The organism is Nostoc sp. CCY 9925 (assembly GCF_963920935.1).
Classification (GTDB): Bacteria; Cyanobacteriota; Cyanobacteriia; order Cyanobacteriales; family Nostocaceae; genus Nostoc.
The window spans coordinates 57672-105897 of the sequence record NZ_CAWUDO010000018.1 but is presented as its reverse complement, the minus strand read 5'-3'; the positions used below and the strand labels follow the sequence as shown (position 1 = coordinate 105897).

Below are 48226 nucleotides of genomic sequence, written 5' to 3'. Positions count from 1 at the left end.
TACAGCAATTGCTACTACGCTGTGGTGGTTCTATTTCTGTCAAAAGTAAAGTAAATGAAGGTTCCACATTTACAGTGCAATTAGCCAGTGTTGGTGATTTACCAGGAGCGATCGCGACTGGAAATGAGTGATCAAGTAGAATTTAGAATTCAGAAGCGGAGCCGGAGACGCTCCGCCTCCGGTCAGAATTCAGAATAAATTTTGTAGGACTGACGGATAGAGTAGCGATTTGCCTTGTCTGCGAACGTTTGAATAACTCAGTTTCAGTCCCCTAGAAAATAAATTTGTTGGCTTACAATTAGTGGTCGATCTGAATACTCGACTAATTGATTCTGAATTCTGAATTCTGAATTCTGGATTCTCTTTATCTTCTCCAACTTAATGATGATTATTTGCTAGAAGGTGTGGGGATGGAGGCGATAATTTGGCGGAGCATCATGACTTGCCAATAAGGTACAGGAGCTAGCAATACAGTACCAGTTCCTTCAAAAGTATTGACAAGAAATTCACCAGAGGTCATTGAACCAAAAAAAGATTTGGTAGCTTTTTCCACACGATAATTTAAAGTGGTTGTGCGAGCGATCGCAAAATTTCCATCAACAACTAATCGGTCATTTCGTAAATTGATTACTTCTACAGGGCCTTGTGCTACCATCACCACTTTACCCCTACCTTTGACTTTTGTTTGAAACAAGCCTTCGCCACCAAGTAAGCCTGATGCCAATTTGTTTCGTTCAACTCCTACTTCTACGGTGCCATCACTGGCCCAATAAGCACCACTATCTAAAATCCATTCATTACCGTCTAATTCTAAGATGTGATATCCCGATAAAGAAGGCTCTAAATATAATTCACCCGTACCTGTATATGTAGGACGGAAAATATTTTCTCCCGTAGCTAAAGATTTTAAAAACCCACCTGCTGAAGGGGCTTTAGATTCCATTTGAATGTTGCCACGTATATAGTACATAGCACCAGATTCAGTCCGTACTGTTTCGTTTTGCAAAGTTACTTTGACTAAACGTAAACTTTCCCGTTCAACAACTTCAAAAATTGCCATAATTTTCCTTTTGATTTTTGCCTAAATGTATACTTGGCTCTGAAGCAGAATTTATATACATTTTTGGCATCTATTTTTACATATGGCAATTAAAAGGGAACAGGGAATCGTCAACACTTCAGCAAGCTCCCTTCGACAAGCGCAGTGCGGCCCAGGCAACAGTTATATAGAGACTTCCAAATAAAAAAACATTCAATTTTTCTTGTGGGGTGGACATCTTGTCCGCCCTAACTATTGGGCGCGCGAGACGCCTACCCTACAAGTAGTAGTAATTTATTTCTTGGTATAGCAGGAGGCAGAAGGCAGGAGGCAGAAGGCAGGAGGCAGAAGGCAGGAGGCAGCAGGAAGGAGGTAAAAGTATTACTATTCCTAGCTTCCATGCTTTCAAAATGTCCTAACCTGTGTGACTACGGCTATATTTTTCTAACTTTTAACTCCTAGCTTTTCCTGATTGCTGCTAACTTCCAAGGGCAGGAAAATTGTTAATATTTCTCCATAGTGTGGACGTTGACGAACAATCAGTTTGCCGCCGATCGCCTGAAACAAATGCTTGGTTGCGGCCATATTCAAGCTAATAGTACCTGTTTCTGGCTGGAACATCAGCAGTTGACCAAGGGCTTTGCGAATTGGCGGCGTTGCTGGTGTAGCTGATTTATTTGTATCTTTGGATAACAGTTGGGGCGATAATTGTAACTTCAGTTGATCTCCAGCCGGAATAACCTGTACCTGAATGTGGCTACCAGCGGGTAAGCTGCGTGTAAAATTCTCCATCAAACCAGTGAGTACGCGATCCAGCATACTGGGATTACTAACCACAGTTGGCAGTTGCTGGGGTAAAACAACATTTAAAGTTAAGTTACGTCGCTGTGCTGCTTGTTCCCAACGGGGAATACTTTGTTGCAACACTTGGTCTAAAGACATCGGCGTGAGTTGAGTTTTTGAAGATTTTACTGGGGCAGAAGTTTCCAGTTCTGCTGCTTTAAACAGTAACTCCATACGGTCAATTTGCTCAGTACACTCATGATCGATAATTTCTAAGCGATTGATGACGCTGGGGGCCAAGTCCCGCCGCTTCAAGAGTAGGCGAGTCATGGTGCGAATAGTTGTCAAAGGTGTACGAACTTCGTGGGCAAAGGCCTGGAGCAATTCGACATCAGGACGGGAAGAGGTTTCAGCAGACACGGAGAGGGGAAGATGCGATGACGCGGGCAAAGAAATCTCCGTTTCTCCATGTCCTCCAAAGTTCAGCTCGCCGCAAGCTGACCCTCTGACTTCTCTCCGTGTCGCGGTGTCCTCTTCTGGTTCTGTTAGTCCAGCAAGTAACAGCTGGCTAAACTGAACGACGATGCGGTAATCTGGTGCTACTGGAGAATACTGTTGTATTAATGCATCTAGTTGGGTAAAAAATTCTGGATTAGTCAGCGTTACCCGCGCTCCTAGCGATCGCCAAGCCTGGTGTACTACCTCTGGCTCAAAAGAAAATGAAAAGGTTTTTTTACCGTTTTTGTGTGTTGCTAAAACTAGTACTAATGTAAATTTATCTGTAAAAACTAAGCAAAACTGTTCTGCTGCCAGTGGATCGGCGGGTAGCAGGGGAAGTACGGATTCACAGGGGGCAACTTCACAATCTTGAGGTGTGATCGCATCTGGCATCTGAAATGGCATCAGCGCCAAAGGGTTAAATGGTTTTGCTGTAAAAGTTACTGTCTGTAAGCTTTGAGCCAGTTTTGGCTGACTAAATAGTGGTGCTGGTGCAGCTAAAACTAATCCTTGGGTCGTGTCACCTGAAACAGCTGCTAAACTATTTAAGAGCAAGTGTTCTGTTGCTGCAAGGCTGACACGCCACTGCCGCTCTGCTATTGTCGGTGAACATTCAGCTACACTTGATTGATTTTGTGCCAAGATTTCGCACAGACTTGGCAGTATCCACTGGTACACAAGTTTTCACCCCTTAATTCAAGAGCGACAAATAGCGTCTAGGGTAGACACTTCACTACTACCTAGAGGTTATATTGATTTGTGTACACGTAACAGTCGTAGAACCGAACAATTTGGGTGGAATTTCCGCTGTAGATTGAAAAATTGTATGGACACGTTTGCGCAGCGTCTCGCAGAGAAGAAAGAAGGGTTTCAGAGAGTTTTTGCGTAAGTCCTAGTTATAAAAGGGGATTTGGTATAACTCCTTTTTTTAACGGGGGAACTAGAATCGAATGCCCCCTTTTTAAGGGAGTTGAGGTATCTAAAACGACGGTAAATTTATTATTTGAGCTGAAGTTGACACCAATGACAGGTGTGCATCCCTATCGGTGATGCGATCCAAAATAAATGAAAAAAACTATAATGCTCCTCTCCAACACGGAGAAGAGTTGGAGAGAGGTTGTTGAACTCACGTTACTAGATTGCCTTTGGAAACTTGGAATTTTGCACAGTTGTACTAGTCTTCTCTTTCACCAAAAGCTGTCTGTAAAATCACTGCAATACCACCGTCTTGGTGATATTTATCTGCCCAAGCACGGATAACTTCATCCAATTCTTCCATAGCTTGCTCCATTTTTTCTGGAAGAATATCAAGTTCTTCCAACAAGCGCATGGCATTTCGTCGCCGTTCTGCCCAATTTTTCATCATGCGGAAATACCGAGCGGTATCTTCTACCATGATGTAAGTGCGTTCTTGGTCGTCTGCTGGGGCATAAAAAGGACGAGTCAGAGCATAGAAGGGCATTCCCCAAGGAGAATCAATGCGCGTTACCGTACCTGAATAGAGCAGACGGCGCTTGATATGCTCACCCAAGGCTTCACTCAATGGCATTTGGTGTTCGGGTGGCAAATCTTCTTGCGATCGCTTGTGCAAAAACTCGATCAAATCCAAGAACTCAAATGAGCTAACTAACTGGGCATCAGGCAGATTACTTGGTAGTTTTTGCTCAATTTGTCTTTTTTCTTCACTTGTCAGACTAGTACCAGGAACGCGCGATCGCCCCGGTTGCCAAGGATATTTTTCTAACCAGACATAAGGCAATTGAATCAGATACCGAGGTTCCTGAGAACCCAGCATCTTTAGCAGTTTCCCTTCTGTTAGCGCTTGTCTAACTTCTTCTACAATAATTTTTACCCGTTTCGGCTCCAAATGGTGCAAATGCCCTGTCATTCGCAGGTTTTGTCCCTGCTCTAGATAGGTCATGTAAATTGCACACTTGGCTGCTGTTGCGGCTGCGTCTAAAAATGCCCCATGCCTGTGCCCACTCGTCCGCATGGCACTAAAAGCCAGATAAAGCATGATCTGATCCATCGCACTGGGGTCAAGACGTTTGATCAGATCTATGTCGTTACTCATATTACAGACAATTGAATAGCACGTTTACACAATTTTTAATCGAGTGAAAATAGGTAGTATACACCTGGCTGAAGGCAATGTCTTTACTTCAGACTATATTAGTATGCGATAACTATGATATCGGTGGTAGCTCAAACTACTATTATCGCATATTTTCTGGTACACACAAAGATTCAGTGTTGTTACTATAACTGTCTTTACATCTGTCCAGAAAATTTTCAGACATCACCATGTCTAGCTTGATCGTGGTTTCTAGTCCTCAAAGTCAACTGTCTTACAATTAATCTACAAAGCTTTTAAGTTCTTTAGGTTTTTCTAGTTTGTTTTCTTTGAAGAGCAAAAATGTCAGGCTGCTTAGGGCTAATTATGACATGATGCTAGCTAGCTCAAAGTAAAAACTAGTTTACGCGGTTCATCTGGGATATCTATAGAGTCGAAAAAGATGGTTTTTATTTAGCTTTGACGAATTATTTGTAGTACACAATCGACTGGAAATAATCGGCAGCGATCTAGAAGGAAACCGCTTACCAAGTGTGCCAAGATTCACAAGCTCAGCTAAATGGGTAGTTGCGAACTATCATCCTGTTCACAACCTCCAGTGATGTTTCGGCAATATAGCTTTCTGGCTTGAGGAAAAAGTGTAGACATCAAGTAGAACAAATAATTTCAATTTCCAAATACCTGTTTTTTTCAAACATCGCTACTGATTGTATCATTATTTTTCACTTTGGGAATATATTTATATCTTTTAAAATTTATCACTTATGTGTATTTAAATAATTCCTATTTGGAAAAAGTTAAGATTCCTTGATATTTTAAAAAAGCTAAAAAATCAGAGATGATTTATCTTGATTGTGTTGCTGAAGTGACGCCAAAATATGCAATACAGACACAATTAACTGTGCAGGCATTAGGCTTTACTGAACTGCAAAATTAGCGATTACTCAAAAATATGATAAAACAAATTCGACTCAATTTGATCGTTAATAATATTTTTTTTGGTAATTAAATTATATTTTTATTATGAAAGTATTTTAAATTTTCATTATTTAGCGCAGTCAAGAGCGGAGGTGGAGACCCTCTGCCTCCGGTCAAGATTCAATGGTCAAAGTCTAGTTTTTTGGACTTTCGACTTTTGATTCTGAACAACCTTTAGGAACACAACTATAGGAATCCGCTTTGATTTTTGAACTTATTTACGTGGTGCGCGTTCGCGTTGGCAAAGCCTCTCGTAGAGAAGCGTCTCGCAGAGAAGTGCAGCGTAAGCGCGATAGGCAGCGAGTGGCTACAGACGGGAGTTAGGGAATAGGGAATCAGCCTTTTGAAGTTGAAAACGAGTTTTTTCACGCAATCAAATAAAAGTCCTATATGAAACTTGCGTAAGTCCTATAAATGTGGAACAGTTTAGACGATGTTTTCCAAGTGGTGGCTAGTCTATTAAAAACTCGAAATCTACTCTAGCGCTTTCCTGAAAAACTAGGACTTTAGGAAGATTTTTCCCGTTGAAAAAGCTGTAAAGGCTAGAATATCGATACAACAGCAGACTTTTTAAACATCTGTTAGTAGCTTTTTCACGGGCGATCGCTCACTATATTCATGTAGCGACAATAGTCTGCCAAGCTGAATAAACAACTCATCCCATTTTGGATTGGGAATCGCTTTGGTGTGTCTGGGTTTTGTTAATCTATCTGTCACAATCATTTTTCAAATTGGGCATTGGTCTAGACATTGGTGTTACTATTCCAAAACGTGCTGCAATCGTCTCAACTCCTTGCAAATCTTGTCTCTGGGGCAAGTAATCATGCTCAATTGCTTGAGCCAGTGTTACTCACACTGCTCATATATACGTGTTTTACTATCTGTATCAGGCTAAATCTCTAAAAATGCAAAGGGTGTGGGGTAGAGGGGAGAATTTCTACAGCAATTTCCTATATACGACTCATATTTGATTTTTGAAATACACGTAGTAGCGTGTCAAAGCTAAATTGTTGCAATAAATTTTCTTGTGGTGTGGGCATCTTGTCTGCACTGGACGGGCGAGACGCCCATACCACAAGAGTTTGTTAATGCACTATTTTAAGCTTGACACGCCAGTAGGGTGCGTTATGCCTCTGGCTAACGCACGATCCGATAGTTTTGGTGCGTTACGCATATACTTGGATTTTTTTATAATCAAATCGGATTTCTATATATAGTGTCAGTATGCAAGCAAAAATAGATGGTAGCTGGTGTAGCTACCATCTATACCTGCGCTGGTTAAACTGGTCATTTAATTGGCGGGAGTAGAGGGTTTAACCTGATTTCGCATTGTTTCAAAGCTGAAAGCCGCCGCGCCAAAAGTTACTAACAATACTCCTAGAATTTGTACGATATCTAAATTTTCTTGAATGATTAACCCAGCGAAAATCACAGTTAAAACTGGGATGCTACCACCGATGAGGGCTGAACGCGAGGCACCTAATTTACTAATCCCGGCATTGTTGAGCAAATAGCCAGAAAGAGTCAACACACCCAAAATAAATGCACTTAAAACCAGTTCCAGCATTTTTGTGGGGTCAATTAGCAAGTTCCAATTGCTTGGTAAAGGTAACATCAAGCAAATAAAGCTCAACAGCAACATGGTGGCGAAGTTAATTAAAGTAAAAGTCACCGGATGCAGTTTACTAGCACAGACGCGTGTCAGAATTATGTATGCAGCAAAAGCTACGCCAGAAATAATAGCGGCGCTGCTTCCTAGTGAAGTATTACCAATACCAGTACTAGGAGAAGTTCCTAAAACCAATAATTCGCCGCAGCAAATTGCAGCGATCGCTCCTGCACGAAATATGGTGGGGCGATCGCGGAACAAAAACCACGAGAATAAACCGGTAATCATTGGGTAGATAAAGAAAAGTGCGATCGCGATTCCAGTGGGAACTTGAGCGATGGCAATATAAATTAACACTTGAGACAAGAATAAAAAGCACCCACTAACAATTGACAACACCAAAATCTGCTTTGTAGCTGCGTTAGTGGGTGTGGAATTTCCTCGCACTGAATTAACTAAGTTTTCTAAATCTTGCCATAGCCTGGGATGCAGTATAGGAGACAACAGTACCAACAGTGGTACTACGACCATAAATCGCATGGTCAAAATTAAGAAAGTATTGCCCAAAGTCGGTGGTAGTAATCGCTCTACCTCTAGTACGCCGAAAATCTGGGAACCGTCGTGGAAAATCACCTTGATGGCTACGTTGTAAAGCGAGGATATGACTGTGGATAGCACAATCAGTAAAAAACCGATTTGGATCGGGGATAAGCCTGAGGAACTGCGCGATCGCCGTACCGGAGTTTTTGCTTCTTTCGGCGGCTCTAGTGCAGTCACAGGCGTAGGTTTAGCTTTACTCTGTGGAACACTTTTGCGGAGGACAGAAGCTAGTTCGGGAGCGTTAATTTTTAGTGACGGTTGTGTTGATTCCTGCTGTCGTGCTGATGTATTAGTAGGTTCTGATGGAGTTTCGCTTTGGGACAAGTCGTTATTGAGGACAGAAATTGGCTCAGTGGCTTTTTCCTGTGGTGGAGTTTCACTTTGGGACAAGTCTTTGCTGAGGAAAGAAATCGGCTCAGTGACGTTTTCTTGTGGCGGTGGAACTACAGCAGCAGGCTGTGGTGGAGTTTCATTTGGTGGTGGAACTATAACAGCAGGCTGTGGTGGAGTTTCACTTTGAGGCAAGTCGTTGCTGAAAACAGAAATTCGCTCAGTGGTGTTTTCCTTTGGTGGTGGAACTATAACAGCAGGCTGTAGTCGAGTTTCGTTTGACGGTGGAACTATAACAGCAGGCTGTGATGGAGTTTCACTTTGAGACAAGTCGTTCCTGAGAAAAGAACTTGGCTCAGTAAGGTTTTCCTGTGGTGGAGTTTGATTTTGGGAGGAGTCGTTGCTGATGGCTTTGTTTTCAACAGCAGCAGACTGTGATGGAGTTTCGCTTTGGAAAAATGGATTAGGAGTCTTGGAAATTGGCTCAGGGGAATTTTTGACTACTTCACCAAACTGGGGGGGTGTCTCCAAAAAAGTATTTTTTTCTGGCTCCGTCAGTTGCAAAACAGTAGGTGTACCTGTTGTTGGCGCTTTACGTGAAGTTTCTTCTATAGTTTTTTCTAGTTGTCCATGCAAGCGATTAACAAACTCTGTCAAAATCGCTTCCCCTTGCTGTTGTTGGCTGTACATCCGTGACAGCTGTTGGGAAAGATTACTTTGATAATTCTTTAATTCTTGTTGCAGCGAATTAAAAGTGATAGTAACGGTGTCATCAAGACTGTCAAACATGTGTTCGACTTTTTCATTGATTTCACCTACTACATTGCTGCTCACTTCAGCGGACTTTAATGCAGCTTGTTCGTAAGATTTACCTTCTATATTTTGCGTAGCTAAATTTGCCAGAGAAGATTGCAGCTGTGAAGATATATGCTTCGCCAGAACTTCTGCCAGTTGACGAATTAATACTTGCTGCTCAGTAATTTGCCGTACTTGTTGTAAATGCTCTTTTTCTTCTACCAAGCTTTGAATGTCATCAGATAACCGATTTTTTTCTGCCTGAAGCCGCTTGATGTCTTCTTGCAAAGCTCTGAGGACATTCTGCTGGAGATTTTCTAAGTCTTCAACTACAGCCCAGAGAGCATTTTCCGCCGCTCTGGAAAGTTCGCCTCTGATTCGCGGGTTTTCTGGTTGCTTCTCGAATCGCCCCATTAGCTTCTAACCTCTAACGCCTTGACAATAAAGCTGCTTCCCGTAGACTTGATTGGCACTCATACTAATTTCCTGTATTTTGTCAGATAAATTAAAAATTTTAACAGCACTTCCGCATTTCGACGTAATTCTGTCACGCAAGACACAGGGTTTGCAAAGCATCACCCCTTGGTGGGAAATTATAAATCACACTCTGTTCTGATTTCAGGAAGACAGAGATTGAGAAATCTAGCTCGCCCCAAGTCAGCACTCCGGTTTTTTGCCGGTTTCAGATTTGTCTTGAAATTCAAAATTATGATTTGCGTCAGTCCTATATTTATTCTTTTGGTGGCAATATTATTATCAAAGACTTCCAGGTGAGTGCCTGATCGCCACAAATTTCTCTGACTTGCGAAACTAGCTGTAAATTTGTGTGGAATGTAACTTGAGTGACAGTTTACATCTCAAATGGAGATTAAATTATCTTTTTGTGGAAATTCAAGGTTACGCTATCCCCTGGACAACATTCTAATAAATGAGCAGCAATTCTGCAAAAATGCGTTTTTTTGGTATTGTCTAGTGTTCTGGCAAAGCAAACAGCAGGGGGTAGGGAGCAGGGGGAAAGAATTAGAGACTAATCATTTGTATCAGGTATTTTGTGAAATGGTATCAGAGAGTGGCAACCCCCAATCCCTCACTAATTGATTCTGAATTCTGTATTCTGTATTCTTCTAAAAAATTTTTAAAGGAATAGAATCCGAGCGATGCTAAACATGGCAGCGCTGAGGACAGCACTAACAGGGATTGTAATTAGCCACGCGGCGGCAATACCTTGTAGAGTTTTGAACTTAATGGATTTAATATTTTGTACTACTCCAATACCGACAACACCACCAACAAGGGCGTGGGAAGTGGAGACTGGCAAACCTAGGCGGGAGGCAATCAGGATGGTGGTAGCAGTAGCGAGTTCTGCACAAAATCCACTACTAGGTTGCAAGGAAATGATGTTTTCGCCAATGGTAGCGATGACTTTTTTACCCCAGACAGCTAAACCTCCAACAATACCAGCACCACCAAGAATTAAAATCCAGATAGGGATAGTGATACCATCGACAGGTACGCTACCAGTGCGATGGATGTAGACGATCGCAGCTAAAGGAGCGATCGCATTTCCAACATCATTAGAACCATGAGCAAAAGCGACAAAGCAAGCACTCAGCAGCTGGAATCGGGCAAATAAGCGTTCTACGGGACTGGGGAATGGGGACTGGGGACTGGGGACTGGGGACTGGGGACTTAAAATTAGTTCTCCCTCATCTTTCCATCTCCCCGTCCCCCCATCTCCTGTCTGTTTCAATTGTCGCCAACTAATAATTGTCAGTCCAACTGCTGCTACTGCACCAGTTAACAGTGGAATGTCATAAGCGGGTATGTTTAACCCTACTTGCTCAATTAAAAAATTTGTCAGAGGTTGAGTCAGCGAAGGTAATACAATCACACCAAAAACACCTATCAGCAGGCTACTCAACCAGGGAATCCACTCTTGTAACTGCACTATTTGATTTGGTCGATCTAAAATCCAGCGCTTGATTTGACTATAAAATAATGCTGCGATCGCCCCACTAATTACAGGCGTTAAAACCCAGCCAACCGTAATCATGCCAATTGAAGACCAATCAATTGCATCTATTCCCAAAGCTACCCAACTAAATCCAGCGATCGCACCAACAACCGCGTGAGAAGATGACACTGGTAAACCGCGCGATGTGGCAATTTGCAACCAGACACCACAGGAAACTAGCACAGTAGCCATACCAATCACAAGTATTTCGGGTGTAGCGGCAAATAAAGCGGGATTAGCAATTTTTGTTGCTAGAGTTTCCGTTACCTGATGTCCAAACAAGACAGCACCCGTAAACTCTAATACCCCAGCAATTATTAGTGCCTGTTTGAGAGTAACAGCTTTGGAACCTACAGAAGTTCCCATCGCGTTAGCAACATCATTTGCTCCGAGATTCCAGGCGAGGTAGAAGGCTAGTAGGACGACGAGAAGTAGGGTGTAGGGCATATGGGGAGGGGGCAGGGGGGTAGGGGGCAGGGGGGCAGGGGGGCAGGGGAGGCAGGGGAGGCAGGGAGAGATAAGAATGAAACTTTTAAACCTCTGAGCTTCGTCGTTGAATATCTGAGCTTCGTCGCTGAACCTCTGAGCTTCGCCGTTGAATATCTGAGCTTCGTCGCTGAATATCTGAGCTTCGTCGTTGAATATCTGAGCTTCGTCGTTGAATATCTGAGCTTCGTCGCTGAATATCTGAGCTTCGTCGCTGAACCTCTGAGCTTCGTCGTTGAACCTCTGAGCTTCGTCGTTGAACCTCTGAGCTTCGTCGCTGAACCTCTGAGCTTCGTCGTTGAACCTCTGAGCTTTAAAATTCTAGTTTTAACACTCCCTTATCCCCCTTATCTTCCGGTCGGTAAGCGTTCGTCTCGCAGAGAAGCCGAACCGCATCCCCCCTCATCTCGCTTTTACGGATAAATTAAAATTTTATAAGTTTCCGCCGTGGGTGCGATCGCAGCTTCCACGGCTGCTGATAAATCTTTTAATGGATAGCGATCGCTAATCAATGCTTTCACATCAATTCGCTGATTAAATACAATATCAGCTGACAAGTTCTGAAGCCGATAAGATGAGCTATAACTGCCCATTAAGTCAATTTCTCGACGGTAGAGGACATTTGGGTTGATGGGAATTTCCACTTCATCAGGAAATTCAGCAAAAAACAAGATTTTACCGCCTTTGCGGGTACAGTCAAGTGCTTGAAAGAAAGCTTTTTCACTGGGGACAGCCAGCAGGGTAACATCAACACCTAGTCCACCAGTTAAGGCATGAATTTTGGCAGGTAAATCGGCGTCACGAGCATCAAAAGCCGCCTGGGCACCGACATGCAATGCTTTTTCAATTCTAGAGGGTAGTAAATCGGTGGCGATCGCTTTTGCTCCGAAATACTTCACCAACATGATAAACATTAACCCAATTGGTCCTGCACCAGTGACTAACACCGTTTGTCCTGGGGCAATTTGGGCTTTTTTCACTGCTTTCAAACAGCAGTTAGTGGGTTCGACAAAACTTGCTTCTTCAAAACTGATATTGTCAGGGATGGGAATTAACCCACCATTTTGCACAATATGTCCGGGTACTTTGACATAATCAGCGAAACCGCCGCCACTAGCATTAAAGCCTGCGGTAGTGGAAATATTTTTGTAGACATTGCACATAGAAAAATTGTCATTTAGACAGTAAGCGCAATGCATACAAGGGATGTGATGCATCACCGCCACTCGTTGTCCAACTTGCCAACCTTGGACTTGAGATCCTACTGCTGCGATCGTACCAGCGGTTTCATGTCCAAAAATGCGCGGCGGTTCATATAACGGATAACGAATTTTTTTAATATCTGACTGACACAACCCCACAACCCGCACCTGTACTAGTACCTCATCAGGTTCCAGGGTTGGAACTGGGATATCTTCGTAAGACAGTTGATTGACGCCTCTAAATACCTGTGCTTTCACGTTGGTTTTTCCCGCTCAACGATACTAGATGTAACATTAGCAGTCAACGTTAAGCTATTATCTGTCAAATTTACTTTGTATTAACCCAAATCAGTAAACCAAAAATGACAAAAGTACAATTACCTTAACTTCTGACGAATGAGCTTGAGCAAACCTGGCAAGCTCCTGTGTCTACATTTCGAGCAGTAATTACACCCGCAAAAGGAGCAACAATTTGTTTGAATTATTGTAAAACTTTTATCCGCTGCAAGTTTGACTGAGCAGCATTTTTACTCGCAACAAAAGCATTAATATTAGCTTTTTGGGAATTAATAGCTGCAAGAGCAGTATTGATACTTTCTTGGTCTGAACTAACGCGAGCAATTAAAGTATTTACATTAGCTTGAGTTGCATTAAAAATTCAAAATTCACGCATTCAAGACAGTTTCAGACGAAGAGGAGTGCGGTCTTGGGGTCTCCCCAAGAGGAGCAACTCCGGGGGATTTGAGCAACGACTGAAACGGAGCGGAGTCGGAGACACTCCGCCTCCGGGCTACGTGTAGACGTAGGGGTCTTAAACACTTTATTTACGATAAAAAATATCCTAAGTGCTTAGAAAATAGCGCTTACGTCAAAAAGTTCGCAAGCTAACCCTGGTGGAGGAATTGCATATGGTTCATCAGACGTATACGGCTGATGTCTTGGTTGTCGGTGGAGGAACTGGAGGTACTTCGGCTGCTATTCAAGCGGCGCGACGGGGAGCTAAAACGATTCTGGTGAGTGAATTTTCTTGGTTGGGGGGAATGCTGACTTCAGCAGGAGTGTCTGCACCCGATGGCAATGAATTAGAAGCCTTGCAAACGGGGTTATGGGGTGCGTTTTTGCAGGAATTACGACATCGGCAACCAGGGGGATTAGATAATTGTTGGGTAAGCTTTTTTAGTTACGATCCCCGCATTGGGGCAGAGATTTTTGCTGATTGGGTGGGGGAATTGCCAAATCTGCACTGGATTTCTGGACAAGTGCCTTTAGAAGTTTATCGGCAAGGCGATTCTATTACTGGTGTGCGCTTTGCTGATTTTGCTGTCACAGCCAAGATTATTCTCGACGCCACAGAATTAGGAGATTTGTTGGCTTTAGCTGACATACCTTACCGTTGGGGTTGGGAATTGCAATCTGAGTGGGGAGAACCCAGCGCCCCGGTAACGTTTAACTCTTTAACCGAGAGATATCCGGTGCAAGCGCCCACTTATATAGTGATTATGGAAGATTTTGGTGAAGCCGTTGCCCCAGAAATTCCGGCTGCGCCCAACTATAATCCATCCTTATTTGCAGGTGCTTGGGATAACTATGGCGCACAGACATTTTTAAATTATGGACGCTTGCCTGGCGATCGCTTCATGATTAATTGGCCAATCTGTGGCAATGACTACGGCGAAGGGGTAGATCGGCTGATAAAGTCAGACGTAGCCAGAGGTGAATTTATCCAGGAATCACGCTGGCACAGTCAAAATTTTGCCCGTTTTATTCAAAACCAACTTGGTCGTTGTTATGGTTTAGCAAAACAAGTATTTCCTCACACTCAAAAAGCTTTTGCGCTGCACCCCTATTACCGGGAAAGTCGGCGCTTAGTGGGAGTAACTACCGTCCGAGAACAGGATATTTTGCCAGTTGCTGGAGGTAGAGTAGCATCTATATTTAATGATGCAATCGCTGTTGGTAATTACGCCAACGACCATCATTATCCTGGTGTTCAATTTTCACTGCAACCAAAATCTATCCAATGGGGGGGACGCTGGACTGGGACTCCCTTTACAATTCCCTACAGTTGTCTAATTCCAGCCACAACGGATGGTTTGTTGGTTTGTGAAAAGAATATTTCTGTCTCCCACATTGCCAATGGCGCAACCAGATTACAACCAGTGGTTATGGGCATTGGTCAAGCAGCGGGAATGGCAGCGGCGATATGTGTTGAGTTAAACTGCCAGCCAAGGGATTTGCCTGTCAGGGATCTACAAGCGGCTCTACTACAAGACGATCGCGCCAGAGCAATAATCGTACCTTTTTTTAATCTGCCGCCTAATCATTCGGATTGGCTGCATCGCCAACTGTATTACTTAAATAACCCACTAGCCTATCCAGCTAGTGGTGATTGCTCTTGGCCATCCACGGTTCAGTATTCTGAATCTAATGTTGACAAGGTACTAATCCCAGAAAGCAAGTGTTTTCAAGGTATTTTCTACCGCTTGGGTCAGCAAAAATACAGATTCAGTGTCACTGCACCCGACGTATATCAAGGGCAAAATTGGCAGCTTGTGACTTTGCGATCGCATATCAACGAACAATTACACGCTTATCCCGACCAACAATTAATTACAGTGTGGGGTCGTCAGAATCACTACAGTAATTGGTTATTAGTCGAACATTTAAATGGAGGATAAGAAGAGTTTATTTTCAGTAAAACACAATACTTTTTGATGAATTGTCCGGATATTCCTAGAAAAGCTAAGTATCAGTGAAGTGGAGAGTTCCAAAATAGACATCTGCTATGCGTGCTGCCATTTCACTTTTAGTTTCGAGTCTGGTGTTCGGCCCCTTAGCTTCTAACTGCCAAGCAATGGACAATCACTTACCAAGTGGAAATTCTGTAGACGATTCTGCGGCTTTTCCCAAGCTACGCCGGCTTCCGGCAATACCAAGGACAAACAGAACTTTCCAAGACAATCGGCTGCTTTCGATGCCTGCTTGGCAACAGTTGCTCTCGGCGCAATCTGAACAAAATCCAGATGATGCGCCACGTCATCGCGGTAGTGGGCGCAGAGAAGTGATGCAAAAATTCGCCAAAAATTTCTATGCTGTTGTTTAATTACCGTGGAATAATGGCTGTTTTTGCAAAACAATTTACCAGAAAACAAGATGTTGTGCTAACATTTATGTCAATGCTTTTCTGGCAGAAATATATACAGTTAACAACCGAAAATCTTCAGCGATCGCTTAGTATTTCAACTGCAATTTGCTGTATATAGTAGTTGGCATAAAACCTGGAAATCAAAAGGCAAATCAAATCAACTGCCTCGATGGACGGCATCACCAACTCTTCAAAAGCCACACAAGTATTACTCGTATTTCTGGGAAGCTGTGCGTCTCTACCTTCAACTGCTTTAGAAACAGATGTTACTTAGGTTATCAATTAATTTAAAACACATCTAATTCCGACATTTTGCTAATTGGGGAACAACCTTAAGGCAACTTCTCTTTATTCCCAAATAAGTTTTCTCACAGATTGAGTAGCTGGTTACCTACATCAATACATAATTAATCTTCGCCTCATCTGAGCTTGTCTAAGAAATGGGGCATGGAAAAGAGGACAAGGGGACAAGGAGAGAAGTCTGAGCGCTGGCTTTTGGCGATGGCTTCGCCAACGTCTTTGACGAACAGAACTTCGGAGGAAAGGCTTGTTGCAAATTCTCACCTTGTCTGTTTGTCTCCGCATCTCCCCATTCCCCACTCCTTCTCTTCACACGGTTGTTTTCTTGCGATTATCTTCTATTCGCTGGATGCCGTTGAGGAACATGGGCACAAACTTCTGGAAAAACGCTTGTGGATCGCGCTGCCAAGCTTGTTGTGCAGCTTGAATCCTAGTAAATTGCAACTCAGGTGCTAACAAAGTTTGGGGTAAGCGTTCCATCAAGTACTGAGGACGTTCCCAAAGTGGCATGGTATTTGCTACTTCCAGCAAGCTGGCAACTCGCCGCAGTTCGGCCCCCAAGGTGATATCCATTCCCGATTCAAAGGCCGCCTGTTCAATTGCAGTATATTTTCGCTTGGCTTGCTCTATTTTTTGCCGATGTTCTGGACTTTTACGCGCGAGTTCTGCTAACCAACGGTTACCCCAGCGCACATGTCCTGCTTCCTCTGGCAAAATTTTCTCAATTGTTTGCCGGATTTTGATGTTTTCTTCTGTTTGTGGCGCTTGCTTGAGGGCGTAAATGTGGGCGGAAAAATACTCACAGCCACGTTTTTCGGTAATGTTAATTGCTGCTAGGGCGGCAATCATACCATCCTCTAAGTTGCGTTTTGGATCGTAGGCGTCTTTGTCGAGTAGGCGATCGAATTCATCAATATAGGAAGTTCCGGGGGGAGTTCCAACATCGCTTCCTAGATCGATGAGTAAATCAGTCAGCCACATGGCATGACGAGCTTCATCTGAGATGTGATGAGACAAATCCCGCACTAGTTCTTGTGGCTGTCCATTCAGTTGCTCGATTAAGTCTGTCAGGTCTTTACAACTGCGTTGTTCGCTGTAGCGGTAGCGATTCAGGGTAATTAAATGGATCTGGCGATCGCATACCACCCGTTTCAAGATTTCCCTTGCACCCAAAGCATTCTGAAATTTACGTGGGTAGGTAACTGTCATAAAGTTATATAAAGTTTTATAAACCTATATTCGATCCTAACTTAGTTTTTTGTAACTGCCGTATTCCTACTGGATTAATAAAAAAAGGGTAAAAGTTCAAAAAATCAATTACTCAATCTCTACTTAAGTAACAGATATCATATAAATTTTTGTAAACAATGTTATTGCTTTTGAATAATGATTTTGAAAAATAAAATCCCCAAAAGCCTCTACAGCAAAGCTTTTTCTTACATATAAACTCGCATTCAAAATCTAAAATTCTGAAAATCAATTCAAAACAGTATCGTATGTTACAGTTTTTTCTGTTATATTAGTTTTTAGAGAGAAACAGAAAATATATATTCACTACAGAAGCAGGGAGGACTATGGTTATGTCTATCGCAGAAAAATCTCGTGCGTTAATGGTTCGTGAACATCAGCAAGTCAAGAATCGCCAACAATCAATGCTGATGCGTGCTGCACAAGAACTTGGTCTTCCTGAAGAAGCGTCTCACTACTGGAACCCCATTCAAGGGAAGATAGATGCGACGACTCGGATGATTTATGGACGCAGCAACGCCACGATGAGCTAATGGGGAGATGGGAGAGAATTTTACAGCATCCCCAATGCTCCATGAAAAAAAGCCACCCTCTAGGGTGGCAAATTTTAAACTTTTAGTTAGATACGGTACTTAATTAAGCATCGTAATACAGGTAAAACTCATAGGGATGAGGACGCAATTGCAACTGCTTGACTTCGTTAGCCAGTTTGTAATCAATCCAGTTTTGGATAAAGTCTTCTGTGAAGACACCTGATTCTGTCAAGAAAGCATGATCGTTTTCCAGTGCTTCTAACGCCAATTCCAAAGAACCTGGAGTTGAGGGAACCTTTGCTAGTTCTTCTGGAGAGAGTTCATAGATATTCTTATCTAAGGGAGAACCAGGATCTATTTTGTTTTTGATGCCATCGATACCAGCACAAAGCATGGCGGCGAATGCCAAGTAGGGGTTAGAAGTAGCATCTGGACAACGGAATTCTAACCGCTTGGCTTTGGGGTTAGTGCCAGACAAAGGAATACGGATAGAAGCAGAACGGTTCCCTTCAGAGTAAGCCAAGTTAACTGGTGCTTCATAACCAGGCACTAGGCGCTTGTATGAGTTGGTACTAGGGTTGGTAATTGCTAGCAGTGCTGGTGCGTGTTTGAGAAGACCGCCAATGTAGTACAACGCCATGTCACTCAAGCCAGCATACTTATCACCTGCAAACAGAGGTTTGCCATCCTTCCAAATGGACTGGTGACAGTGCATCCCAGAACCGTTATCGCCAAAAATTGGTTTTGGCATGAAGGTGACGGTTTTGCCATGTTTCTTAGCAACGTTCTTGATGACATATTTGTAAATCATCAACCAGTCAGCAGCTTCAATCAATTTCCCAAACCGGAAACCCAGTTCGCACTGACCACCAGTAGCAACTTCGTGGTGATGCTTTTCGATGGGTACACCTAATTGTGCCATTGTCAACAGCATTTCTGTCCGGATATCTTGAAAAGAATCCGTCGGCGAAACTGGGAAGTAACCTTCTTTGAAGCGTGGTTTGTAACCCAAGTTGGGTTTTTCATCTGTACCGAGTTTGCCGGAATTCCAAGCACCTTCTTCGGAGTCTAAGAAGTAGTAGCCTTCGTTGGCAGTTTGGGCAAACCTAGCATTGTCAAAAATGAAGAACTCAGCTTCAGGGCCAAAGAAAGCTGTGTCACCAATACCAGTCGAAACCAGGAAATCTATTGCTTTTTGGGCAATCACCCGTGGACAACGGTTGTACGGTTCACCCGTGCGGGGATCTTTAATACTACAAACTATACTTAGCGTTGGCACTTCCATGAATGGGTCGATCCAAGCAGTGTTGGCATCGAGTACCATCGTCATGTCTGATTCGTTGATCGCTTTCCAACCCCGGATGCTGGAACCGTCAAAAGGTACGCCATCAGTAAATGCGGTCTCGTCGATTTGGTTCTGGTACAGTGTCAGGTGTTGCCAAGTCCCTACTGTATCGATGAATTTGAGATCAATCAGCTGAATTTTTTGGTCTTGGATTAATTTCAAGACTTCTTGTGGGGTTGTCATTGTTACTCCTTCTCTACCAATTTCCTAAAGTAAAACCAGAATCTTCCAAAGCATCCTAACCCTGCTGATCTCAATCAAGCCGTGACACACCTGAAATATCTTAAATACTAGACATTAGGGTATTTTGTAGTTTGTGTTACAGATATCTGGATTACAGGTTATATTAACCTTTCGCCGATCATCTGTACAAAACTGGAAAGTTCATCACATAGGGGTCAACTTTGGCATAGAATCCTTATGTAGTGGATAGTTTGTTTTTGTGCCGAATCTATTTTTAATAGCACAAAAATTTACTGGTGCATAAATGCAGCCAAATAAATATCAAACCATAGATAGCAACGATTGGGAGAAAAAGGAATGCGCGATGCGGTAACAAGTTTAATTAAGAATTATGACGTAGCTGGTCGGTATTTTGACCGGAATGCGCTCGATAGTCTAAAGTCTTACTTCGACAGTGGTACAGCACGAGTACAGGCGGCGGCAGCGATCAACTCTAATGCGGCTGGGCTTGTCAAGCAGGCTGGTTTAAAGTTATATGAAGAACTGCCGGAATTGATTCGTCCTGGTGGAAATTCCTATACAACTCGTCGTTATGCAGCTTGTTTACGGGATTTAGACTATTACTTGCGCTACGCCAGTTATGCGCTGGTTGCTGGCAATACAAATGTGTTAGATGAGCGAGTGTTACAAGGACTGCGAGAAACTTACAATTCTTTAGGAGTACCTATTGGCCCTACAGTTCGCGGTGTCCAAATACTCAAGGATCTAGCTAAGGAACAAGTAGCAGCAGCAGGTGTGGCTAATACTGCTTTTGTAGATGAACCATTCGATCATATTACACGCGAGTTGAGCGAAATTGATATTTAGATTTTAAGGGCGGGCAAGATGCCTACCCTACAATAATTGTGAACAGCGATCGCACTTCGATTTTATGGGGCGATCGCTTTTTTATGAACCCTCAATCTGCTGTTTAAAATTGGCGATCGCGCCTGTGTAAAATAGTTTTGTTAGGTTAAAGCTGTGTTTTTTAAACTACCGTAATATACGTATTTTGCTGTATCTTAATTGTTTTTAGTTGTGTATTCTCGAAGAAGCAAGAAGTTAAAGCGATATCTACGATGGGCTACGCCTACGCAAGTCGCCAATTTGAAGAACTTCAAGTAAATAAAAACAATAGCATAGCTGTTGACTGTCAACAACTATGCTATCGAATACTTTTTATTTGTAAATCCCTTTGGAAATTCAGTTGTTCCTATACTTTAGGAAACCTAAACTAGGGGAATTATCTAGGAGTAAGGTGGCGTCTAGTCCCCCATCCTGGATTGACGATGGCGGCTAAATCTTCTTCTGACAATTTGTTAATCTCAGTCTCTAGTTCTTCAACGGTGAACTCATAGCCACGCTCACGAGCAATTTTGATGAAAGCTTCTGGGTTGGCTGTTGCTTTGAGTTTTTCCTGTAATGCTTGATCTTTTTTTACGGCTTGAAAAAGTCGCGCAGCATTTTGCTGTGTCATGATAGCCTATCTCCTGTTTTAAATATCAGGTTAGAATGCAGTAATTTCACTCCTGCGGCTTCACCTGAATTTTGGAAAGAATTTGTTCCATTTCATGCATATAGGTTTAATCTTAAAACCAAAGAGAAATATGTGTTGATTTTGACAAAAAAATATAACTTTTAGGCTAAAATTTAATATCTTTTTTATAAAATTCAGCCCTTAGACAGTAGCGGTATTTAGCAGAATTTACATAGCTGAAATAGCGGCAGCAACATTTATAGTATAAATGTATTGTCAGGCACAATAAAAATTGCTGATGGCTGGTTACCCGAGAAGAAATTATTAATCGTGCTTTAAGTTTAATCTTACCAGGAGAGTCTAGTTAATTGGCTAAACAACGACTTGACACATTATTAGTAGATTTAAATTTATGTTCTTCTCGCGCTTTGGCACAGAGGTTAATTCAGGCGGGGGAAGTTACTGTTAATCAGCAGGTAGTTGATAAACCTGGTACAGAAGTTGATATTGCGGCTCAAATAAATATTAAAGAGCGATCGCCTTTTGTATCTAGAGGTGGTGAAAAACTCTCCAAAGCTTTGACAGTGTTTGCGATTCCCGTCGTTGGTCGCGTTTGTTTAGATGGTGGAATTTCTACGGGTGGCTTTACAGATTGTTTGTTAAAAGCTGGGGCCAAACTAGTTTACGGTATTGATGTCGGTTACGGACAAGTTGACTGGCTCTTGAGAAATGATTCGCGAGTGATTTTGCGCGAACGCACCAATTTACGACAGCTACGGCCAAATGATTTGTATGGCGAAAATGACCCCATTCCTGATTTGGCGGTGGTGGATGTCTCGTTTATTTCTTTAACTAAAATTCTGCCTGCTTTGTGGGAGTTAACTCAAGCTAGCCGGGAAGCTGTATTGTTAGTCAAGCCACAGTTTGAAGTCGGGAAATCCCGTGTCGGGAAAAAAGGAGTTGTCCGCGATCCTAACGACCAAGCTGACGCCATTTTCCAAGTGTTGCAAGCGGCTCAAGAATTAGGATGGAAATACAAAGGTTTAATTTGGTCGCCGATTACTGGTCCGGCTGGAAATATCGAATTTCTCTTATGGTTGGGAATGGAAAGTGAAACACCACCGCTTGATTTAGAGGCGATTAAGCAAGTAACGCAATCAGCAACAGTTGATTTGCGAAAAACTTGAAGAAGAAGAATTCAGAATAAATTGAAAACCACTAAATCTTGACTGCGGAATGCTGTGCGAAAGATTTAGTGGGGGCTTAAACTCAATACACTTGGGTTAAGGTTTATTGACAAATAAAACTGAATCTTTCAGATGCGATGAATCGCGTCTCTACATGAATTCTTTTGGGCTTAACCTAAGGGTATTGAAATTAAATCTATATATTTACAGCAATTTTCATTTGCATGAAGTACAAAGTTACGGGTTTTGAGGCAGGAGGCAGAAGGCAGGAGGCAGGAGGGAAGAGGTAAACACTGTTTATATTTGATAAATCAGTCCTGAATTTTGTACCTCACTTACTTGCAATCTGCTGTATCAGCGATTAGTACAGAATTCAGTATGAATTTTGACCGGGGGCGGAGCGTCTCCGGCTCCGCTCGTGAATTCTGAATTCTTTGTTACCTAAACGTCGTATATTAGACACTCTACAGAATCTGGATGGCGATCGCAGTAATTTTCCAAAGAGGTTTTGTTTTGCTTTGCTTGATGTTGATGAGATTTTTCAGCTTGCAATTCTTCCACGATATCCCAAGCTACGGCACAATTAGCAGAATCAGTGCCATTTAACTCACAGGCTGTACGAGCATCAGTAATAGCTTCTAAAATCGCTTGCTCAAGATTTGTAGCTACAGCAGCTTGGTTTACGTTTAAGGTTGTTGTCATGTCGCTTTTACCTTATGTTTCCAGAGATATAAATTAACGGCAGAGATTCTAATGACCTTAGAAAGCTCACATTTACAGTTTAGATATGCTTGCTAAAACAAAGTGGTGTAAGCACCGTCATCTTTTTAGCAAACTTGAGTGGGGATTTCCCTGTGGCAATCTTTGCTTGAAAAAGCTACAGCATTTTCTGTTACTTGCAGTCATCAGCAAAGATGGTCATGTCTTCAATCTTGCATCGGGGATCGGAAATTGAGAGCAATTGTCAGAAGAGTTTGATAGAAGTTGATAAATGATTATAAAGGGTAACAAATGAGAAACAATTATTAGTTATTCTCAATATTTTATGCCTAACTCTTGTTGCAAACGATACAGAATTGTATTTTGGTCAACTTGAGAGAGAATTTCTTGAATGACGCTGCTAGCGCCCAACTGTCCCCAAGTGCAGCCTTTTTCCAGATAGACTTGAGCGGCTTTGCCAACGGAGTATGCACCATAACCGGCGATACCAGCTTGGGCGATCGCACTGCCAGCGAAGGCAGTAATATTTGTCGGATTGTCACCGCTGGCGATCGCAGCTGTACTCTTGCCCAAACCCAACAGGAAGCTACTACCTAATTCTCCCAAAAGTAAGCCACCAGAACTCAATAAAATCGTTTTGAGAATTTTCCCTGCTTCATAACTAGTCATTGGTAAACCATACAAGCGTGCCAAAGCGCGAATTAAAGCCAAATCCGCAACAGTTCCGCCAAGAATATCTAAAAAGGCGATGGGATTTAAGGCTACAGCCAAAGCTTTGTATTTGGTAAATTGCCAAATAATGTCTTCGGCTTCTTGTTGGCGTAAGTCGATGGTTTTTTGGGCGATGGACTCTTCTGCGTCCCGTGCTTGGACGAGTGCATTTAAAGCTAAAAGCGATCGGCCTTCTCGATTGAGAATGTTCAAAATTGTCTGCTTGAGTTCGTCCACTTGCGGTGGTGGTGTCTCCCATTCATAACTGACGCGACCATCAGGCCATTCAACCCGGACTTCCATTGGTGCTGGTTCCGCCGCCACCATGACAATTTCATCGGGTAGTAGAGGCTTTGCTTGAGAATTTCCTGCACCCAGTTGTTGCAAATTTTCGTAAATGGCGGACTTGTCTGTATCTGGGTAGAGGTCGATTTTGTTAAACACCAAAATCAAAGGTTTTTGCGATCGCCTCAATTCCAGCAATGCTTGATACTCAGTGCGTGTGATATCACCAGACACGACAAACAAAATTAAATCGGCTTGACGCACTACTTCTCGTGCCATGTCTGCCCGTGACTCACCCTCAATTTCATCTAATCCTGGTGTATCAATTAACTCTACTAATACTTTATTACCTGGCTGCCAACGTACCGAACGAGGCCATTGGGTGACACCATTGAGGGGGCCAGTTTGTAGAATCTTGTCTCCCAGCAAAGCATTTAAAACTGCTGACTTCCCACGACTCACCAAACCAAAGGCAGCAATTCTAATCACATTAGAATCGAGTTTATTGAGTGTGGAGTTGAGAGTTTCTAATTCTGGTTTCAGTAAACCTATCAATTCTGGGTTAGATGAAAGCTGTCCTGATTTACGAAGATATCCATACCAAGACAGCGCCTGTCTGAGACTGGCGCGGGCACGGTTTAAGTGAGTTTCTTGCAGATTACGCGAACTCGACATACTATCAATACTTTCAGCCTTCACTCTCGGAAAAATGCTCTTTTAATGCTCAATTACCCTACTTTTAGCTTTTGAACATGGTTTTTTGATATATTTTCATACTCAGCATTCATGCTCAACTAATGCTTACCCTTCCAGCGAAGGAAGAGAGTAAAAGGCTATATCTATCCTAATATCTCTAAAGTTCTTAGAGTAACACTCCAACAGCTACAGATTAGTTAATTAGTATAAAAATACTACTAAGTTTGCTGCACAAGCAATTTAAGGATTCCGAAATCGAGATTTAATTTTTAGTTACATGATGCGAGAAACTGATCTCACAAGATTTTGTGTTTATGGGAATACTAAATCTGGCGTATAAGATTTGGCATTATTATGATTAATATTCCCGGATATAGCCTGAGCGAAAAGCTCTACAAAGGTTCCAGAACCTTAGTTTATCGGGCTGTTCGAGAGATTGATTCATTACCAGTGGTCATTAAGCTACTGAAGAATCCTTATCCCAGCTTTAGCGAACTAGTACAATTTTGCAATCAATATACCATCGCCAAAAATCTCAACTATCCTGGAATCATCCAAACCTATAGCCTCGAACCCTACCACAATGGCTATACGTTAGTGATGGAAGACTTTGGGGGAATTTCCCTTAAGGATTATTTCGGCAACAATAATGTGGTGTCTTTAGATGAATTTTTACAGATTGCGATCGCTCTGTGCAATACCTTAGATATACTCTACCGCGATCGCATTATTCATAAAGATATTAAACCCAGCAATATATTAATTAATCCTGCAACCAAACAAGTTAAATTAATTGACTTTAGCATTGCATCACTACTACCAAGAGAAACTCAAACTCTTGTCAATCCCAATGTTTTAGAAGGAACACTGAGTTATATCTCTCCAGAACAAACTGGCAGAATGAATCGGGGGATTGATTATCGAACCGATTTTTATTCTTTGGGTGTAACTTTCTACGAATTGCTCACAGGAGAATTACCATTTACATCAAATGATGCAATGGAATTGTTGCATTGTCATATTGCAAAAATGCCGACTGCATTAGGGAATAGGAAAGAGATTCCACAGGTAATTTTAGATATTGTCATGAAATTGATGGCGAAGAATGCTGAAGATAGATATCAAAGTGCTTTGGGGCTGAGGTTTGATTTAGAGAATTGTTTATATCAACTCAAAGAAACTGGTGAAATTCAGAGTTTTGAAATTGGGCGAAGGGATGTGTGCGATCGCTTTCTTATTCCTGATAAACTCTATGGTAGAGAAACCGAAATCTCAACCCTCCTCCAAGCATTTGATAGAGTGAGCCTTGGTGCAACAGAAATGATGCTGGTAGCTGGGTTTTCTGGCATTGGTAAAACTGCGGTTGTCAACGAAGTTCATAAACCAATTGTTCGCCAACGTGGTTATTTTATCAAAGGCAAATATGACCAATTTAAACGAAATATTCCTTTCAGTGCTTTTGTGCAAGCATTCCGGGATTTAATGGGACAATTGTTAACCGAAAGTGATGCACAGATTCAGCAGTGGAAAAACAAAATATTATCAGCAGTTGGAGAAAATGGACAGGTAATCATTGAAGTCATCCCGGAACTAGAAATAATTATTGGTCAACAACCACCTGCCATAGAATTATCAGGAACAGCGGCACAAAATAGATTTAATTTATTGTTTCAAAAATTCACCCAAGTCTTTACCAGTGCTGAACATCCCTTAGTGATATTTTTAGATGATTTGCAATGGGCAGATTCGGCATCACTAAAGTTAATGCAGCTGTTAATGACTGATGCAGGTCATCTTTTGATCGTTGGTGCGTACCGTGATAACGAAATCCACACAGCACATCCATTAACGTTGACTTTGAGTGAAATTGCCAAATCACAAGCAACGATTAATACGATTACTTTAGCACCACTGAATCAAGTCACAGTGAATCAGTTAGTTGCTGACACACTGAAATGTACAGAAAATTTGGCATGGACTCTTTCTGTATTAATTTATCAAAAAACCAAAGGTAATCCGTTTTTTGTAACCCAATTTATCAAAGCATTGCATCAAGAAAATCTCATTAAATTTAATATTGAGTTAAATTGTTGGCAATTTGATATTGCACAAGTGACAACTCAAGCGGTTACAGATGACGTTGTTGCCTTTATGGCATTTCAATTACAAAAACTGCCGTTATCAACTCAAGAGGCGTTGCAGTTAGCTGCTTGTATTGGCAATCAGTTTGATTTAAAAACTTTGGCAATTGTTTCGGAACAATCAGAAATTGAGATAGCTGCTACTTTGTGGAAAGCATTACAAGAAGGGTTAATTTTACCGATTGGTGATGTTTACAAATTCTATGTCGGGCAAGAAATTGAAGCAGTTACTCAAGAAAATCAACAGACTATTACATACAAATTTATACATGACCGAGTACAACAAGCTGCCTATTCTCTGATTCCCGACGATCGGAAAACAGCAATCCATTTGCAAATTGGTCAACTGCTACTCAACAATACCTCAGAGATAGAACAAGAGGAAAAACTATTTGATATTGTCAATCACCTGAATATGGGATCGATATTAATCATTCAGTCAGCAGAACAAGAGCAAATTGCTCGGTTAAACTTACTAGCGGCTAAAAAAGCCAGAACTGCAACCGCCTATGAAGCAGCCGTGACGTATGCAACTAAGGGAATCAAATTGCTCAACCCTGATTGTTGGCAGAGTCAGTATGAATTGGCACTGGAGCTACATGAATTAGCAGCCGAAAATGCCTTTCTGTCGAGAGATTTTGCACAAATCGATCGCTGGGTGGAAACAGTATTGCATCAAACCAAGACACTCCTCGATCGGGTGAAAATCTATGAAATTAAGATCCAAGCTTACATATCGCAGCACCAGTTATTAGATGCGATCGCTTTGGGAAAACAGGTACTGAGTCAATTTGGCGTTCAGTTTCCCGATCAACCAACTCAGCAGGATATCAACGAGGCATTTCAGTATACTACTGACCAGTTTAACAGCAGAGCGATCGCAGAGTTGTTGAACCTACCCCCAATGACAGCAACACAAAGCTTGGCAACGATCAGAATTGTTGGTTGTATTGCTGCACCTACTTACATCACAACTCCTACTCTATACCCGTTACTGATTCTGTCTCAGGTAAATGCCTCAATTCAGCATGGTAATGCACCATTATCTGCGTTCTTTTATGCCAGCTATGGTCTACTGTTAAATGGCATCTTAGAAGATATGAAAGCTGCCAATCGTGCTGGTACATTAGCATTAGGGCTATTGGAAAAATTCAACGCTAGGGAAGTTCAATCTAGAACCTGTGTGCTTGTAGGAGCGCTCATCCTACATGGAACTACTCACCTGCGAGCATCACTGCCAGTTTTGCGGGACAGCTACCAAATAGGGTTAGATACCGGCGATTTTGAGTTTGGCGGTTACAGCGGATTTCATACTTGCCACTATTCCTACTTCAGCGCTCAGGAACTGGGGACTTTGGAGCTAGAGATTCAAGCATATAGCAACGTGCTGGGCAACCTCAAGCAAGTGATGATGTTTAACTACTGCCAAATGTTACGACAAGTGGTTTTGAATCTGTTGGGCAGAGCTAAAAATTCTGATGTTTTGATGGGGGATGTTTGCGACGAAGGGCAATTCCTCTCTCAGTTACTGGCAGCAAATGACCACATGGGGCTTCAGTTCTTCTATCTCCATAAACTGATTCTGGGTTATCTGTTCGGGGATCGAGATCGACATCTATTAGAAATTGCCGCTAATGGTAGACAGTATTTAGGAGGAGCTGCTGGTTTTATTACAGTGCCAATATTTTATTTCTATGATTCTCTGACAGTATTAGCAGCAGCCAGCGATCGCTTGCAACAGGTGGTGGCAAATCAAGCTAAATTGCAAAAGTGGGCAGAACACGCACCGATGAACTATTTGCACAAGTGGTATTTGGTAGAAGCAGAACGATGCCGAGTATTAGGAAACAAGATGGAGGCAATCGATCGCTACGATCGCGCCATTGCTTTGGCTAAAGAACACGGTTATATCCAAGAACAAGCACTTAGCAACGAGCTGGCCGCTGAATTTTACCTCAACTGGGGTAGAGAACGCATCGCTGGCGAATATATGACCGAAGCCTACTACGGCTATGCTTGCTGGGGTGCTAAAGCCAAAGTCGCCGACTTGGAAAGACGCTATCCGCAACTCCTCGCCCCCATCTTGGGGCAAACACGTTCTCCCCTTTCCACTCACGAAACTATCTTCGCCTTGGAAACTGTTACCCCCACCAGTTCCGCCACATCCAGCAGTAGCACTGTTTCTATGGCTTTAGATTTAGTTGCAATTCTCAAAGCATCCCAAACTATCTCAAGCGAAATCGAATTTGAAAAACTGCTTTCATCATTGCTGTCTATCGTCATTGAAAATGCCGGAGCTGATAAGTGCGTGTTAATGCTTATGGAGTCAGATCAATTACTGATTCGGGCATTAGCGAAGTTGGATTTACAAAACAATGGAAATACCAAAGTTGATTTTTCTGCTAGATTGCTCAAATCAGAGCCTGTTGAAGCATCTATCGATGTGCCAGTTGGCTTAGTTAATACTGTCAAACGTAGCTTACAACCAGCAGTGATTATTGATGCTGGTGTATATCCGCAATTAATTCATGATGCCTACATTCAGCAACACCAGCCCAAGAGTATCTTGTGCAGCCCGATTTTACATCAAGGGAAGTTGCTGGGGGTTTTGTACCTAGAAAACCATTTAGCGACGGGAGCGTTCACAAGCGATCGCGTTGAACTACTAAATCTCCTCTGCGCTCAAGCCGCCATTTCTTTGGAAAATGCCCGACTGTATGAGCGATCGCTACAGTATTCTCAACAGCTAGAGCGATCGCTTGATGATTTGAACACCGCACAGTCTGGCTTGCAAACATCCCAGCAACGGCTCCAGTTATTGGTTCAGCAAACTCCACTAGCAGTGATAGAGTGGAATACCAATTATCAGGTTACTGACTGGAACCCAGCGGCAGAAAGAATCTTTGGCTACACCAAACAAGAGGCTTTGGGTTGTGACTTTAAATTCATCATTCCTCAAAAGATTCAAGCCGAAATGGAGCAAGTCAGCGTCGAAATTATATCGCAGCAGGGCGGCAATTACAGTATCAATGAAAATGTCACAAAGGATGGCAAAATTATTATTTGTGCTTGGTATAACAATCCTCTTGTGAGTGCAGATGGCGAGTTAATTGGGGTTGCGTCGCTGGCAGATGATATTACCGAACAGCAAGTTGCGCTACGCGAACGCAAACTAGCCGAAGTTCAACTTCAACAAAAAGCACAAGAGCTAGAAACTGTTTTACAAAATCTGCAACAAGCACAATTAAAAATGATCCAAAGCGAAAAAATGTCTGCTTTGGGTAACTTAGTTGCTGGTGTAGCTCACGAAATGAATAATCCTTTGGGTTTTATTGCTGCCAGTATTAAACAAGCTAAACCCACCATCGCTGATATTTTTGAACACCTGAAATTCTATCAAGAAACTTTCCCCAACAAAAGCGAGAAAATTCTCGATCATGCGGAAGAGATTGACTTGGAATATAGTTTAGAAGACCTCCCAAAAATACTTGATTCCATGACAATAGCGTGCGAAAGATTGAAAAATATCAGCACCAGTCTTCGCACGTTTTCTCGTGCCGATCGAGATTACAAAGTGCCATTTTATATCCATGAAGGAATTGACAGTACAGTTTTAATTCTCAAACATCGCCTCAAAGCTAGCGAACAACGCCCAGCAATTGAAGTTATCACTGAATATGGCAATTTACCACAAATTGAATGTTTTCCTGGTCAATTAAATCAGGTATTCATGAATATTTTGGCTAATGCCATTGACGCCTTAGAGGAATCAAACAACGGACGCAGCTTTGAAGAGATTAAAGCCAATCCCAACCGAATCAAAATTACCACTTCTCTAGAAATAAACTGTGTAAAAATTTTCATTGCTGATAATGGTAAGGGAATGAGTGAATCAGTTAAGCAGAAAATATTTGACCATCTATTTACTACGAAAGCAGTTGATAAAGGTACAGGCTTGGGGTTGGCGATCGCCCACCAAATTATAGTAGAAAAACACGGTGGTTCCCTCGAATGCAACTCTTCTCCCGGACAAGGTACAGAATTTGCAATCTCAATTCCAATTCGGTAGTAAGGAGAGAAATTATCCGAAAAGCAAATCGACTTAAAACATAGGGCTGTGTTCATTATCCCAACACTTGCGATCGCGCCAGTCTCTGCCAGTATGTTCGCATTCAGATGCATCATCTATCCAAGGAATTGATGTAGAGTGATATAAGTTTCCTGCGGAAGTGGACAAATTAGTAGTGAATACAGACAATAATGGCAATAAGAAGGATAAAGTTATCAAAGTAAAAATTGGTAGAGTAATTAAATATCCAATGAGTATTATGTTATTTTTAGTTGCCAAAAAACTGTAAGTTTGATTTTTTTGACTAATTTTTAAGCTTGGTTTTGAATTTGAGAAAAGCATAATACAACCCTGTTAACACTAGCTTATATAGGAATCAATTTGATTTTTTCCAAGCCAAGCTGACTCAGAGCTAGCTGTAACAGGTTTTAGCTCTCAGTAAACTTAGCAAGTTTAGATTCAAATTTCTATATAACTACGAATTTTTACGTAATAAGATTATTCAAGTTATATACTTGGATGTCAAAGGTATAAGCCAGGACTTCTTAGAAACTTTAATCTTTGAGCGCTAAAAAATACTTTTAATGAAAATTTGCTGAAGTGGTGACTATTGCCCCTGGGTAAATACTGAAAAATCGAGCGGAAGCCGTTTTGCGTCTACGATTTTCCGTTATCTGTGCGTAAGTCCTAGACATCATCCTTTGGTGCATGAAATACTCACACGGGAAGATTTTTCAGTTAGGTGCTTGGGTTGGATTAACACCGATTTGCGCTTTGCACGTTACGATATAGTTAGAATTTTTTGGGAAAGTTGTTAGAATGCATCGTTTTTCTGTTACAGAAATCCAAAATACTCATAGTGAAGTTTTAAACCAAGCTGCTATTGAGCCTGTTTTAATAACAGAAGAATCGCAACCTAGTTACGTGATTATGTCCGTCGAAAACTACGAGCAATTAATCAACCGACTTGCTCAATTGGAAGATTTAATTATAGGTCAACAAGCTCAAACTGCACTCTCTAACTCACGCATGGTTGGTACAGAAACTTTTACAGCAGAACTCAAGCGTTTGGCTGCGCTTGATGATAATACCTGATAAAATGGCAAAACTCGATGGTCTGGAAACAGTTCTTGATTTTCTCAAAGGATTACAGCCTAAAATTGCTGCTCAAATTGCCAAAAAAGTAATGTCTTTAAATATTGATTCTTTACCAGCAGATTACAAGGAATTGGCTGGTTATACAGGCCAGGTAAAATATCTTGAAAAGGGATAGTAGACCATATCGGCACCCAAGCTCCGATGGCGCTTGAGGAAAAGGGTTACGTTGACTCAATTCTGCACAATATGGCGCTAATTCGTTTTTATAAAATTCTACTTTGGTTCTTAGAAGCTCTAAATGACGGTCTTTAACAAGTTCTAGAATATGATTTTTAAGTTCTGGCGTAGTCCAAGATGTCAATTCTTCATTACTTATGACATTTACCATTGCCTTTCATCCTGGAAAAATTTCTAAGCTATACAGCATAATTCAGTAGTCATAATTGCAAATTAGAATAGGCTCTCGGTCTAGCTACCAAACCTAAATTTTGTACTTCATTAACTTGAAATCTGCTGTAATTACCTGATTATAAATGTAACTTAACCCAAGAAAATGGAGTCAGAGGGAGATGACGATTAAGGGGTGGGAAGATGGGAAGACGGGGAGAATAACTCTTAACTCTTGTACAGACAGATGCGATTAATGAGCCAGCGCGTTGCAGGAGTTCCCCCCGTTGTAGCGACTGGTGTCGGGTCTCCTAACCCATCACTCCAAATCCCTTATCCCCTTGTTTTTTCGGTCACCGATTACCACCAAACTCGATTTCCATTTTCGTCAACTCGTGCTTGGCGAATTACGTCAGAAATCTCTTCAGCATCTTTAACGTGGTGGAGTGCTTTCTTTTCGCCGTTGGGTTCATCGACAACAAAGTAAGTCGGGACTGTGATTTCATCGCCTGTAATGTCTGGTACATGATCGACAGCTAGCTGTTGAGCCTTTTCTTCAACGGATTGAGGCTCATCAGCGATTCTATCTCCCGGATTTGCAGTTAAGTTCCTTTCCTTGACATCTGGCTCTTGACGAGAATGCCGATCTTCGCTCACTGGTTGATTAATTTGATTTTCTTGTTTATTATCAGTCATGGCTTTTTCAGGTACTAATAAATGTGCGTTTACTAGTAACACTCTAGGAAATCAAAGCCATAAATAGTTCTTTCTCTAGAAAGAGTTTAAGAATAGATTTAAAAAGTACATGTCTTAAGTTAGATATTAATTCAGAGGTTATTTAGAAACCTCTGACTTCAGAAATAACTAATTTACTTCTTAGGTTGAAATGGCGTATATCTTCCACCTAATGCTTCTACGATGCTACGGGTATTTGCCTCCATCATCTTGATGTACGAATCTCCATCACTTCCTTTTGCACCAATTGAATCAGAATAAAGTTGATGTGGTGCTAATTTTACTCCTGCTTCTTGGGCAACGGTTTTAATTAAAGCTGGGTTAATTGTAGTTTCAGCAAAAATGGCAGGAACACCTATTTTTTTAACTGACTCTACCAATCGCTTGACTGTTTGAGCGCTTGGCTGTTCTTCGGTACTAATGCCAATTAAAGTACCTGCGATCGCAATTCCATAAGCACGTCCATAATATTGAAATGCATCGTGGGTTGTGATCAGTCTGCGCTTATCTGGTGGGATAGTTTGAATCTGCTGACTAATCCAGCTATGCAACTGTTTTAATTCATTAGTCAGTTGCAATGCATTTTTAGTCAATTCTTCTTTATCTTCGGGTGATAATTCAATCAAAGCATCTCGAATGGCGCTAGTCATGGCGATCGCATTTTCCGCACTACCCCAAATGTGAGGATCTGGCACAACTTCACCTTTGCCTTTGTCTAGCTGCAAAGATTTCACCGCTTCCCCCACTGCTAACTTCCGCGCCTGACCACCAGAAGCATTCATTAGCTTAATCAATCCTGGTTCCAGGTTGTAGCCGTTATACAAGATCAAGTCGGCTTCTTCCAAAAGCCTGCTGTCTGCTGGTACTGGTTCGTAAACATGCGGATCGGTACCCGGTTTGAGGATTCCACTTACTTGAATTTCCTCTCCTGCAACATCTTGTGCCAAATCAGCAATGATGGTGCTAGTTGCAACCACTCGTGGCTGGCTCTCTCCCTTGGCAGTGTTGGGATTAGAGTCTTTCTGAGTACAACTAAATAAAGCCAAAGGCACAAGCATTCCCAAACAAACCCCCAAAAGAGTTTTCTTGTTGTTCGTGTTGCTGATTACCTTGCCGTTTGGGTTACTGCCCTCTTTCTGTGGTATTAGTTTCATTTATCTCGGATATTACATCTATTTATAGATTTTTTCATATTTCTCTCATTTTTATAGTAAGCTCAAGAAATGAATATTTGAAAGCAGTTATGAAAAACGTCTCTTTTGCAGCTAAATTTCGCTTATATCCAGAAAATACACGAGAATTACACGCAAAAACGATCAAGGCTTCTGATATGAGTTCCATACCAGCAATTAACATCGCCCATTTAGGGGTATACTACCGCACACAAGAAGCCTTAAGGGACGTTAACTGTGTTGTCAAACCGGGAAGACTGACAGGTATTTTCGGCCCCAACGGTGCAGGTAAAAGTACACTGATGAAGGCAATGTTGGGCTTAGTGCCTGTAACTAGTGGCACGGCGCTGTATCAGGGTAAACCCTTAATGCAACAACTAGATCGAGTTGCCTATGTACCACAGCGTAGCCAAATTGACTGGACTTATCCCGCTACTGTTTGGGATGTAGTGATGATGGGACGGGTGAAGAAAACAGGATGGTTGCGTAGTTTCTCAGCAGTTAGTCGCCAGGTAGCCAAAAATGCTCTCGAAAGAGTTGGAATGATTGAATATTGCGATCGCCCCATTGGACAATTATCTGGAGGACAGCAGCAGCGTGTATTTTTAGCGCGTGCTTTAACCCAGCAAGCAGAAATTTTCTGTTTTGATGAACCGTTGGTAGGCATCGATCAAAAAACCCAATCGGTAATTTTTGAAGTTTTTCATGAACTCGCTGCTGATAACAAAATCGTGCTAGTAGTCAACCACGATTTAGGAGAATCAATTACCCATTTTGATGACTTAATATTACTAAATCGTGAATTAGTGGCCACAGGTTCGCGCCAACAAGTACTTACAGAACAAAATCTCAATCTTGCTTATGGCGGAAAAGTAATGTACTTTTCTGATGCGGCATAGATGGGGACTGGGGACTGGGGATTGGGGGGATGGAGAGACAAGGAGAATAACTCTTCAGTCAACAGTTATCACTCCCAATGACTAATGACTAATAACCAATGACCAATGACTAATGACTAATGACCAATGACTAATGACTAGTGACAAAATATGTTAGAAGCGTTAATTGAGCCGTTACAATACGGCTTTATGCAGCGATCGCTTGTGATTGCGATTTTAGTTGGTTTGTTGTGTGCAGTGGTTGGTAGTTACTTGATGGTGCAGCGATTAGCATTGCTGGGTGATGCAATCAGTCACTCGGTTTTGCCGGGACTAGCGATCGCTTTTATGGTGGGAGCAAATATATATATTGGGGCGTTTATTGCTGGAGTTATTAGTACAATGGCGATCGCTTGGATTAGAGTGCGATCGCCAATTAAAGAAGATGCAGCAATGGGCATAGTTTTTTCTGCATTCTTCGCCCTTGGTATCACCTTAATTACTGTTATTCAAAAAGATAACAAAATCGACCTGAATCACTTCCTATTTGGTAATATTCTCGGCGTTACTATTGATGAAGTCCGAGACACTGCTATTATTGCCGCTATTGTTTTAATAGTTGTTGTTTTAATATACAAAGAACTTTTATTTTACACCTTTGACCCATTAGGCGCTCAAGCCGCAGGTTTACCAGTTGATCGGCTTAACTTTGGATTAATGCTATTGATTGCTTTAACAATTGTCGCTAGCATGAAAGCTGTAGGTGTAATTTTAGTACTTTCGCTTTTGATTACGCCAGGAGCCACTGCTTATTTACTAGTGAAACGTCTCAACCAAGTAATGATTTTGGGTGCGGTAATTGGCATCATTTCTAGTATTAGCGGTATGTATCTCAGCTACTTTTATAATTTGCCTTCTGGCCCTGCGATCGTTTTAGTAGTTTCAGGATTATTTTTATTAGCGTTATTATTTAGTCCCAAACATGGGGTTTTGATACCAAGCGGAAGTAAAAAATAGATTTTTCCTATTGGTTATACAGCCCATAAGATGATTTAATAGCCCATTGTTCGCCAGTTCTTTCCAAATAAAGCAAATTCCCACACTGCGGTGGCCCCGCTGGACAATGGGCAGTTATTTGAATTAATGCTTGTGAAAAATCTACAGATAATCCTGGTCTACTCAAAGTATGTATGATACACCATCTATAATTGTAGTCATTGAAAATTCGATCGGACTCTTCGTTGGAAATCAGAGCGATTTGAGGATTTGTCAGAAATGGAGTTAATAAGCAAGGTTGATTGTTGATTGAAATCCAATCGTCGTAAGTCTCTTTTTTAAGATTAGGAAAACCAATAATACTCATTCCATGAATTAATATTTCTGGAATCCGCAGAAATTCCCAGGAAATATCGGGCTTCAGAGAAGTACTAGTTATAAGATAACTATTGGACATATCAACCAAGAAATCTTCTTTCCTCATTGAATGATTGATGACAGCAGAAATAACTTGTGATTCAAATGGCGATCGCATATAGCCCTAAATGAAACTTGTCCAATAATAAACAATATTTATTACTAAAATCTATGTAAGCTATTGTCAGGTAAAAAGACTATGCTGTAGGAGTTCAGCAATGCCCTTTAGTTCTACAACATATCAAGCTCAAGTAAGCGACATTCTAACCTAGATCTAATGCACTACTTTAGCTTTGACACGACAGTTAAGGATAATTGTAGTAGCGCGGCAAGCTTAATTTATTGGGTTGAGGAACGTAGCTTGCTTCCCGCAGGGTAACCCAACAAACCCCGGAAATGTTGGGTTTCACTCTGTTCAACCCAACCTTGTATCTTAGAAATAGTAGTAGACCGTCCCAACCTAGATCTAATGCACTACTTTAGCTTTGACACGACAGAGCGATTATCTTCTACAAACAGATATTTTAAATAAAGTACAAAGAACATCCACCGTAAGATAGATAATTTATTTATAGTAAATTCTAAGTTTGCCAATATTTCTATCACCACCATAGTTTTTATCAATATCAAAAGCTCTAGTATAAAGCAGCAAATAAGAATAAAATAGGATGTTAATTAGCGACTGTAGCGATTAGTGCTTCACTAGCTTAAATTTGTCGGTTATCAGGTCAGGTAAACCGAAAAGTTAAAGGAAACAAAGCCTAAACTTTTCAGTTTACTCTGCCACAGAAACTTGGCTAACTATTAGATATCGGGAAAGAATGCTTAAACGTCGCACAATATTAGCTGGCCTAACTGTGCTTGGCTTAACATTGGCCGTTAGTACAAAAGTCTATGGACAATCCACTAGCGGCCCAGAAGCTTGGGAGACTGTTTATAATGAGGCAGTTGCCGGAGCAACAACGACAGTTACAGTTACGATTTTTACCGTATTATTTAGCCTGCTAAAATTCCTCAACTTGGCAGGTTTTTGGGGCGGTTAACGTTCTGCCTCATACGCAAACAAAGAAAAAGTCTAAATCAGTTATTACGCTTTTAAATTGCATGGTCACTCGTGCTGTTAAGTGTTGAGGCTTAAGTGTCAACCTTCAACAGTCAACACGAAAAGATGTGCTGCTTTAAATGCGCGACAGCTGAGGGACTTTTGCAATTTGATTTTTTGCTAATTCCTATGCCTGCGATCGCCTTTGGCTCATCGTAGGCGATCGCTTGACTATATCTGTTACTCGTTAAGGCACTTAACGCAGATTTTCTCATAGCCAAATATTCCATAACCCGTGAGGAGTTTTTTCTATGTTCAAACCTCGCGCAATTTTGAGCGCCTCAATTGCAATTATCCTAGCGCTTGTCATCGGTACACAGATATATAAACAACCCGCCGTTGCTTCTGGAAGTGGGTGTAATCCAACCTCCAATAACCTACCTATATGTCCAAGTACAGCACCGTTAGATTCAGCTACTTTCCTTGACCCAACTGCGACAATTACCAATCCCACAAATATTAGTTTGGGCGAAAGAGTCTACGTTGCGCCATTTGCCCAGTTAAACGCCACTACTGCCCCCATTAGTATCGCTGAAGATTCTAACGTCCAAGACCAAGTGAGAATTATAGCTTCGGGAACGGGAGTGCAGATTGGGCCGCGAGTCATTATGGCACACATGGCCACCATCAAAGGTGCAGCCAAAATCGGTACTCAAGGCTCAACCGGGCCTTTTACTGACCCAGCTACCAATACTCAGTTCAGCAACACTACTCCAGAGACATTTCTCGCCTTCAACTGTGAAATAGATGGTGCAACCATAGAAGGAAACACAGTAGTCAACTTTCTCTCGCGGGTTGGCCCTGGTGTGACTTTACCAGCAGGTAAAGTCGTCCTGCCAGGTAAAAACATCACAACTAACCTCCAAGCTAGTAGCGGCAGCTTAGGGAAGGTGGCAAACCTCACACAAGCTGACGTTGCATTAATGGAAGCCATCATTGAAGTTAATGAAGCCTTTGCCAAAGGCTACACAAAATTAGCCAGAGAAAATCCGTCAAACGTAACAGGGATAAATTTCGCTCCAGTCACAGCTTTTAACCCTGGAGGTCAGCCGAAGATAGGTGGGAAGTTGACTCGCAATCCATACTTCCGTAACCGCATCATCGGCAATGTCGTTCTGAAAGATTCTTTCGAAGATCTCGACTACAAAATAGGTAATAGAATTTCGCTGCGTGCTGATGAGGGCCAACCTTTTAATGTCGGGGAAATTTTTGGTATGGCAAACGATGTTGTCTTTCATGCTTTAGAAACAAGTAGTTTGACTTTAGGTGATATTGTTGGCTACGGGCCCAGAGTTCTAGTTCATGGCGGTAGGCAGGTTATCAATGGTGTTGCTAATGGCCCTGAAACCAGGATAGGTAATTATGTAGGGCTAGCACCGAACTCCGTTATATTCCGGTCAATTATCGGCAACGAATCGGCAGTTGGGCAAAAAAGCGCAGTCTTCAATTCTACGTTGAATTCCAAAACGTATATCGGTTCTAAAGTAATCTATGCCGACAACGGCAGCATCATTACACCTGTGGAGTGGTAAGCCAATAACTTTTGCGTAATTATGAATCTGAAAATCTTGTGGGTGCAATTACAATGCCTACGATTGATTGTGCTGTTTGCTGTGATATTCGGACTGATACTAAGTGTTGATGGTAGTTCATCTATAGCTGCACAACAGGTCGCCAAACCTAGATCTATTGACATTACCTCCAACCAGCCTGAGCTAGTACAACCTCCAGTCACCGGACTTGTTTCTACATTGTCAGATGAAGTCCAAGAATTACCAGCAGAGTTAATTCGTTGGTCAACTTACTGGCAACTTTGTTGGGAACTATACCCCGAAGCTAAAGAATACGAGCTGCAAACGGTGTTGATGGAAGGCAAGTCTCCGAAATTGCAACGTCAAAGCGATCGCTGTTTTCGTATACAAGCTGCATCTAATGAAAACCAAAAATCACAAGGATTACTCAACCGCGAACTAATCTTGTTGATGCATAAGATTCAGCTTGGTTATCGAGTGCGAGCTGTCTTAGATGGCAACCGCGTCAGTGAATGGTCTCCAGTAATGGCGGTCGGTGCAACTACTGTGTCTGAATAGAGTGATCTTATTTTTACCTTGAATTAAAGTAACGTGAATTCGATGTACAGGATTTTGACCTCACCCCCAGCCCCTCTCCTACCAGGCTACGGTGTACACACAAGTCGGAAATAGTAGTCTGTGAACGAATAATTGACGAGTAAATTCTCTGTAGAGACGGCGATTTATCGCGTCTTGTGAACGTGTCAGTCTTTTAGACGCGATAAATCGCGTCTCTACATGAGGGCTTTCTGGCTTATCCCAAGCGTATTGCAATAAAACTGGATCTGACTTGTGTCTACACCGTAGCTCCTACCAGGAGAGGGAGGCTGGGTGGGTGAGGTCTGTCGAATTCAGGTTAGCGCACCCTCCCCTTACCAAGGGGAGGGTTGCGGAGGGGTGTACCTCATGTACTTGCAATCGCTGTAATTTTCTGGCGTGTAGAGACTTTAAAATACAAAGTCTCTACACGCGTTTGCTAACTCTATTGTTCAGTACTTAACAAGACTATGCTGGCAGCACTCCGGCAAACTTCAGAAAATCACTAATTGTGCGAATTTGAGCGCCATTTGGCAGTTTGACACCTAAAGAAGGGTTCCAAACTTCAAAGAAAAAATGGCGCTTGTTGATGTACGAGGATGGGTCATTCTTAATTAGACCGATGATGGTTTCAGCAACAATGCGGCTACCAACTTCCCCCAAAGAGTCCCCATTAGCGCGAACCTCGGATTCCTTGAGGACGTAATACCACGCTGGAGTCTTTTCTATGAAAGGTTCGAGAGCTTTATTCAATTCTTCTGAATTGCCTTTTTTAAGTTCCTCCACTGTCAGTAGTTTGACACCTAGCTTCTTAGCTAAACTCTGTCCGGTGGGAATGCTAAGGAAATATCCACGCAGTAGGTTGCGTTTTGCAAGGTGCTTGAGAAGTTCTCGAACAGGAGGTTGTTGATCATTGCCTTCATTAATTAGATCTGATAAAGGAAATGCAAGATGCGTGTCGATTTTTCGTGCAGAATTTCTTTGCCTTTTGGCAGCCTCTTGTTTGTCAACAAACCGATCCCACTCAATAATCCAGTTAAAAGGTAGAGTGTTGGACGGGCCAGGGCCTTCTGGTGGTTGGCTACCTAGATTACGTCTTCCCGTAAACACAAAAAGTAAAAGAAACGTTGCGTCTGTTAGCGCTCCCGGTTGATCTGTAAAATTGCGGTTGTAGTCATAAGCAGCCCGCACCATACTATGTCCAAAACGGTAAGCTGCAACAGAAAATTCCAGAGGCATGAAAACATTTCCATTGCGGGGATAGTAGAATCTCGGCCCGTAGCGGAGGATGCTATCTACTGTTCCAGTTGTAGTTACTGTTTTGAGGAAATCATTGATCACAAGCCACTGGTAGTGCCAACGAACCAGATTTTGCGATCGCACAAATAATTTTTTATTGTTTCTGGCATTATAGGGTTCATGCTTCCGCACCCAGTCCACTACTGCATTGTGGAAACGCAAAAAGGCAGTGTGGAACTGTGCCACGATTAAATTTTCGTCGTTGCGACTGTCGCCGATCGCAGCTATTCTGTTATTGCGTGGCAAGTCCCGCGATAAATCGTTTTCTGGCGGAATTTTAACTCCGGGAATTGGCTCGCCGCTAGCATTCTGTTCGGCATTTTGTCCAACTTTCAGTTTTACTGGGTCGTCTTGTTGATAAAAGTCCTTTGCTTCAGTGGGGTTTTTGGGGTCTAGAGTTGGCCCGTCACCATAAACACTGTCAAGATCAAAGGTGGGGCGACGCAGATTCTTAAGGTTATCAATTACGAAGTCGGGTGATAGAGGCGTGAAATCGTCTTTGGTAATATCAGTTTGCAGGTCTGTGACAGCCCGGTCGGTATTGGCAGTAATATCATGGTCGATAAACTGTCCCCAGTAAGTATAAACCGGAGGTATCTTTGAGTTAGCTTCCTCAGGCTCAGGGTCTTGCCTGTCAATTATTGCCTCGCCTAGCTTTTTAAGTTTGTCAATAATATCTTGGTTGTTATCTGCCGGAAGCAGGCTGTTTGGATCTCTGGCAATATCTGGGAAAAGGTAATCGAAATCTGTCTCTACATCAATTCCTGCCTCGGTCGTTGGTGGACGTAAGGCAATTCTCTTTTGCACACTCTCTTCCTTGATATATCCGCCGTGGCTAAATTCAAAAGGGAGATTTGGCATCGTTTTTTCCTTTAGTTAAATTCTTTCTTCTCTTCAAGACTGACGTGCTGTACGTCCTTAGAGCCGATTAGGTTATGTTGCAAGGAATTTTGGATATAGTATTACCTGAAGTAGGGTAGATAGCAAGCGATCGCTAAGTATGAAAAAAAGCACTTACCCTACTTTCTTGCCAGTCAGTAGATTTACACCGAGAGATTTATATTAAAATAATGACATTTCGATTATCAAAGTCATAGTACCCCTATGGGTACTATTGGAAAGCAAAAAGTCAAGGTGCTTGGGAATCATGAAGAGTTAATCCCAAGGGAATAATAAAGCAGATTCTTTTCCCGTCAGAGTCCTGATACAAAAAATTATTACTAGTTCAGTTAAGCTGAAACAGCAGTTTCATCCTCAAAAAAATGATAGCAAGTAGTCCCACGATTTTAGCCCTAGACTTTGATGGAGTGATTTGCGACGGACTAATTGAATATTTTGAGGTAGCATGGCGTACCTACTCTGAAATTTGGTCATCTGCTAACGACACACCGCCAGATGATTTAGCTTTGAGATTCTATCGCCTACGCCCTGTGATTGAAACAGGTTGGGAAATGCCTGTTTTAATCAAAGCCTTGATGAATGGAATTTCTGATGAAAAGATTCTTCATGAGTGGGTAACTATTACTCCACAAATATTGTTAGACGATAAACTACAGGCAAGAGAAATTGGCGCAAAGCTAGATAATCTGCGAGATGAATGGATTGCTACAGATTTAGACGGCTGGCTAAGTCTGCATAGATTTTATCCGGGTGTAGTCGAAAAAATTAAATTAACTGTTGCCGATGGGGTTAAGCTATATATTGTGACAACTAAAGAAGGGCGTTTTGTACAACAGTTGTTACAACAAGAAGGGGTGACTTTACCAGCAGCAGCAATTTTTGGCAAAGAAGTAAAGCGTCCCAAATACGAGATTTTACGAGAATTAAAGCAGACAGAACTAGACAAACCAGTTAGTCTTTGGTTTGTCGAAGATAGACTCAAGACTTTGCAATTAGTTAAACAGCAAACAGACCTTGAAGATGTGAAACTTTTGCTTGCAGATTGGGGCTATAATACCCAAACAGAAAGGGAATCTGCCCAACACGATCCGCGAATTCATCTGTTATCACTGTCTCAGTTTGCCAAAGATTTCTCTGCTTGGCATTGAAAAACGAAGACATATACTGTTAACTGTTGACAGTCAACAGTTAACATCCAAAATTTCACTTTCTTAATTATGACTGCTGTATGTATGGCTCATTTTTTATAACTTATTTAGGTTTAAAAATTTATGCTTGACCTGACGAAATTAGCGCGACAAATGCAGGGATTAAGTCAGCATCTTTCTTTAGAAGCTGCTGCTAGCCGCCAGCGTTTAGAATTGGCACAACAACATCTAAAAAATGCTTACGAGTCTCAACAAGATTTAATCGATCGCCAGGAGAAATGGCGCGATCGCATTCTCTTTGCTAATGCTACCCCAGTTGAGCCGCTAGAAACCTGCATTGATATCCCAGTTCCGCCAAAAATTCATACTGTCATCGCTACCGATGGTTCCCAAATTGCCCCTAACCACCACGAAATTGCTTATTGTTATCTGTTAAATATCGGCAGAGTCGTCTTGCACTACGGACAAAATCGCCATCCTCTACTCGATAGTTTGCCAGAGGTCTTTTATCGTCCGGAAGATTTATACATGTCTCGGCAATGGGGAATTCGTACTGAGGAATGGATGAGTTTTCGCCGGACTGCCTCAGAGACAACGGTTTTAGCTGAATTAGCCTGTGCAGCCAAAGCAGAAGCACCAGCGCTAGCGATGGTAGATGGTTCCTTAATATACTGGTTTTTGGAACAGTTACCGATGGATGCACGCGATCGCATTTTACCCCCTATTCTGGAAGCTTGGGAGCAAATGCGTGATGCTCAAATTCCCTTGATGGGCTATCTTAGTGCCTCCCGCAACATCGAAGGCATGAATTTTTTACGGTTGTTGGCTTGTCCCCATAAAGTCCCAGACTGTAAAACTTATTGCCCAAATCAACTAGAAAAAGTACCTTGTAAAGTTTTTGAACAGCTACGAGATACTTCTCTTTGGGCAACTCGACTCCAACCAGGACAACGCAGTACCCTATGGCGCAGTAATAATCCGATTCTTGAACTCTACGGCGACCAAATTATTTACTTTTGTTATGTCCATGTTGGCACCGAAATTGCCCGGATTGAAGTTCCGGCATGGGTAGCACAAAATACAGACTTGTTAAATCAAGCACTAGGACTGATGTTAGCGCAAGTACAAAAAGGATACGGATATCCAGTGGCGATCGCTGAAGCTCATAATCAAGCAGTGGTAAAAGGTGGAGATAAAGCGCGTTTCTTTGCCCTCCTAGAACAACAAATGATTAAAGCTGGTTTAAAAAATGTTGGAACTTCCTACAAAGAAGCCAGAAAGCGAGGAAGTATTGCATAAACTACTAGTTCACCACGCAAATATTCATAGGTGTAGATTGGGGAAAGGGTAAAGAGGAAGGGCAAGGGTTTAAAATCTTTACCCTTTTCCCCACCTTTCAAAAAGACTTTAGCAGACTACTACTCGTGCCAAGTAACTTGTTGGCCCTGATGTTTTTCTTGTGGCGTTTTATTAATTCAGTTTACGTAAAATAACACTTCTTATCTTTTATATAAAATATAAATGTTTACTTTATAGTTTTTTAGGGAAACCTATATTCAACAGAGGATTGAGTTAACACCAAGCTAGTCTATTCAATAGAAAAAAGCTATATTTTGACTCCCAATGTTAAGCTAATTACGTATTTATTCGCATATTAGTCTGAATCAGAATAGATGTTAGGCAGCCTCTAACTAGATAATATCTGACGAGGATGGTTATTCGATTTACGAAAAACGTATTGGCTTATTTGACAAATATTAAATAAGTTTTATACCTAAAAACTGATGAAACTAGCTAAATCTGAGTTGCAGCAATTGGAAGAAAAATATTCTCGATTTTTCTCACTTTCTATAGATTTACTGTGTATTGCTAGTTTTGATGGTTATTTCATGTATTTAAATCCAGTATGGACAAAAACGCTAGGTTGGTCAACACAGGAATTGCTTGCTAAACCCTTTATCGAATTTGTTCACCCTGAAGACCGAAAATCAACTATTCTAGCAGCCGGAAAAATTACACAATCTATAGATGCAACTTATTTTGAAAACCGCTATCTTTGTCAGGATGGTAGTTATAAATGGCTATCATGGAATGCAACAGCCTTCATAGAGGAAAAGTTAATTTATGCAGTAGCTCGTGATATTACTCTGAATAAAGAGAATGAAATCGCTTTCCAAAAACTTATCCGAGAATTAGAAGCTTTTAAATTTGCCTTGAATGCTCATTCATTGGTAGCTATTACTGATAAAAGAGGCAGAATCACCTATGCTAATGACCAGTTTTGTCAAGTTTCTAAATATACTAGAGAAGAACTTTTAGGACAAGACCATCGAATTATTAATTCTGGCTATCATCCAAAAGAATTCTTTGATAATTTGTGGATAACTATTAAAAAAGGCAAAATTTGGAAGGGAGAAATCAAAAATAAAGCCAAAGATGGGACTTTTTATTGGGTAGATACTCTGATTACCCCAATGTTAGACTCCGATGGAAATCCCTATCAATATGTATCAATTCGTACTGACATTACACAGCGCAAGCTTTCAGAGTTAGCTTTAGTAGAGCGATCGCGTTTATCACTTTTGAGTGCAGAAATTAGCTTAGCATTATCTCAAAGTGGTACACTTGCAGAAATTCTGCAAAACTGTACAAACACTATTTCACAATACTTGAAGATCGCCTTTGTTTGTATCTGGACTTTTGAGGGACAGACAAACCAGCCAGAATTACAAGCTGGCGTTCATTGCACAGATATTACCTGTAGTGCTTTAAACAATAGCCAAGATTTTCCCAATCACATGGTTTTAGCCAATAATATTGTTGGCTTAATGACTCAAAACCATCAAGCTATTTTTAACCAAGAATTAACAATTAATCATCCAGAATTACTACTCAATTCTGCATTCTCTATTTTTCGCTTTTCTGCCTATCCTTTAATAGTAGAGCAGCAATTAATCGGCATCATAGCTTTATTTAGCCAGCAATTGTTTAGCGAACCAACTCATAATTTGTTAAATTGGATTGCGAATAATATTGCTGTAGCTATTGACCGGATTTGGGCTAGAGAAGAACTCCTCAGCCGTCGCGAAGCATTATTACTGCGTTTAGCTAGTCAAATCCGCAGTTCTCTTGACTTAGATATCATCCTAGAAACTGCTGTTAATGAAATTCGTAGTTTATTACAGATTGACCGTTGTTACTTTATTTCTTATTCAGCGCAGTCATCCCAGCCAAGCCTGACTATTACCTCTGAAGCACGAAACCCTAACTCGCCTAATTTAGCGACGATGTTAGGTACTATTCCGCAGCAAAAAAGCGATTGTTTCACCAAAATACTTCTCTCTCAAGAGCTAATTTGTATCGACGATATTAATCGTAAACCACATCTTGATGATGATATGCAAGAGCTTTTAACTGAGTTTGGTATTACAGCTCAACTAGTGCTACCAGTTAAGAGTAATTCCGGGGAAATTGGGGCAATTGTTTGCAGTCATTGTAGTGGCGATCGCATTTGGAGTAATAGTGAAATAAGTCTCTTACAAGCTGTTTGCGACCAACTAGCCATCGCCATAGATCATGCACAACTTTATACTCAAAGTCGTTCTGCTACTTTAGCTGCTCAAACTCAAGCCGAAAAACTCACTACAACTTTGTATCAGTTGCAGCAAACTCAATCTCAACTGATCCAACATGAAAAAATGTCTAGCTTGGGACAATTAGTAGCTGGTGTTGCCCATGAAATTAATAATCCAGTTAATTTTATTCACGGCAATTTAACTTATGCTCACGAATATTTTCAAGAATTACTAACTCTCTTGCACCTCTATCAGCAACACTATCCCAACCCTGAGATAGAAATTGAAGATTTTGCTGAAAAAATTGATTTAAATTTTATTACTAGTGACCTTTATAAACTCCTATCTTCAATGGAAATGGGTACTACTCGTATCCGCGAAATTGTTTTAGGATTACGAAATTTTTCCCGCCATGATGAAGCTGAGAAAAAACAAGTTAATATTCACGAAGGAATTGATAACACTTTATTAATTTTGCATCACCGCTGGAAAAATAATGGTATTGGGCTAGATATATCTATTGTCAAAGAATATGCGGATTTGCCCTTAATTGACTGTTATCCAGGACAGCTAAATCAAGTATTTATGAATATCTTGACTAATGCGATCGATGCATTAGAAGAATTAAAAGTCCAGGGAAAAACAACAACAAAACCCCAGATTAGAATACGGACAGAAATTTTCGACCAGAATTTTGTTGTAATTCGGATTACCGATAATGGAGGCGGAATTCCAGAAGAAGTGAGAACGCGCTTATTCGATCCATTTTTCACAACTAAACCTGTTGGTAAAGGAACAGGACTAGGACTGTCAATTAGCTACCAAATTGTAGTAGAAAAACATGGTGGAATTCTCAAGTGTATATCAGAAGAGGGACAAGGTACAGAATTCTGGATTCAAATTCCAATTTAAAAGCGAATAGGGAATGGGGAGATGAGGAGTACAGAGAGAATAATAACTCTTAACTTTTAATTCCTAACTCCCTACTCCCTCTAAGAGTTTAGAATTGCTAAACCCCTACTCCCCACTCCTAAATGTAATTATGAAGCAGTCCTTAGTAGCACCGTGGCTCGTTATCAGATATTATTTATTGAGTAAAAATATAGTTTTAATTTTAACGATAATCATGACAATAGTGACTACAGGTTGTAGTGGAATAGTATCTCCAAATAATTACTCTATTGTGGATAAAGTCCCAATTAATAATAAACAGAATTTGTATAAATTAAAAATTGGTGTGGTTCCCACGGAAAATTTAATAGAGCAAGAACGGATGATTAAACCTCTCAAAGAATACTTAGAGCAATCTTTTGGGGGAGGAGATAAAATTGACCCACAATTAAAGACAATAGGGAGACAGACAAGACAAAACACAGAAGGAATTCAGAAGAAACAAAATGCGATCGCAATTTCACTAGACTTCCAAATTGGCAAAAGTTACCAGCAAATTATTGATTTGTTGGTGCAGGATAAGTTGGATATGGCTTATTTGGGGCCTGTGAGCTATCTGGAAGCAGTAGACCGGGGTGCTAAAATTGAACCTTTGGTTGCTGCGATCGATAAACATACAGGAGAACCCTGGTATCGCGCGTGTATCATCGTCAAACAAGATAGCCCCATTAAAACCTTAAAAGACCTCAAAGGTAAGCGCATTGCCTTTGTGGACAAATTATCAACCTCTGGCTATTTGATGCCACTAGCTACTTTTAAAAAACTAGAAATTGATTACAAACGCGATTTTTCTCAGGTCATCTATACTGGGAGTCATAGCAAAAGTCTGGCTGCATTAGAAGATGGTATTGTTGATGCCTCGGCTACTAATATTTCTTCATATTTGAAGCGACAAAAAATTGGCAAATTAACACCTCAAAACTATAGATTAGTGTGGCAATCTGCTCCTATACTGAATTTTCCAATAGTAGTA

General features: G+C 41.5%; 37 protein-coding genes and 1 pseudogene (1 of these 38 running past the window's edge). 19 read left to right on the top strand and 19 right to left on the bottom strand.

All coding sequences use genetic code 11. The features are described from left to right. Nucleotides 1-388: 388 nt before the first annotated feature. The 3 genes from ACM0OY_RS12485 to hetR form a co-directional block, all read right to left on the bottom strand. A complete protein-coding gene (locus tag ACM0OY_RS12485; protein ID WP_414569166.1) occupies nucleotides 389-1060 on the bottom strand; it encodes an AIM24 family protein in 672 nt (223 codons plus the stop codon). A 423-nt stretch (nucleotides 1061-1483) separates the two neighbouring features. Further along, nucleotides 1484-2998 (bottom strand): sensor histidine kinase, encoded by a 1515-nt coding sequence (locus tag ACM0OY_RS12480; protein ID WP_414569165.1) that lies wholly within the window; start codon nucleotides 2996-2998, stop codon nucleotides 1484-1486. A gap of 496 nt (nucleotides 2999-3494) precedes the next feature. Continuing rightward, entirely contained in the window at nucleotides 3495-4394 is a 900-nt protein-coding gene (gene hetR / locus ACM0OY_RS12475) for a heterocyst differentiation master regulator HetR (RefSeq protein WP_096534886.1), read from the bottom strand. Nucleotides 4395-5573: 1179 nt separating this feature from the next. Here hetR and ACM0OY_RS12470 point away from each other — a divergent pair. Next, the gene (locus ACM0OY_RS12470; protein ID WP_414569164.1) at nucleotides 5574-5696 is read left to right on the top strand and encodes a hypothetical protein; all 123 of its coding nucleotides are present in this window, start codon (nucleotides 5574-5576) and stop codon (nucleotides 5694-5696) included. A gap of 246 nt (nucleotides 5697-5942) precedes the next feature. On the opposite strand, the gene ACM0OY_RS12465 is transcribed toward ACM0OY_RS12470, so the two are convergent. The 3 genes from ACM0OY_RS12465 to ACM0OY_RS12455 all read right to left on the bottom strand — a co-directional run bounded on the left by ACM0OY_RS12465 (nucleotide 5943) and on the right by ACM0OY_RS12455 (nucleotide 11167). Beyond that, nucleotides 5943-6095 (bottom strand): hypothetical protein, encoded by a 153-nt coding sequence (locus tag ACM0OY_RS12465; protein ID WP_414569163.1) that lies wholly within the window; start codon nucleotides 6093-6095, stop codon nucleotides 5943-5945. A gap of 568 nt (nucleotides 6096-6663) precedes the next feature. Beyond that, on the bottom strand, nucleotides 6664-9120 hold the full coding sequence (locus ACM0OY_RS12460) for an EamA family transporter (RefSeq protein WP_414569162.1): 2457 nt from the start codon (nucleotides 9118-9120) through the stop codon (nucleotides 6664-6666). A 721-nt stretch (nucleotides 9121-9841) separates the two neighbouring features. Next, nucleotides 9842-11167: an inorganic phosphate transporter gene (locus ACM0OY_RS12455; RefSeq protein WP_414569161.1), complete on the bottom strand. Its 1326-nt coding sequence runs from the start codon at nucleotides 11165-11167 to the stop codon at nucleotides 9842-9844. Here ACM0OY_RS12455 and ACM0OY_RS12450 point away from each other — a divergent pair, their 5' ends adjacent. Next, nucleotides 11168-11629, top strand: a complete 462-nt coding sequence (locus ACM0OY_RS12450; RefSeq protein ID WP_414569160.1) for a hypothetical protein — start codon at nucleotides 11168-11170, stop codon at nucleotides 11627-11629. It begins immediately after the preceding gene. On the opposite strand, the gene ACM0OY_RS12445 is transcribed toward ACM0OY_RS12450, so the two are convergent. Further along, nucleotides 11620-12666, bottom strand: a complete 1047-nt coding sequence (locus ACM0OY_RS12445) for a zinc-dependent dehydrogenase (RefSeq protein WP_414569159.1) — start codon at nucleotides 12664-12666, stop codon at nucleotides 11620-11622. The genes ACM0OY_RS12450 and ACM0OY_RS12445 overlap by 10 nt on opposite strands. Nucleotides 12667-13316: 650 nt before the next feature. On the opposite strand from ACM0OY_RS12445, the gene ACM0OY_RS12440 reads away from it, so the two are divergent. Next, complete coding sequence (locus ACM0OY_RS12440) at nucleotides 13317-15086, top strand: FAD-dependent oxidoreductase (protein ID WP_414569158.1); 1770 nt, start codon at nucleotides 13317-13319, stop codon at nucleotides 15084-15086. Nucleotides 15087-15193: 107 nt separating this feature from the next. After that, the gene (gene patX / locus ACM0OY_RS12435) at nucleotides 15194-15511 is read left to right on the top strand and encodes a heterocyst-inhibiting protein PatX (protein ID WP_414569157.1); all 318 of its coding nucleotides are present in this window, start codon (nucleotides 15194-15196) and stop codon (nucleotides 15509-15511) included. A gap of 117 nt (nucleotides 15512-15628) precedes the next feature. Here patX and ACM0OY_RS12430 read toward each other — a convergent pair whose 3' ends face one another. Further along, nucleotides 15629-15754, bottom strand: coding sequence for a hypothetical protein (locus tag ACM0OY_RS12430; protein WP_414569156.1), 126 nt, complete (start codon nucleotides 15752-15754; stop codon nucleotides 15629-15631). Nucleotides 15755-16162: 408 nt separating this feature from the next. Then, nucleotides 16163-17062, bottom strand: a complete 900-nt coding sequence (locus ACM0OY_RS12425) for a ferritin-like domain-containing protein (RefSeq protein WP_414569155.1) — start codon at nucleotides 17060-17062, stop codon at nucleotides 16163-16165. 371 nt (nucleotides 17063-17433) lie between these two features. Here ACM0OY_RS12425 and ACM0OY_RS12420 point away from each other — a divergent pair, with 371 nt between their 5' ends. Then, nucleotides 17434-17634: a hypothetical protein gene (locus ACM0OY_RS12420; RefSeq protein WP_073638537.1), complete on the top strand. Its 201-nt coding sequence runs from the start codon at nucleotides 17434-17436 to the stop codon at nucleotides 17632-17634. Nucleotides 17635-17737: 103 nt separating this feature from the next. On the opposite strand, the gene glnA is transcribed toward ACM0OY_RS12420, so the two are convergent. Next, nucleotides 17738-19162, bottom strand: coding sequence for a type I glutamate--ammonia ligase (gene glnA, locus ACM0OY_RS12415; protein WP_414569154.1), 1425 nt, complete (start codon nucleotides 19160-19162; stop codon nucleotides 17738-17740). 357 nt (nucleotides 19163-19519) lie between these two features. Here glnA and apcB point away from each other — a divergent pair, with 357 nt between their 5' ends. After that, on the top strand, nucleotides 19520-20029 hold the full coding sequence (apcB, locus tag ACM0OY_RS12410; RefSeq protein ID WP_190877006.1) for an allophycocyanin subunit beta: 510 nt from the start codon (nucleotides 19520-19522) through the stop codon (nucleotides 20027-20029). A 415-nt stretch (nucleotides 20030-20444) separates the two neighbouring features. Here apcB and ACM0OY_RS12405 read toward each other — a convergent pair whose 3' ends face one another. Further along, nucleotides 20445-20678, bottom strand: coding sequence for a Nif11-like leader peptide family natural product precursor (locus tag ACM0OY_RS12405; RefSeq protein WP_414569153.1), 234 nt, complete (start codon nucleotides 20676-20678; stop codon nucleotides 20445-20447). A 368-nt stretch (nucleotides 20679-21046) separates the two neighbouring features. Here ACM0OY_RS12405 and ACM0OY_RS12400 point away from each other — a divergent pair, with 368 nt between their 5' ends. Then, a complete protein-coding gene (locus ACM0OY_RS12400; RefSeq protein ID WP_414569152.1) occupies nucleotides 21047-21865 on the top strand; it encodes a TlyA family RNA methyltransferase in 819 nt (272 codons plus the stop codon). Nucleotides 21866-22306: 441 nt separating this feature from the next. On the opposite strand, the gene ACM0OY_RS12395 is transcribed toward ACM0OY_RS12400, so the two are convergent. Then, nucleotides 22307-22567 carry a Calvin cycle protein CP12 gene (locus ACM0OY_RS12395; RefSeq protein WP_414569151.1) on the bottom strand — a complete coding sequence of 87 codons (261 nt, stop codon included), beginning with the start codon at nucleotides 22565-22567 and terminating at the stop codon, nucleotides 22307-22309. Between the two features lie 333 nt (nucleotides 22568-22900). Then, nucleotides 22901-24256: a DUF697 domain-containing protein gene (locus tag ACM0OY_RS12390; RefSeq protein WP_414569150.1), complete on the bottom strand. Its 1356-nt coding sequence runs from the start codon at nucleotides 24254-24256 to the stop codon at nucleotides 22901-22903. Nucleotides 24257-24631: 375 nt separating this feature from the next. On the opposite strand from ACM0OY_RS12390, the gene ACM0OY_RS12385 reads away from it, so the two are divergent. After that, complete coding sequence (locus ACM0OY_RS12385) at nucleotides 24632-30487, top strand: AAA family ATPase (RefSeq protein WP_414569149.1); 5856 nt, start codon at nucleotides 24632-24634, stop codon at nucleotides 30485-30487. 33 nt (nucleotides 30488-30520) lie between these two features. On the opposite strand, the gene ACM0OY_RS12380 is transcribed toward ACM0OY_RS12385, so the two are convergent. After that, the gene (locus ACM0OY_RS12380; protein ID WP_414569147.1) at nucleotides 30521-30829 is read right to left on the bottom strand and encodes a hypothetical protein; all 309 of its coding nucleotides are present in this window, start codon (nucleotides 30827-30829) and stop codon (nucleotides 30521-30523) included. Nucleotides 30830-31306: 477 nt separating this feature from the next. Between ACM0OY_RS12380 and ACM0OY_RS12375 the strand changes: the two genes are divergently transcribed. Together ACM0OY_RS12375 and ACM0OY_RS12370 are read left to right on the top strand one after the other, a co-directional pair. After that, on the top strand, nucleotides 31307-31582 hold the full coding sequence (locus tag ACM0OY_RS12375) for a type II toxin-antitoxin system prevent-host-death family antitoxin (RefSeq protein WP_414569146.1): 276 nt from the start codon (nucleotides 31307-31309) through the stop codon (nucleotides 31580-31582). A 4-nt stretch (nucleotides 31583-31586) separates the two neighbouring features. Next, nucleotides 31587-31733 (top strand): annotated as a pseudogene (locus ACM0OY_RS12370) (type II toxin-antitoxin system RelE/ParE family toxin); the annotation flags it as partial. A gap of 599 nt (nucleotides 31734-32332) precedes the next feature. On the opposite strand, the gene ACM0OY_RS12365 reads toward ACM0OY_RS12370, so the two are convergent. Both ACM0OY_RS12365 and ACM0OY_RS12360 read right to left on the bottom strand, forming a co-directional pair. Further along, entirely contained in the window at nucleotides 32333-32668 is a 336-nt protein-coding gene (locus ACM0OY_RS12365; RefSeq protein WP_414569145.1) for a hypothetical protein, read from the bottom strand. A 173-nt stretch (nucleotides 32669-32841) separates the two neighbouring features. Further along, nucleotides 32842-33861, bottom strand: coding sequence for a metal ABC transporter substrate-binding protein (locus ACM0OY_RS12360; RefSeq protein ID WP_414569144.1), 1020 nt, complete (start codon nucleotides 33859-33861; stop codon nucleotides 32842-32844). Between the two features lie 176 nt (nucleotides 33862-34037). Here ACM0OY_RS12360 and ACM0OY_RS12355 point away from each other — a divergent pair, with 176 nt between their 5' ends. Both ACM0OY_RS12355 and ACM0OY_RS12350 read left to right on the top strand, forming a co-directional pair. Further along, nucleotides 34038-34778, top strand: a complete 741-nt coding sequence (locus tag ACM0OY_RS12355; RefSeq protein WP_414569168.1) for a metal ABC transporter ATP-binding protein — start codon at nucleotides 34038-34040, stop codon at nucleotides 34776-34778. 150 nt (nucleotides 34779-34928) lie between these two features. Then, entirely contained in the window at nucleotides 34929-35774 is an 846-nt protein-coding gene (locus ACM0OY_RS12350; RefSeq protein ID WP_414569143.1) for a metal ABC transporter permease, read from the top strand. A 7-nt stretch (nucleotides 35775-35781) separates the two neighbouring features. Here ACM0OY_RS12350 and ACM0OY_RS12345 read toward each other — a convergent pair whose 3' ends face one another. Continuing rightward, a complete protein-coding gene (locus tag ACM0OY_RS12345; protein WP_414569142.1) occupies nucleotides 35782-36288 on the bottom strand; it encodes a hypothetical protein in 507 nt (168 codons plus the stop codon). Nucleotides 36289-36991: 703 nt separating this feature from the next. On the opposite strand from ACM0OY_RS12345, the gene ACM0OY_RS12340 reads away from it, so the two are divergent. After that, nucleotides 36992-37213 (top strand): hypothetical protein, encoded by a 222-nt coding sequence (locus tag ACM0OY_RS12340; RefSeq protein WP_414569141.1) that lies wholly within the window; start codon nucleotides 36992-36994, stop codon nucleotides 37211-37213. A gap of 112 nt (nucleotides 37214-37325) precedes the next feature. Here ACM0OY_RS12340 and ACM0OY_RS12335 read toward each other — a convergent pair whose 3' ends face one another. Then, nucleotides 37326-37487, bottom strand: coding sequence for a hypothetical protein (locus tag ACM0OY_RS12335; RefSeq protein WP_414569140.1), 162 nt, complete (start codon nucleotides 37485-37487; stop codon nucleotides 37326-37328). A 36-nt stretch (nucleotides 37488-37523) separates the two neighbouring features. Between ACM0OY_RS12335 and ACM0OY_RS12330 the strand changes: the two genes are divergently transcribed. Together ACM0OY_RS12330 and ACM0OY_RS12325 are read left to right on the top strand one after the other, a co-directional pair. Continuing rightward, nucleotides 37524-38804, top strand: coding sequence for an acetyltransferase (locus ACM0OY_RS12330; protein WP_414569139.1), 1281 nt, complete (start codon nucleotides 37524-37526; stop codon nucleotides 38802-38804). A 21-nt stretch (nucleotides 38805-38825) separates the two neighbouring features. Then, nucleotides 38826-39362 carry a hypothetical protein gene (locus ACM0OY_RS12325; protein ID WP_414569138.1) on the top strand — a complete coding sequence of 179 codons (537 nt, stop codon included), beginning with the start codon at nucleotides 38826-38828 and terminating at the stop codon, nucleotides 39360-39362. Nucleotides 39363-39848: 486 nt separating this feature from the next. On the opposite strand, the gene ACM0OY_RS12320 is transcribed toward ACM0OY_RS12325, so the two are convergent. After that, on the bottom strand, nucleotides 39849-41540 hold the full coding sequence (locus ACM0OY_RS12320) for a peroxidase family protein (protein ID WP_414569137.1): 1692 nt from the start codon (nucleotides 41538-41540) through the stop codon (nucleotides 39849-39851). A 401-nt stretch (nucleotides 41541-41941) separates the two neighbouring features. Between ACM0OY_RS12320 and ACM0OY_RS12315 the strand changes: the two genes are divergently transcribed. From ACM0OY_RS12315 to phnD, 4 genes are all read left to right on the top strand, one after another. Then, nucleotides 41942-42727, top strand: coding sequence for an HAD family hydrolase (locus ACM0OY_RS12315; RefSeq protein ID WP_414569136.1), 786 nt, complete (start codon nucleotides 41942-41944; stop codon nucleotides 42725-42727). Nucleotides 42728-42850: 123 nt separating this feature from the next. Continuing rightward, nucleotides 42851-44026, top strand: a complete 1176-nt coding sequence (locus ACM0OY_RS12310) for a DNA double-strand break repair nuclease NurA (protein WP_414569135.1) — start codon at nucleotides 42851-42853, stop codon at nucleotides 44024-44026. A 485-nt stretch (nucleotides 44027-44511) separates the two neighbouring features. Next, on the top strand, nucleotides 44512-47214 hold the full coding sequence (locus tag ACM0OY_RS12305; protein ID WP_414569134.1) for a PAS domain S-box protein: 2703 nt from the start codon (nucleotides 44512-44514) through the stop codon (nucleotides 47212-47214). Between the two features lie 214 nt (nucleotides 47215-47428). After that, nucleotides 47429-48226 carry the 5' portion of a phosphate/phosphite/phosphonate ABC transporter substrate-binding protein gene (gene phnD / locus ACM0OY_RS12300; protein ID WP_414569133.1) on the top strand. The gene runs 183 nt beyond the window's last position, so the window shows 798 of its 981 coding nt (coding positions 1-798); it begins with the start codon at nucleotides 47429-47431; the stop codon falls past the right edge of the window.

Bases quoted from the DNA above. Each gene is read 5' to 3' on its own strand.
- ACM0OY_RS12485 (WP_414569166.1), bottom strand. From the start codon at position 1,060: ATGGCAATTTTTGAAGTTGTTGAACGGGAAAGTTTACGTTTAGTCAAA.
- hetR (WP_096534886.1), bottom strand. From the start codon at position 4,394: ATGAGTAACGACATAGATCTGATCAAACGTCTTGACCCCAGTGCGATG.
- ACM0OY_RS12465 (WP_414569163.1), bottom strand. From the start codon at position 6,095: ATGATTGTGACAGATAGATTAACAAAACCCAGACACACCAAAGCGATT.
- ACM0OY_RS12460 (WP_414569162.1), bottom strand. From the start codon at position 9,120: ATGGGGCGATTCGAGAAGCAACCAGAAAACCCGCGAATCAGAGGCGAA.
- ACM0OY_RS12455 (WP_414569161.1), bottom strand. From the start codon at position 11,167: ATGCCCTACACCCTACTTCTCGTCGTCCTACTAGCCTTCTACCTCGCC.
- ACM0OY_RS12450 (WP_414569160.1), top strand. From the start codon at position 11,168: ATGGGGAGGGGGCAGGGGGGTAGGGGGCAGGGGGGCAGGGGGGCAGGG.
- ACM0OY_RS12440 (WP_414569158.1), top strand. From the start codon at position 13,317: ATGGTTCATCAGACGTATACGGCTGATGTCTTGGTTGTCGGTGGAGGA.
- patX (WP_414569157.1), top strand. From the start codon at position 15,194: ATGCGTGCTGCCATTTCACTTTTAGTTTCGAGTCTGGTGTTCGGCCCC.
- ACM0OY_RS12425 (WP_414569155.1), bottom strand. From the start codon at position 17,062: ATGACAGTTACCTACCCACGTAAATTTCAGAATGCTTTGGGTGCAAGG.
- ACM0OY_RS12420 (WP_073638537.1), top strand. From the start codon at position 17,434: ATGTCTATCGCAGAAAAATCTCGTGCGTTAATGGTTCGTGAACATCAG.
- glnA (WP_414569154.1), bottom strand. From the start codon at position 19,162: ATGACAACCCCACAAGAAGTCTTGAAATTAATCCAAGACCAAAAAATT.
- apcB (WP_190877006.1), top strand. From the start codon at position 19,520: ATGCGCGATGCGGTAACAAGTTTAATTAAGAATTATGACGTAGCTGGT.
- ACM0OY_RS12405 (WP_414569153.1), bottom strand. From the start codon at position 20,678: ATGACACAGCAAAATGCTGCGCGACTTTTTCAAGCCGTAAAAAAAGAT.
- ACM0OY_RS12395 (WP_414569151.1), bottom strand. From the start codon at position 22,567: ATGACAACAACCTTAAACGTAAACCAAGCTGCTGTAGCTACAAATCTT.
- ACM0OY_RS12390 (WP_414569150.1), bottom strand. From the start codon at position 24,256: ATGTCGAGTTCGCGTAATCTGCAAGAAACTCACTTAAACCGTGCCCGC.
- ACM0OY_RS12385 (WP_414569149.1), top strand. From the start codon at position 24,632: ATGATTAATATTCCCGGATATAGCCTGAGCGAAAAGCTCTACAAAGGT.
- ACM0OY_RS12380 (WP_414569147.1), bottom strand. From the start codon at position 30,829: ATGCTTTTCTCAAATTCAAAACCAAGCTTAAAAATTAGTCAAAAAAAT.
- ACM0OY_RS12375 (WP_414569146.1), top strand. From the start codon at position 31,307: ATGCATCGTTTTTCTGTTACAGAAATCCAAAATACTCATAGTGAAGTT.
- ACM0OY_RS12365 (WP_414569145.1), bottom strand. From the start codon at position 32,668: ATGACTGATAATAAACAAGAAAATCAAATTAATCAACCAGTGAGCGAA.
- ACM0OY_RS12360 (WP_414569144.1), bottom strand. From the start codon at position 33,861: ATGAAACTAATACCACAGAAAGAGGGCAGTAACCCAAACGGCAAGGTA.
- ACM0OY_RS12355 (WP_414569168.1), top strand. From the start codon at position 34,038: ATGAGTTCCATACCAGCAATTAACATCGCCCATTTAGGGGTATACTAC.
- ACM0OY_RS12350 (WP_414569143.1), top strand. From the start codon at position 34,929: ATGTTAGAAGCGTTAATTGAGCCGTTACAATACGGCTTTATGCAGCGA.
- ACM0OY_RS12345 (WP_414569142.1), bottom strand. From the start codon at position 36,288: ATGCGATCGCCATTTGAATCACAAGTTATTTCTGCTGTCATCAATCAT.
- ACM0OY_RS12340 (WP_414569141.1), top strand. From the start codon at position 36,992: ATGCTTAAACGTCGCACAATATTAGCTGGCCTAACTGTGCTTGGCTTA.
- ACM0OY_RS12335 (WP_414569140.1), bottom strand. From the start codon at position 37,487: ATGAGAAAATCTGCGTTAAGTGCCTTAACGAGTAACAGATATAGTCAA.
- ACM0OY_RS12330 (WP_414569139.1), top strand. From the start codon at position 37,524: ATGTTCAAACCTCGCGCAATTTTGAGCGCCTCAATTGCAATTATCCTA.
- ACM0OY_RS12325 (WP_414569138.1), top strand. From the start codon at position 38,826: ATGAATCTGAAAATCTTGTGGGTGCAATTACAATGCCTACGATTGATT.
- ACM0OY_RS12320 (WP_414569137.1), bottom strand. From the start codon at position 41,540: ATGCCAAATCTCCCTTTTGAATTTAGCCACGGCGGATATATCAAGGAA.
- ACM0OY_RS12315 (WP_414569136.1), top strand. From the start codon at position 41,942: ATGATAGCAAGTAGTCCCACGATTTTAGCCCTAGACTTTGATGGAGTG.
- ACM0OY_RS12310 (WP_414569135.1), top strand. From the start codon at position 42,851: ATGCTTGACCTGACGAAATTAGCGCGACAAATGCAGGGATTAAGTCAG.
- ACM0OY_RS12305 (WP_414569134.1), top strand. From the start codon at position 44,512: ATGAAACTAGCTAAATCTGAGTTGCAGCAATTGGAAGAAAAATATTCT.